The sequence below is a fragment of the Thioalkalivibrio sp. AKL6 genome, assembly GCF_000376905.1.
GTDB lineage: Bacteria > Pseudomonadota > Gammaproteobacteria > Ectothiorhodospirales > Ectothiorhodospiraceae > Thioalkalivibrio > Thioalkalivibrio versutus.
On record NZ_AQXS01000005.1, the window covers coordinates 1 to 57,048 of the forward strand.

At 68.0% G+C, this 57,048-nt stretch carries 50 protein-coding genes and 1 pseudogene (1 of these 51 only partly in view); 17 read left to right on the forward strand and 34 right to left on the reverse strand.

The genetic code is table 11. The features are described from left to right. Positions 1-93: 93 nt before the first annotated feature. Entirely contained in the window at positions 94-1,314 is a 1,221-nt protein-coding gene (locus tag D575_RS0100105) for an ISL3 family transposase (protein WP_018143877.1), read from the forward strand. An 82-nt stretch (positions 1,315-1,396) separates the two neighbouring features. On the opposite strand, the gene D575_RS0100110 is transcribed toward D575_RS0100105, so the two are convergent. The 6 genes from D575_RS0100110 to D575_RS0100135 form a co-directional block, all read right to left on the reverse strand. Continuing rightward, positions 1,397-2,530: a porin gene (locus D575_RS0100110; protein ID WP_018143878.1), complete on the reverse strand. Its 1,134-nt coding sequence runs from the start codon at positions 2,528-2,530 to the stop codon at positions 1,397-1,399. 1,071 nt (positions 2,531-3,601) lie between these two features. Beyond that, positions 3,602-4,789, reverse strand: coding sequence for an FAD-dependent monooxygenase (locus D575_RS0100115; protein WP_018143879.1), 1,188 nt, complete (start codon positions 4,787-4,789; stop codon positions 3,602-3,604). After that, positions 4,786-6,048, reverse strand: a complete 1,263-nt coding sequence (locus tag D575_RS0100120; protein WP_018143880.1) for an FAD-dependent monooxygenase — start codon at positions 6,046-6,048, stop codon at positions 4,786-4,788. The genes D575_RS0100115 and D575_RS0100120 overlap by 4 nt, the downstream gene beginning before the upstream one ends. Before the next feature lie 427 nt (positions 6,049-6,475). Next, positions 6,476-7,804, reverse strand: coding sequence for a Xaa-Pro aminopeptidase (pepP, locus tag D575_RS0100125; protein WP_018143881.1), 1,329 nt, complete (start codon positions 7,802-7,804; stop codon positions 6,476-6,478). Between the two features lie 32 nt (positions 7,805-7,836). Continuing rightward, positions 7,837-8,442: a UPF0149 family protein gene (locus D575_RS0100130; RefSeq protein WP_018143882.1), complete on the reverse strand. Its 606-nt coding sequence runs from the start codon at positions 8,440-8,442 to the stop codon at positions 7,837-7,839. Further along, positions 8,442-8,729 (reverse strand): hypothetical protein, encoded by a 288-nt coding sequence (locus D575_RS0100135; protein ID WP_018168504.1) that lies wholly within the window; start codon positions 8,727-8,729, stop codon positions 8,442-8,444. Before D575_RS0100135 ends, D575_RS0100130 begins: the two co-directional genes overlap by 1 nt. Before the next feature lie 217 nt (positions 8,730-8,946). On the opposite strand from D575_RS0100135, the gene D575_RS0100140 reads away from it, so the two are divergent. Both D575_RS0100140 and D575_RS0100145 read left to right on the forward strand, forming a co-directional pair. Further along, positions 8,947-9,174: a hypothetical protein gene (locus D575_RS0100140; RefSeq protein ID WP_018143884.1), complete on the forward strand. Its 228-nt coding sequence runs from the start codon at positions 8,947-8,949 to the stop codon at positions 9,172-9,174. Beyond that, positions 9,171-9,473, forward strand: a complete 303-nt coding sequence (locus D575_RS0100145; protein WP_018143885.1) for a cell division protein ZapA — start codon at positions 9,171-9,173, stop codon at positions 9,471-9,473. The genes D575_RS0100140 and D575_RS0100145 overlap by 4 nt, the downstream gene beginning before the upstream one ends. 226 nt (positions 9,474-9,699) lie before the next feature. Here the strand turns inward: D575_RS0100145 and ruvA are convergent, their stop codons facing one another. The 7 genes from ruvA to D575_RS0100180 form a co-directional block, all read right to left on the reverse strand. Then, a complete protein-coding gene (gene ruvA, locus D575_RS0100150; RefSeq protein WP_018143886.1) occupies positions 9,700-10,308 on the reverse strand; it encodes a Holliday junction branch migration protein RuvA in 609 nt (202 codons plus the stop codon). Beyond that, on the reverse strand, positions 10,305-10,820 hold the full coding sequence (gene ruvC / locus D575_RS0100155) for a crossover junction endodeoxyribonuclease RuvC (RefSeq protein WP_026181986.1): 516 nt from the start codon (positions 10,818-10,820) through the stop codon (positions 10,305-10,307). The genes ruvA and ruvC overlap by 4 nt, the downstream gene beginning before the upstream one ends. A gap of 21 nt (positions 10,821-10,841) precedes the next feature. Further along, positions 10,842-11,582: a YebC/PmpR family DNA-binding transcriptional regulator gene (locus D575_RS0100160; protein ID WP_018143888.1), complete on the reverse strand. Its 741-nt coding sequence runs from the start codon at positions 11,580-11,582 to the stop codon at positions 10,842-10,844. A gap of 401 nt (positions 11,583-11,983) precedes the next feature. After that, a complete protein-coding gene (locus tag D575_RS0100165; RefSeq protein WP_018143889.1) occupies positions 11,984-12,613 on the reverse strand; it encodes a triacylglycerol lipase in 630 nt (209 codons plus the stop codon). Positions 12,614-12,634: 21 nt separating this feature from the next. Beyond that, positions 12,635-14,419 (reverse strand): aspartate--tRNA ligase, encoded by a 1,785-nt coding sequence (gene aspS / locus D575_RS0100170; protein WP_018143890.1) that lies wholly within the window; start codon positions 14,417-14,419, stop codon positions 12,635-12,637. Between the two features lie 101 nt (positions 14,420-14,520). Next, positions 14,521-15,171 carry a DUF502 domain-containing protein gene (locus D575_RS0100175; RefSeq protein ID WP_018143891.1) on the reverse strand — a complete coding sequence of 217 codons (651 nt, stop codon included), beginning with the start codon at positions 15,169-15,171 and terminating at the stop codon, positions 14,521-14,523. 3 nt (positions 15,172-15,174) lie between these two features. Next, positions 15,175-15,492: an FmdB family zinc ribbon protein gene (locus D575_RS0100180; protein ID WP_018143892.1), complete on the reverse strand. Its 318-nt coding sequence runs from the start codon at positions 15,490-15,492 to the stop codon at positions 15,175-15,177. Between the two features lie 395 nt (positions 15,493-15,887). Here D575_RS0100180 and D575_RS0100185 point away from each other — a divergent pair, with 395 nt between their 5' ends. Genes D575_RS0100185 through D575_RS0100195 form a run of 3 tightly spaced genes read left to right on the forward strand, consistent with a single transcriptional unit; the run spans position 15,888 to position 18,526 of the window. Continuing rightward, positions 15,888-16,265, forward strand: coding sequence for a DsrE family protein (locus D575_RS0100185; protein WP_018143893.1), 378 nt, complete (start codon positions 15,888-15,890; stop codon positions 16,263-16,265). Positions 16,266-16,275: 10 nt separating this feature from the next. After that, on the forward strand, positions 16,276-17,130 hold the full coding sequence (locus tag D575_RS0100190; RefSeq protein WP_018143894.1) for an SDR family NAD(P)-dependent oxidoreductase: 855 nt from the start codon (positions 16,276-16,278) through the stop codon (positions 17,128-17,130). Positions 17,131-17,149: 19 nt separating this feature from the next. After that, positions 17,150-18,526: a nucleoside recognition domain-containing protein gene (locus D575_RS0100195; protein ID WP_018143895.1), complete on the forward strand. Its 1,377-nt coding sequence runs from the start codon at positions 17,150-17,152 to the stop codon at positions 18,524-18,526. A 46-nt stretch (positions 18,527-18,572) separates the two neighbouring features. On the opposite strand, the pseudogene D575_RS13570 reads toward D575_RS0100195, so the two are convergent. The 5 genes and pseudogenes from D575_RS13570 to D575_RS0100220 form a co-directional block, all read right to left on the reverse strand. Further along, positions 18,573-21,836: pseudogene (locus D575_RS13570) on the reverse strand (PAS domain-containing protein). 28 nt (positions 21,837-21,864) lie between these two features. Then, the gene (locus D575_RS0100205) at positions 21,865-22,071 is read right to left on the reverse strand and encodes a hypothetical protein (RefSeq protein WP_018143899.1); all 207 of its coding nucleotides are present in this window, start codon (positions 22,069-22,071) and stop codon (positions 21,865-21,867) included. Between the two features lie 42 nt (positions 22,072-22,113). Next, positions 22,114-22,332 (reverse strand): hypothetical protein, encoded by a 219-nt coding sequence (locus tag D575_RS0100210; protein WP_018143900.1) that lies wholly within the window; start codon positions 22,330-22,332, stop codon positions 22,114-22,116. Positions 22,333-22,455: 123 nt separating this feature from the next. After that, a complete protein-coding gene (locus tag D575_RS0100215; protein ID WP_018143901.1) occupies positions 22,456-25,761 on the reverse strand; it encodes an efflux RND transporter permease subunit in 3,306 nt (1,101 codons plus the stop codon). Then, positions 25,758-26,783, reverse strand: coding sequence for an efflux RND transporter periplasmic adaptor subunit (locus D575_RS0100220; protein WP_018143902.1), 1,026 nt, complete (start codon positions 26,781-26,783; stop codon positions 25,758-25,760). Before D575_RS0100220 ends, D575_RS0100215 begins: the two co-directional genes overlap by 4 nt. A 286-nt stretch (positions 26,784-27,069) precedes the next feature. On the opposite strand from D575_RS0100220, the gene D575_RS0100225 reads away from it, so the two are divergent. From D575_RS0100225 to D575_RS0100240, 4 genes are all read left to right on the forward strand, one after another. Continuing rightward, entirely contained in the window at positions 27,070-27,411 is a 342-nt protein-coding gene (locus D575_RS0100225) for a phenylpyruvate tautomerase MIF-related protein (RefSeq protein ID WP_018143903.1), read from the forward strand. Between the two features lie 34 nt (positions 27,412-27,445). Beyond that, positions 27,446-29,158: a proline--tRNA ligase gene (locus D575_RS0100230; protein WP_018143904.1), complete on the forward strand. Its 1,713-nt coding sequence runs from the start codon at positions 27,446-27,448 to the stop codon at positions 29,156-29,158. A 72-nt stretch (positions 29,159-29,230) separates the two neighbouring features. Then, positions 29,231-31,093, forward strand: coding sequence for an SLC13 family permease (locus D575_RS0100235; RefSeq protein ID WP_026181987.1), 1,863 nt, complete (start codon positions 29,231-29,233; stop codon positions 31,091-31,093). Between the two features lie 68 nt (positions 31,094-31,161). Continuing rightward, positions 31,162-31,776, forward strand: coding sequence for a hypothetical protein (locus tag D575_RS0100240; protein WP_018143906.1), 615 nt, complete (start codon positions 31,162-31,164; stop codon positions 31,774-31,776). A gap of 12 nt (positions 31,777-31,788) precedes the next feature. On the opposite strand, the gene D575_RS0100245 is transcribed toward D575_RS0100240, so the two are convergent. After that, positions 31,789-32,079, reverse strand: a complete 291-nt coding sequence (locus D575_RS0100245) for an acylphosphatase (protein WP_018143907.1) — start codon at positions 32,077-32,079, stop codon at positions 31,789-31,791. Between the two features lie 23 nt (positions 32,080-32,102). Here D575_RS0100245 and arsC point away from each other — a divergent pair, with 23 nt between their 5' ends. Genes arsC through D575_RS0100260 form a run of 3 tightly spaced genes read left to right on the forward strand, consistent with a single transcriptional unit; the run spans position 32,103 to position 33,420 of the window. Then, positions 32,103-32,459, forward strand: a complete 357-nt coding sequence (arsC, locus tag D575_RS0100250) for an arsenate reductase (glutaredoxin) (protein ID WP_018143908.1) — start codon at positions 32,103-32,105, stop codon at positions 32,457-32,459. Next, positions 32,456-33,067 (forward strand): NAD(P)H:quinone oxidoreductase, encoded by a 612-nt coding sequence (wrbA, locus tag D575_RS0100255; protein WP_018143909.1) that lies wholly within the window; start codon positions 32,456-32,458, stop codon positions 33,065-33,067. Before arsC ends, wrbA begins: the two co-directional genes overlap by 4 nt. Beyond that, a complete protein-coding gene (locus tag D575_RS0100260; protein ID WP_018143910.1) occupies positions 33,064-33,420 on the forward strand; it encodes a DUF2069 domain-containing protein in 357 nt (118 codons plus the stop codon). The genes wrbA and D575_RS0100260 overlap by 4 nt, the downstream gene beginning before the upstream one ends. Positions 33,421-33,776: 356 nt before the next feature. Here D575_RS0100260 and hda read toward each other — a convergent pair whose 3' ends face one another. Genes hda through D575_RS0100285 form a run of 4 tightly spaced genes read right to left on the reverse strand, consistent with a single transcriptional unit; the run spans position 33,777 to position 37,269 of the window. Continuing rightward, positions 33,777-34,511: a DnaA regulatory inactivator Hda gene (hda, locus tag D575_RS0100270; RefSeq protein WP_018143912.1), complete on the reverse strand. Its 735-nt coding sequence runs from the start codon at positions 34,509-34,511 to the stop codon at positions 33,777-33,779. Further along, positions 34,508-35,620, reverse strand: coding sequence for an AI-2E family transporter (locus D575_RS0100275; RefSeq protein ID WP_018143913.1), 1,113 nt, complete (start codon positions 35,618-35,620; stop codon positions 34,508-34,510). The genes hda and D575_RS0100275 overlap by 4 nt, the downstream gene beginning before the upstream one ends. Next, positions 35,617-36,207, reverse strand: coding sequence for a CDP-alcohol phosphatidyltransferase family protein (locus D575_RS0100280; protein ID WP_018143914.1), 591 nt, complete (start codon positions 36,205-36,207; stop codon positions 35,617-35,619). Before D575_RS0100280 ends, D575_RS0100275 begins: the two co-directional genes overlap by 4 nt. Before the next feature lie 36 nt (positions 36,208-36,243). Then, positions 36,244-37,269, reverse strand: a complete 1,026-nt coding sequence (locus D575_RS0100285) for a DUF2066 domain-containing protein (protein WP_026181988.1) — start codon at positions 37,267-37,269, stop codon at positions 36,244-36,246. A gap of 185 nt (positions 37,270-37,454) precedes the next feature. On the opposite strand from D575_RS0100285, the gene purM reads away from it, so the two are divergent. From purM to D575_RS0100305, 4 genes are read left to right on the forward strand one after another with little or no spacing between them, the layout of a single operon-like run. Beyond that, positions 37,455-38,513 (forward strand): phosphoribosylformylglycinamidine cyclo-ligase, encoded by a 1,059-nt coding sequence (gene purM, locus D575_RS0100290; protein WP_018143916.1) that lies wholly within the window; start codon positions 37,455-37,457, stop codon positions 38,511-38,513. After that, on the forward strand, positions 38,510-39,238 hold the full coding sequence (purN, locus tag D575_RS0100295) for a phosphoribosylglycinamide formyltransferase (protein WP_018143917.1): 729 nt from the start codon (positions 38,510-38,512) through the stop codon (positions 39,236-39,238). Before purM ends, purN begins: the two co-directional genes overlap by 4 nt. Before the next feature lie 7 nt (positions 39,239-39,245). Beyond that, entirely contained in the window at positions 39,246-39,995 is a 750-nt protein-coding gene (locus D575_RS0100300) for a DUF3108 domain-containing protein (protein WP_018143918.1), read from the forward strand. A gap of 5 nt (positions 39,996-40,000) precedes the next feature. Next, positions 40,001-41,407 carry an NAD(P)/FAD-dependent oxidoreductase gene (locus tag D575_RS0100305; RefSeq protein ID WP_018143919.1) on the forward strand — a complete coding sequence of 469 codons (1,407 nt, stop codon included), beginning with the start codon at positions 40,001-40,003 and terminating at the stop codon, positions 41,405-41,407. Between the two features lie 30 nt (positions 41,408-41,437). On the opposite strand, the gene D575_RS0100310 is transcribed toward D575_RS0100305, so the two are convergent. The 11 genes from D575_RS0100310 to D575_RS0100360 all read right to left on the reverse strand — a co-directional run. After that, complete coding sequence (locus D575_RS0100310) at positions 41,438-42,427, reverse strand: diguanylate cyclase (protein ID WP_051069908.1); 990 nt, start codon at positions 42,425-42,427, stop codon at positions 41,438-41,440. Positions 42,428-42,726: 299 nt separating this feature from the next. Further along, positions 42,727-43,185, reverse strand: coding sequence for a DsrE family protein (locus D575_RS0100315; RefSeq protein ID WP_018143921.1), 459 nt, complete (start codon positions 43,183-43,185; stop codon positions 42,727-42,729). A 50-nt stretch (positions 43,186-43,235) separates the two neighbouring features. Continuing rightward, the gene (locus tag D575_RS0100320; RefSeq protein WP_018143922.1) at positions 43,236-45,596 is read right to left on the reverse strand and encodes a bifunctional diguanylate cyclase/phosphodiesterase; all 2,361 of its coding nucleotides are present in this window, start codon (positions 45,594-45,596) and stop codon (positions 43,236-43,238) included. A 67-nt stretch (positions 45,597-45,663) separates the two neighbouring features. Beyond that, on the reverse strand, positions 45,664-46,128 hold the full coding sequence (locus D575_RS0100325) for a rhodanese-like domain-containing protein (RefSeq protein WP_018143923.1): 465 nt from the start codon (positions 46,126-46,128) through the stop codon (positions 45,664-45,666). A gap of 224 nt (positions 46,129-46,352) precedes the next feature. Further along, positions 46,353-46,556: a cold-shock protein gene (locus D575_RS0100330; protein ID WP_018143924.1), complete on the reverse strand. Its 204-nt coding sequence runs from the start codon at positions 46,554-46,556 to the stop codon at positions 46,353-46,355. Positions 46,557-46,962: 406 nt separating this feature from the next. Further along, complete coding sequence (locus tag D575_RS0100335) at positions 46,963-48,861, reverse strand: M48 family metalloprotease (RefSeq protein WP_018143925.1); 1,899 nt, start codon at positions 48,859-48,861, stop codon at positions 46,963-46,965. A 303-nt stretch (positions 48,862-49,164) separates the two neighbouring features. Beyond that, positions 49,165-50,553, reverse strand: coding sequence for a metalloprotease PmbA (pmbA, locus tag D575_RS0100340; protein WP_018143926.1), 1,389 nt, complete (start codon positions 50,551-50,553; stop codon positions 49,165-49,167). A 78-nt stretch (positions 50,554-50,631) separates the two neighbouring features. Next, positions 50,632-50,895 carry a hypothetical protein gene (locus tag D575_RS0100345; protein WP_018143927.1) on the reverse strand — a complete coding sequence of 88 codons (264 nt, stop codon included), beginning with the start codon at positions 50,893-50,895 and terminating at the stop codon, positions 50,632-50,634. A 35-nt stretch (positions 50,896-50,930) separates the two neighbouring features. Further along, positions 50,931-52,373: a metalloprotease TldD gene (gene tldD / locus D575_RS0100350; RefSeq protein WP_026181991.1), complete on the reverse strand. Its 1,443-nt coding sequence runs from the start codon at positions 52,371-52,373 to the stop codon at positions 50,931-50,933. A 154-nt stretch (positions 52,374-52,527) separates the two neighbouring features. Further along, a complete protein-coding gene (locus tag D575_RS0100355) occupies positions 52,528-53,358 on the reverse strand; it encodes a carbon-nitrogen hydrolase family protein (RefSeq protein ID WP_018143929.1) in 831 nt (276 codons plus the stop codon). A 64-nt stretch (positions 53,359-53,422) separates the two neighbouring features. Continuing rightward, positions 53,423-57,048, reverse strand: the 3' portion of a protein-coding gene (locus D575_RS0100360; RefSeq protein WP_038031749.1) for a YhdP family protein. It continues 286 nt past the right edge of the window; 3,626 of the gene's 3,912 nt are visible here — the last part of the coding sequence; the start codon falls outside the window, past its right edge; its stop codon occupies positions 53,423-53,425.

Below are 57,048 nucleotides of genomic sequence, written 5' to 3' on the forward strand. Positions count from 1 at the left end.
AAAAAAGGTTCATCGAAGGATACCGGGGAGGTGTTCGTGCGCTGAAGGGCATCGTAGTCTCGCGTGGAGCCAGGAAGGACGCGGGAGAGAGCGATGCTGGACAAGAAGACGTTGCAGAAGCTGGGGGGCTGGGAAGGCTATCGGCTGGAGCGTGCGGTTTGGCCGGAGGAGGCCGGCGGCACGCTGGAGTTGCACCTGAAGCCGACGCGGCAATGGATGCACTGCGAGCGCTGCGGTCATCGGACCCGGCAGGTGCACGAGACGACGGTACGGCGGGTGCGGGATCTTCCCCTGTTCGAATATCGGGTGGTGTTGGTAGTGCCGCGTCGCCGGGTGTGGTGCGAGCACTGCGGCGGTCCCCAGTTGGAACGTCTGAGCTGGCTGGGGCGCTATCAGCGGCTGACCAACCGGTTGGCGGATGCCTGCAGTCAGTTGTTGCGTTCAGCCAGTATCCAGGCCGTGGCCGCATTCTATGGCCTGGGCTGGCACACCGTGAAGACGGTGGACCGGCATCGCCTGGCGGCGGCGCTGCCGGAGCCGGACTGGGCATCGATCCGCTATCTGGCGATGGACGAGTTCGCCCTGCACAAGGGCCACCGCTACGCGACCGTGGTAATCGAGCCGATCCGGCGCCAGGTGTTGTGGGTCGGCGAAGGCCGCTCGCGCGAGACGGCGCGGGCCTTCTTCGAGCAGCTCCCCGAAGGCGTGTGCGAGCGCATCGAGGCGGTGGCGATCGACATGACCACGGCCTTTGAGCTCGAGATCCGGGCGCAGTGCCCCCGGGCCGAGATCGTCTACGACCTGTTCCATGTGGTGGCCAAGTACGGGCGCGAGGTGATCGACCGGGTGCGGGTCGATGAGGCGAAGCGCCTGGGCGACGACCGACAGGCCCGACGCGTGATCAAGTCCAGCCGCTGGCTGCTGTTGCGCAACAGGACGTCGTTGAATGCTGGCCAGGCGGTGCGCCTGGACGAGCTGCTGCAGGCCAACCAAGCGTTACTGACGGTCTACCTCTTACGCGACGAACTCAAGCGACTGTGGTTCCAGCGCAGCCCCGAGCGGACGTACCAGGCGTGGCGGCAATGGGTGCAGCAAGCCCGCGACAGCGGAATCCAAGCCCTGCAGCGCTTCGCACGCCTGCTGGAGCCCTACCTGCCCGGCATCGTCTCGCGCTGCCGCCACCGGCTGAACACCAGCGTCGTCGAGGGCATTAACAACACGATCAAGGTCATCAAGCGTCGGGCCTATGGCTACCGCGACCAGGACTACTTCTTCCTCAAAATCCGCGCCGCCTTCCCCGGTAATGCTCGATGAACCATAAAAAACGGGGCCCCTGGGGGCCCCGCAAAACAAGCTAAAAACTTGTTGTTATACCGCTTGGTAGCAGTGGCTGCCCTTAGAAGGACACCCGCAGGCCACCACCGACGCCGGTGTAGGAATTGCCAGCGGCGTTAACAGCGCCACCTTCGGCACGGGCAAACGGGATGTTGTCGTCGTGGTCGGCGTAGGAGACACCGGCAAACGCCATCACGCGGTTGCTGAAGTTGTGCTTGACGCCCAGGGCGACAAAGTCGGTGTTGCCGTCCAAGTCCTCGCCATTAACCTGATAGTCGGTCGAGGAGTTGCGGGTGTGGCCCAGGGTCAGCACGAAGTCGTTGCGACCCATGGTGTACACGCCGGAGACAAAGCCACCGGTGGCGTCACGTTCCACGTTACCGAGCGCATCTTCGAACTTGTAGGATTCGATCTCGCCCACCACACGGAACGGACCGGACTTCCAGTCGGCGCCAATCTTGCTGGCCTGGAAATCAGCATCATCATAGCGATAGTCATCGGCATTGGTGTGCGCAACGTACAGGTCCACGGCACCGAGATCGAAGTTCAGGCGACCGGAAATGGCCTGCTCGCCGCTACCGTTGCCGTTGTTCTGGGCGACCGCGAGCTGCAGCCCGACCATCCCGAAGCTGTTGCCATAGTTGATCACGCGATCTTCGTACGAGCCGTTACCCAGGCCGCCGATGCCACCAGTACGGATCGGATTGCCGTTATTATCGGTTTCACCGGTAAAGCCAACGCCCGCATCGGCAGTACCCAGACGGACAGCCTGGCGAGCCTGCATGAAGGTACCGTTCAGCGGGTCCTTGCCGGCGGTGTTGTACGGGAGACCCATGCGGCCCATCGTGACACGACCAAAGTTGCCATCGAGGCCAACGTAGACGTCACGCGCACCGGAATTCAGGCCGCTGGTGGTCTGGGCGTCCTGCTCGAGCTTGGCGAGAGCGGTCAGGCCATTACCTAGGTCGTGGTTGATCATCACGCCCAGACGGTTCGGGCCGTTGCCATCGGTAACCCAGCCAGCACCGCCAGCGTCGTACATGCTGAAGCCGTTGTCGAAGTCGCTGCTGCCACCGGAGTTGTAGACGACCTGCGTCTGCAGCTGGCCGAACAGGGTGACGTCGGAGTCGGCGGCGGCGAAGGCCGGGACTGCGAAGGCGCCGGCAACGGCGACGGCAAGAATCTGTTTTTTCATGGTGCGTATCTCCCAGGAGAGGTGTGTTGTTCGTTTCTTACGCCGCATCCACGGTCGATGCCGCGAATGACAGGTGTTTTATATACACCACGGTGTCTCGTTTCAACCCCTGGGCGAGAAAAAATTGCCACAGTTGGGCGCTGAACGTGACGCACGGTGGATTTTGGAAGATCAAACACTTGCGGAAACAGGCTACAGAAAGGTGCGGGATATCTGGCAACTTGCTGAATCGGAGGGCGCATTAGGATCGGCTTACTTTCGTGGGGGCGGGCGAACGGGCAGCTGGATCAGGTTTTTCTTATTTTTTCTGGATTTGCTTCGTGCGGGGGTTTTGCAACGCTCGCAAGGCAGGTCAATGCGATGCAACGCCCGTTGTTTTTTTGCAACGAGGTCGTTTTCTGTTGATGGCGAGGAGGGTGTGTTGTGGAAACGCGACATGTCCTTGGGCTGTGGAAGTGTGGCCGGGAGTCGACACGTTTGCGCTGATCATGCTTTGGCAGGGGCTTCGCGGCCGAGGCCGCTTGTATGTTTAACCCCGGCAGGCCTAGAAAGGGTCTGTCGGGGTGTAAGCCGGAGATCCCGGCTCTTCGCTTCGCTGCGGCCGGGATGACGGTGTGCAGGACTCGTCTCGGGCTCTCTTCGAACAAGACCTCGGCCACCCGCCGCCGTCATCCCGGAAACCGCGCAGCGGTTATCCGGGATCTCGCACGTTCGGGGAGCCCCAATCCCTTGAGGTCCCGGCCCTGCGCTTCGCTCCGGCCGATGACGGGTGGGGTGGACGTGTGGGCGGTATGCCGGGGGTTCGACGAACGGTCGGGGTGAGCGGGCGTGGCGGATGGGCGGCGTCGCGGGGACATGGCAGCGTGCCAGGGATCGATGAGGAGGGGTTCCCGAGGCCATGATGCGGTTCGCTGCGCTCAGCGCATCCTACGGGATACCACGGCCCGCCATGCACAGGGTCCAGCGAGCGCTGCCGCACCCGATCCCGGCTCGGACTGCGGTTTAAAGCACTCGTAGGATGTGCTGAGCGAAGCGAATCGCATCACCCCGGGCCGAACAGCCTGGGTCGCCTTAATCGAGGCCGAAGGCGCGCAGGGCAAGACGGCGCTTGAGGGGGGTGACCTGATCGACCAGGCGGATGCCGAGGCCGCGCAGTTCCGGGAGGCCGGCGGCGTGGGTGCCGAAGATCAGGCGGAAGCCGTCCATGGCGCGTTGCATGAAGGCGTTCTCGCTGCGGCGGTCGCGGGTGTAGGCGCGCAGGACGGTCTCGGCGCCCGGGTCGCGGCGGGCGGGGCCGTGCAGGCGCTCGACCAGGGCGCGGGCGTCGGCCAGCCCGAGGTTCAGGCCCTGCCCGGCCAGCGGATGGATGGTGTGGGCGGCATCCCCGGCCAGGGCCACGCGGCCGGCGTGGTAGTCGCGGGCGTGGCGGGCTACCAACGGGAAGCTGGCGCGCTTCGATGTGGCGGTGATCGCCCCCAGTCGGTGGTCGATCACCGCCTCCAGGGCCCGGCAGAAGCCGGCATCGTCCAGCGCCAGCGTCTCGTCGGCCTGGTGTTCGGGCTGGGACCAGACGATGGAGCTACGCCCGTCCGCCAGCGGCAGGAAGGCGATGATCTGGTCGTCGACGAAGCGCTGCCAGGCGGTGTCCTCGTGCGGGCGCTCGGTGGTCACGGTCGCGACCACGCCGCGGGCGTGATAGTCCTGTTCGCGCACCGGGATACCCATGCGGGTGCGCAGGGGCGATTGCGTGCCATCGGCCGCGACCACCAGACGGGCGGAGGCCAGCGGCGCATGTTGCGGGCCGTAGAGATCCACCCGATCCGGGCGGGTGTCGAGGCTCTTCCATTCCGTTTCCGGCCACAAGGCCACGCCGGCGGCCTCCAGCTCGGTCCACAGCACGGCCTCCAGGGCGGCGTGCTCCACGGTCCAGCCGAGCGCCGGCACCCCCAGCTCGTCGGCATCAAAGCGGATATGCCCGGGGCCGTGGCCATCCCATACGGCCATGCCGGAGAAGGCATGGGCGCGGCGCGCCTCGAGGGCGTCCTGCACCCCCAGACGGGCCAGGAACTCCATGGAGGCGATGTTGAGCGTGGCGACGCGCGTCACCGGGGTCGCGTCGCTGAAGGTGGGCGCGACAGCGCGCTCCAGCAGCCCGACACGCAGGCCCTGGCGGGCCGCGCCCAGCGCGATGGCACCACCAACCGCACCGGCGCCCACCACCAGCAGGTCCAGCACGTCGCGGGAACCGGACGCGCTCATGCCCCGCCCCCTGCGTCCGGCCGCGCGAGATGGCGCGCGGTATGGCGCGGCAGCGGGCCCAGGCCCATGGCCGCCTGTGCCAGGCGATCGCGCGCTGGGCGCAGGCGGTCGACCGCCATCATCCCGCCGCCCAGCGCATGCCCGCGCAGGCCCGCCGCGTGCAGCATGCCGCGGGCAAGGAAGTCGGTCGCGGCCACCACGCCGTTCACGTCACCGCGCCGGGCCCGGGCATAGGCGGCAAGGGTTGCGGGTGCGCCGGGGTCGGCGACAAAGCCGGGCGCCCCGCCCTGCCCGCGCCCCTCGCGCAGCGCCCCCAGCAGGGTCGCCACATCGCGCAGGGCAAGATTCAACCCCTGCCCCGCCACCGGGTGCACCGCGTGCGCGGCATTGCCCAGCAGCAGCGCGCGGTCCGCGACCGGCTCCGGGGCATGCACCCGCTCCAGCGGGAAGCGCACCACGCGGCCCGCCGGGCGCAGCCGCCCCAGGGTCCAGCCGAAGCGGGCCTGCAGCTCGCGCAGGCGTTCGGCCTCGTCCAGTTCCAGGCGGCGCTCGCAGACCTCCGGCGGGGCCACCCAGACCACGTTCATCCGCCCATCCGCCTGCGGCAGCAGCGCCAGCGGGCCTTCGTCGGTAAAGCGTTCGAAGGCCTGGCCGTTGTGCGGCCGCGCAGGCAGGACATCGAAGACCAGGGCATCCGCCGCATAACGCAGGCGGTTTACCGCAAGACCCAGGGCCTTGCGGGTGGGTGACTGGATGCCGTCGGCGGCCAGGATCAAGCGCGCCGCCCAAGTGCTCTCGCCTTCGGCGCCGTCGATGCGCAGTTCGCGTTGGCCGTCCGTCACCTTGCCCACGCCCGCCAGCGTCGACTGGTGGCGCACGTCCACGTCGGCGGCGCGACAGGCCGCATCCAGCATCGGCTCCAGCGCGACGGCCGGCACCACCTGGCCGAGGGCGTGGCGGCCCTGATCGGCTGCGTTCAGGTGGACGCGGCCCAGCCCGCCGCGGCGGCTGACGACAATGGAGCGGATCGCGGTCGCCCGTTCGGCCAGCGGCGCCCAGTAGCCCAGATCGTCCAGGAACTGCACGGAGCCGGCCGCCAGCGCATAGCCGCGGGTGTCGTGTGCGTGCGCGTCCGGTGCGGGCGGCGCGCCCCGCTCGAACAGCGTGACCGCGTAGCCCGCCCGCGCCAGGGTGCAGGCGGCGAGGCCACCCACCGGCCCGCCGCCAACGATGGCGATATCGCAGGTGTTCGTCGTCATACCACACCCCGGGCGGGTAGCCCCGACGCCGCTTTCGCGGGCAAGCCCGCTCCCACAAGACCTGCACCACCCATCGCAGGATGCCGATACGCAGGATGCCAATGAGCGCAGCGAATCGCATCATCGGGCGCGCGGCCCCGGGGTGAGCGGTGCGTTTCACAAAGCTCAACGCACCCTACGGTTCTGGGCGGCCGGTGGTGCGTTGTCCGCTCCCCTTTCCCATGCATGCCCGCTCCCGCAAGACCGGTACCACCCATCACGTGATGTCGATTCGTAGGATGCTGATGAGCGCAGCGAATCGCATCACGAAGTGCGTGATCCCGCGATGGCCGGTGCGTTTCGCAGAGCTCAACGCACCCTACGGTTCTGGGCAGGCCCGCTCCCACTGGGGGCTGGTCCGGCACTGGGTGATGGCAGGCGGGCATGGTCAGTTCCAGCCCGGGAGGTCGCCGGCCATGCAGGCCTCGATGTCGGCGACGGTCTTGGGGCAGTGCGCGGTCAGGACCTCGTGGCCGTCGCGGGTGACGGCCACGTCGTCCTCGATGCGTACGCCGATACCGCGCAGCTCCTTCGGTGCCTCGCTGTAGGGCCCGAAGTAGAGCCCGGGCTCCACGGTCATCACCATGCCGGGCTCGAGCTGGCGCCAGGCGTCGCCGACGCGATAGTCGCCGACGTCGTGTACGTCCAGCCCCAGCCAGTGGCCGGTGCGGTGCATGTAGAACGGACGGTAGGCCTGGTCGCGGATCAGCTTGTCCAGGCGGCCCTTGAGCACGCCCAGCTCCTTGAGCCCGCGGGTCAACTCGCGTACGGCGGTTACATGCGGGGTGTCCCAGTCGTTGCCGGGGCGGACCTGCTCGATCGCGGCGAGCTGGGCGGCCAGCACGCACTCGTAGACCTCGCGCTGGCGCTCGCCGAAGCGCCCGGAGACGGGAAAGGTGCGGGTGATGTCGGAGGCGTAGCCCTGTACCTCACAGCCGGCGTCGATCAGGAGCAGGTCACCCGCGTTCAGCTCGGCGCGGTTCTCGATGTAGTGCAGGATGCAGCCGTTCTCGCCGCCCCCGACGATGGAGGGGTACGCGGTCTCGGTCCCGTAGCGGTGGAACTCGTGCAGCAGTTCCGCCTCCACCGCGAACTCGGTCAGGCCCGGCCGGCAGGCCTGCATCGCGCGCACATGCGCCTGGGTGGAGATGGCCGCGGCGTGGCGCATCAGCTTCAGCTCCGGTGCCTTCTTGAACAGCCGCTGCTCGTGCAGGTGGTGCTCCACCGCAACGAACTCGTGCGGCGCGCGCACGCCGTTGCGGGCCTTGGCCCGGACCTGGTTGACCCAGCTGAACAGGCGCTGGTCCAGGGGCTCGTCGCGTCCGAACGGCGCGGCCAGCACCGCGCGGTTCTCCATCAGCCCCGGCAGGATCTCGTCGATATCCTCGATCGGGAAGGCGCACTCGGCCCCGTACGTCTCCATCGCGCCGTCCGGCCCCGCGCGCCGCCCTTGCCAGGTCTCCTGGGTGGGGTCGCGGTCGCGGCAGAACAGGATGTACTCGCCCGCCGGGCGCCCCGGCACCAGCACCGCCACCGCATCCGCCTCGGGAAAGCCGGTCAGGTAGAGGAAGTCGCTGTCCTGACGGAACGGATATTCGACGTCCCGGTTGCGGGTGCGCTCGTGGGCGGCCGGAACGACGATGATCGAGTCCGGCCCGATCGCCCGCATCAACCGCTGGCGGCGCCGGGCAAACTCGCCCTGCGGGATCTCCGGCATCCGGCCCGGCCGGGGGGCTTGTCGCGTTCGCGTCATTGCATCGGGATCCGTTTCGGGTCGTCCGGGGCCAGCTCGTCGGCAATCAGCAGCACGCCCACGCGCACGTATTCGTTGAGTTCTTCGAAGGCCGCCGCGTTGTCCTCGTCATCGTCCGGCTCCAGCTCGATGCGAGCAATCTCGGCGAAGTCGCGCAGGATCTCGCTAGCCTCGGCCGAGGGCTTGAGCTTGGCCAGCCGCGGCGTCTGCCCCAGCCCGGCGATGAAGCCGTCCACCCACTCCGACAGGGCCTGAGCCTGGGCCTCGATGGCGTCGTCCTCCGGCAACAGCGGACCGAAACCCAGCTCCACGTCGTAGAGCTGCGCCAGCAGCGCGCGGCGGATCGCCTCCACGGTCTTGTCGAAGCGCTCTCCTGCGCCTTCGGTCAGTGGCAGCGCCTCGCCCAGGCTCAGCTCCAGGGCCTCCACAGAGGAACCCGGATCGGCTACCAGGCATCCGGTGAACAGCCCGTGGGCCGAGGCCGGCGTCTGCGCATAGCCCATGCTGCGCAGCCCGTGTTCGAGCTGCTCGCGCAGGGCCTCGGGGTCGCGCTCCAGGCCGTCCAGGGACTTGGCGTTTCCGGTGCCCGGTGAATGCGTCATCAGAAGGACTCCAGCCGCGCTTCGTAGGGGAACAGCAGGAAGCGGTAGAGATCGTCCCCCACCTGCAGATGGGTGAACTGCGGCTCGCCCAGCTTGATCGCGCTGGAGCCGGTGGAGGACAGCATGTTGAGACCGAAGCGCTTGTCCTCGATCAAGGCGTTCAACAGCTGCTCCAGCTCCGGACGCGGCACAGTGCCCGTATTGTCGACAATCCGGCACGGCTTTCCGTTATGGGCCGTACCCTCGATCACGGTAGCGTCGGGGCCGGGTTCGGGTGGCTGGGTCATGGGCGACAACACTTGATGGCTAGGGGATTGCACGTATTGTGGCCAGCGCGGGTGCCAGGCCGCAACAAACCCCGGAATGCCTGGTGCACGAACGCGTACATTGACCGGCGTCTCCCTGTGAGTCACGCAAGTTGACGCTTCGCTCGAACGCCTCCTAGACTCCAGAGATTAATCGACTCGCGGCGAAAGCCGCACCTGCCACCCGGGGCCCGAGGCCATGCAGCCGAACGACGATTCCGCGATCGACCCGACCGAACGCCTGGAGGCCGCGATCGCACGCCTTCTGGAAGAGCATGCGGCCCTGCGCGAGGAGAACCACCTGCTGCAGGAGCAGATCCGTCAGCTCAAGGGCGAACGCGCGGCCTTCAAGGAACGCAACGAACAGGCGCGCCACCGGGTCGAGAACATGATCGCGCGCCTGCGCTCGATGGAGCACAGCGAATGAGCCAGTCCGAACCTGTCCGCGTCTCCATCATGGGCAAGGAGTACCAGATCGCCTGCCCACCGGAGGAACGCGCCGACCTGTTTGCCTCGGCGTCGCTGATCGACGAGCGCATGCGCGAGTTGCGCGATGGCGGGCGCATCGTGGGCGCCGAGCGCATCGCGGTGATGGTGGCGCTCAACCTGGCGCACGAGATGCTGGAGTGCCGGCAGCAGAAGGCCGGCGCGGACACCTCCGGAAGCTCGGAACGCCTGGTCGCCCTCGCTGACCGCATCGAGAAAAGCCTCGGCTCGTCGCGCTAACGCGTTTGGCGGCGTCCCGCCGTCTTTCTTCCCTGCATTGCCAAGACCCGGGTACAGCCTGATGGCTGGCCCTGGTTCGTCCTCCGGTGTTTACGTGCCCTCGGTCCGCCGCCTGCCACCGTAAACACCGAAGGACGAACCAGGGCCAGCCTCTACTGAGCGAGACATGCCCCAGGGCGGACGACACCTCAAACGGCAGCCAGGGAGCCGCGCGGCTTGGTGTACGTTAGCGCTTGACGGTGGCGCGGAGGGCCAGGCGTACCAGGGTCTCCACCGAATCCGCCTGGTCGCGCACTGCCGCGACCATCTTCTCGGCGCTGGCGCGTTGATAGCCCAACGACTCCAGCGCGGCCAGGGCCTCGGCTTCCATCGCGGCGGCGGGCGTCGGTTCGCTGCCGCCCGCTCCCCCGGCGGGCGTGCCGACAAAGCCCATCTCGGCAAGGCGTTCGCCCAGTTCCAGCACGATGCGCTCGGCGGTACGCTTGCCGATACCCGGCACCTTGGCCAGGCCGGTGACATCGCCGCCGCTGATCAGGCCCGCCAGCTCGTCGCCGGCGTAGGTAGAAAGCATGGCAAGCGCCAGCTTCGCGCCGATGCCGTTCACACGGATCAGACGCCGGAACAGGTCGCGATCGCGCTTGTTCAGGAAGCCGAACAGCTGGTGGGCATCCTCGCGCACGACCAGATGGGTGGCCAGCACGACGGTCTCGCCCGGCTCCGGCAGGGCCGCCAGCGTGGACAAAGGGACGTCAACCTCGTAGCCAACCCCGCCGGCGTCGATCACGACGCCATTGACCTCCCGGCTAATCAGCCGGCCTTCCAGCCGCGCGATCATGGACGGCCCCCGATCGAGCCGGAGGTGGCGGCCGCCAGGCGCGCCTCGTGCTGCTGGGTGTGAGCGTGGCAAAGCGCGACGGCCAGGGCGTCGGCGGCATCGCTGCTGGCCGGTTCGGCCAGGCGTAGAAGTTGCTGCATCATGTGCTGGACCTGTTCCTTGTCCGCCCCGCCGATGCCGACCACGGCCAGCTTGATCGCACGCGGGGCGTATTCGTGTACCGCAAGGCCGGCCTGGGTGGCGGCGCAGATGGCCGCGCCCCGGGCATGTCCCAGCTTGATCGCAGACTGGGCATTGCGCGCGACGAACACCGATTCGATGGCCAGCACGTCGGGCTTCAGTTCATCGATCACCTCGACCACGCCGGCGAAGATCTCGCCCAGGCGCTCGGGGAAACCCTTGGCCTTGGGCCGGATCACACCGTGCCCGCAGGAGCGGCCGCGGCTGCGATCATACTCGACGACCGCGAAGCCGGTGATCCGGGAACCGGGGTCGATCCCGAGGATGCGCACGCCGGTCACGCGGCGGCCGGATCAGTCACCGCTGACCTCGTCGGGAAAGTCGGCATTGGTGAAGACGTTCTGCACGTCATCCAGGTCGTCGAGCATGTCAAGCAGCTTGAGGATCGACTCGGCGGTCTCCGCGTCCAGTGGCGCGAGCGTCTCCGGGCGCCAGGTGACCTCGGCATCTTCCGGCTGGAGTTCGCGTTCCGCCAGCGCGGCGCGGACGTCCTGATAGGTATCGGGTTCGGTGATGACCTCGATGGAACCGTCATCCTCGACCTGGACGTCTTCGGCCCCGCCCTCCAGCGCGGCCTCCATCACCACCTCGTCGTCCAGCCCGGGGGCGAAGCGGATCACGCCCTTGTTCTGGAACAGATAGGCGACCGAGCCGTCGGTCCCCAGGTTGCCGCCCATCTTGGAGAAGGCGTGGCGCACCTCGGCGACCGTGCGGTTACGATTGTCGGTCATGCAGTCGACCAGGATGGCCGCGCCGCCCGGACCGTAGCCCTCGTAGCGGATCTCCTCGACGTTGTCGCCGTCGCTCTCGCCCGCCCCGCGCTTGGCCGCGCGCTCGATGGTGTCGCGGGTCATGTTGGCGCCCAGCGCCTTGTCGATCGCCAGGCGCAGGCGCGGGTTGGTCTCCGGGTCCGAGCCGCCCTGGCGCGCAGCCACGGTGATCTCGCGGATCAGCTTGGTGAAGAGTTTTCCGCGCTTGGCGTCCTGGGCATTCTTGCGATGCTGGATGTTCGCCCACTTGCTGTGGCCTGCCATTCGGTCACGACTCCTTGGATTGGGTTCGGTTGCAGCGGCCCCGGGATTCCACCGAGCCGCAGGACCCGCACAGTCTAATCGCTGGCGCGGCGGTAATCACGGATGCCTGCGCAGTACTCACCCACACCGCCTCTTCCCTCCCCCGTCATTGCGAGGAGCGCAGCGACGAAGCACAAAAGCAGCGAAGCTGCCTTGAACGGCCGCAGGCCGGCCCGAAGAAGGACGCGCAGCGCGTCACCAACCGCACAAGCCCCGTCATTGCGAGGCCCCGAAGGGGCCGTGGCAATCTCCTCACGCTGGCAGAGCGCTGGAGTCACGATCCGGTGGTTCCGGACGGAGATTGCTTCGTCGCTCTGCTCCTCGCAATGACGGGGGCGGCGGTGGGGTCGAGCAGGCTGGGGTTATGGGAGGAACTCGCCCGTTTCCAGGAAATGGAGGGTCTCCTGGACCAGGAGACGGTTGACCAGCATGCCGAAGTGGGAGACCGGCATGGTGAGGTGGCGCGAGACCTCCGGGCCGCGAGTCTCGTCCACCGCGACCGTGCCATCGTGCGGATCCGGTAGCGGCGCGACCCAGGGCCCCGGCCCGAACGGCTTACTGCCGGCGATCATGCCGACGTCGCGACCGCGCAGGACGGGACTGCCGCCGAGCAGGCCACGGTCCAGGGCGGCGCCCAGCCACCAGCGGCCAAGTCGGTTCTGCGCGAGGCGCGCGGCCACACGGCTGCCCTGCAGCGGCGAACCCAGCATCACGATACGCCCAGGGCGCTGCACGGGCGCGACCTCGAACAGGTGGCGCACGATCACGCCGCCCAGGCTATGGGCAACCAGGTGCACGAGGTCGCCGGGGACATCCTCGAGAAACGCAGCCAGGGCGCGCGCGGCCTGCTCCGGCGTTTGCCGGCGCGAGGCATAGCGGAACCCGTGAACCTCGTGGCCGGCCGCGCGCAGACGGCGGCCCAGCAGGGCCATCTCCAGGCCCGGCATGTGCCAGCCATGGACCATGACCACACTGCTGCGCATGCCGGTCATGGTGTTCGGCCGGACAAGCGGTTACTCGGCCTGTTGCGTGGCGCTGGGACGCAGACGGATACCCAGCTCGCGCAGCTGCTTCTCGCCGACCGGGGCCGGGGCATCGGTCAGCAGGCAGGCGGCGGTCTGGGTCTTGGGGAAGGCCATCACGTCGCGGATCGAGTGGGCGCCGCTCATCAGCATCACCAGGCGGTCGAGGCCAAAGGCCAGGCCGCCGTGCGGCGGGGCACCGAAGTTCAGGGCATCCAGCAGGAAGCCGAACTTCTCGCGCGCCTCTTCCTCACCGATGCCCAGGGCCTCGAACGCGGCCTGCTGCATCTCGGGGTTATGGATACGGATCGAGCCACCGCCGACCTCGGTGCCGTTGAGCACCATGTCGTAGGCGCGGGACAGCGCCTCGCGCGGGTTGGCGCGCAGCGCCTCCGGACTGTCCACCGCCGGGGCGGTGAACGGGTGATGCAGGGCATACAGGCGCTTGTCCTGATCGTCGTACTCGAACATCGGGAAGTCGACCACCCACAGCGGCTGCCAGCCTTCCTCGACCAGCTCCAGGTCGTGGCCGATCTTCACGCGCAGGGCGCCGATCGCCTCGTTGACCACCGAGGCCTTGTCCGCGCCGAAGAAGATCAGGTCGCCGGCGGCGGCCGCGGTCTTCTCCAGGATCTTCCGGGTCACGTCCTCCGGCAGGAACTTGAGGATGGGCGACTGCAACCCGCCCGCGAGATCGGCCGGGTCGTTGACCTTGATGTAGGCCAGGCCCTTCGCGCCGTAGCGGCCGACGTACTCGGTGTAGACGTCGATCTCCTTGCGCGTGAGCTTGGCACCGCCCGGGACGCGCAGGGCGGCCACGCGACCCTCCGGGTCGTTCGCCGGGCCGTTGAAGACCTTGAACTCCACCGCCTGCATCACCTCGGTCAGCTCGGTGAACTCCAGCGGGATGCGCAGATCCGGCTTGTCGGAGCCAAAGCGGGCCATCGCCTCGGCATAGGCCATGCGCGGGAACGGATCCGGCAACTCGACGCCCTGGACCTCGCGGAACAGGTGGCGAATCAGGCCCTCGGTCACCTCCATCACATCCGCCTCGTCGACGAACGCCATCTCCATATCCAGCTGGGTGAACTCCGGCTGGCGATCGGCGCGCAGGTCCTCGTCACGGAAGCAGCGGGTGATCTGGTAGTAGCGGTCCATGCCGGACATCATCAGCAGCTGCTTGAACAGCTGCGGCGACTGCGGCAGGGCGAAGAAGCTGCCCGGATGCGTGCGGCTGGGCACCAGGTAGTCACGCGCGCCTTCCGGCGTGGCCTTGGTCAGCATCGGGGTCTCGAGGTCGAGGAACTCGCGCTCCTCGAGGAAGCGGCGCATGGCCGCGGAGACCTGCGCGCGCAGGCGCAGGCGCTGCTGCATCAACGGGCGGCGCAGATCCATGTAGCGGTAGCGCAGGCGGGTGTCTTCGCCGACGTCTTCGTCGTCCAGCGGGAACGGCGGGGTCTTGGCGGCGTTCAGGACCTCCAGCTCGAGCCCGAGGATCTCCACGGCGCCGGTGGGCAGGTCGGGATTCTCGGTGCCCTCGGGGCGCCGGCGCACGCGGCCGGTCATGCGGATCACGTACTCGGTACGCAGCTGCTCGGCGCGCGCGAAGACCTCCTCGCGGTCAGGGTCAAACACCACCTGGACCAGGCCCGCATGGTCGCGCAGGTCGACGAAAATTACCCCCCCGTGGTCCCGTCGGCGGTTCACCCAGCCGCAAAGGGTCACCTCCGAGTCGAGTTCGTTCTCGGTGACACGTCCACACAGATGAGTTCGCATTGCGCTGTTCCAGCCGAAGGGCACGCCCGCCAGGGGCCTGCACGGTGAGTCGGGAAAACGGGACGAACATGGCGTTCGCACCCGCGAAAAGGCCGGAAATCTTACGATTTGCCCTGCCCCTGCGCAACCGGCGCCGGCGCTTCTTCAGGGCTTCTCATCGGTGTCACGACCCCCATGGACATCACGAACTTGAGACCATCCTCCACCGTCATGTCCAGTTCGATGGCTTCCTCGCGCGGGACCATGATCACGAAGCCGGAGGTGGGATTGGGCGTGGTCGGGACGAAAACGGTGATGACGTCACGCTCGGTGCGGTCCTGCACCTCGCCGACGGCGACACCGGTCATGAACCCCACGGACCAGAGGCCGCGGCGCGGGTACTCGATCAACATCACCTTGCGAAACGCCTGTCCACCATCGGACAGCACGGTCTCGGTGACCTGTTTGACGGCGCCGTAGATCGAACTGACCAGCGGGATGCGGCGGACGATCGATTCGCCCACCGACACCAGCTTGCGCCCAACGATATTGGCCACCACCACCCCGGTCACGAACACCACCACCACCGCCAGTACGATGCCGGCACCCGGGATGGAGAAGCCGAGAATCGCCTCCGGCCGCCAGGGCGGCGGCAGAAGGAGGATGGTGAAGTCCAGCAGGTCGACCAGCAACTTGATGACAAAGCCGGTGACGATCAGCGGCAGCCAGACCAGAAGCCCTGCAATCAGGTAGCGGCGCAGGGAGACCAGCATTGATCAGGTGCCGGTCGCGGCGGTACCGGTCTTGGCGCTACCGGAAGATGCGGACTTTCCGGAGGCATCCGACTTCGTTGAGCTACTGCCGCTGGAACTGGTGGCCGAGCTGCTGCCCTCTTTCAGGTTGCGCTTGCCGTCCTTCTTGAAGTCGGTCTCGTACCAGCCGCCGCCGGCCAGACGGAAGCCGGCCGCGGACACCTGCTTGGTCAGGGCCTCGGCACCACACTCCGGGCAAATGGTGGCCGGCGGATCGGAGATCTTCTGCAGGATCTCGGAGACCTCGCCGCAATCCTTGCACTGGTATTCGTAAATGGGCATGACTGGAATCCTCGGAATGCATCCGCGAAAACACGGGTTGAAGCGTATTATGCGGCCGTTTTCGGGGAATGAAAGGCCTACGCTTCCGACGAACCGTTTTGCTGATCCCGAACGGTATTTCCCAGGCACACGCAAGCAGCCGGCTCGCCTTGCACGCCATCAATGGCATCCCGGCCGACGGTCTACGCAGAACCGGGATCTCCAGCGCCGTGGCAGTCCCGACCGGAGCGATCCCGGATCACCGCTACGCGGCGTCCGGGAGGACGACAGCGGGGGGCGTCTCTTGATGTCTCCCGTGATGTCTCCCGGCCAATCCGCGCTGGGGTTTGCGCCCAACGGCCGCAGCGCGGATCATTCACCCCCAACTCGACGATACGACCGCGCAAGGACCTGTCATGGCCGAAAAGATCGTGATCATGCTGCTGAACCTGGACCTGGACCGCCCTGGCACGCTGGGGGCGCCCTTCTTCCAGGCCACCGTCGCCGCCGCGATGGATCTCGAGGTGGAGATCTACTTCGCCGCCGGCACCACACGCCTGCTGCGTCAGGGCGTGGCGGAGACCATCTACCCCGGCGAGGCCAGGGAGAAGTCCGTCTACAGCTTCATGCAGGACGCCCACGAGGCCGGCTGCGCCTTCTACGCCTGCGCCGGAGCGATGAGCGAGAACGGCCTGACGCTGGACAACGCCGTGCCGGAACTGGACGGGATGCGCGGCGGCGGTGCCTTCATCGGCGAGGTCGTCGAGGACGGCGTCGCCACCCTGACCTACTGAGCGCGCCGCGGTGAGCGAGACCTCTTCCCGCGCCGTCCTGATCACCGGCTGCTCCAGCGGCATCGGGGCCTGTACCGCGCGCGTACTGCGTGATCGCGGCTACCGCGTGTTCGCCACCGCCCGGCGCGGCGAGGACGTCGCCCGGCTGAAGAAGGACGGCTTCGAGGCCTTGCAGCTGGACCTGGACGACTCCGCCAGCATCCACAGCGCGGTCACCGAGATCCTGCACCGGACCGATGGCCACCTCTACGCCCTGTTCAACAACGGTGCCTACGGCCAGCCCGGTGCGGTGGAGGATCTGAACCGCGCCACGCTGCGCGCGCAGCTGGAGACCAACGTCCTCGGTTGGCTGGAACTGACCAACGCCGTCCTGCCCGCCATGCGCCGCGCCGGCGAGGGCCGCATCATCCAGAACAGCTCGGTCCTGGGCCTGGTCGCCCTGCGCCTGCGCGGGGCCTACGTGACCTCCAAGTTCGCGATCGAGGGCATGAGCGACACCCTGCGCCAGGAACTGCACGGCACCGGCATCCATGTCGCCCTGATCGAGCCGGGGCCGATCCGCAGCGCGTTCCGCGCCAACGCGCTGAAGGCCTTTCGCTACCACGTCCAGCGCGAACACGGCCCCTGGCAGGAGACCTACCGCGCCGCCGAGGCCCGCATGGCGAACGCCGAGGCCGATGCACCGTTCACGCTGGGGCCCGAGGCCGTCGCGCGCTGTGTCGTGCACGCCCTGGAGGCCCGCCGCCCGCGGGTGCGCTATCACGTGACTTTCCCCACCCGGCTGTTCGCCTTCCTCAAGTGGCTGCTGCCGGCCCGCGCGATGGATGCCGTGCTGCGCGGTGTATCACGCGGGGAGAACCGCTGACCGTGGCGCACGGTACCGCATGAACCTGATCTTTCTCGCCCTGATCGTGATCGCCGTGGCCACGGCCGCGATCCGCGAGATCCGCTCTACCGATCCCGACGAGCAACCGATGCAGGCCCTCTCCGAGGGCGCCATCGAGGCCGCCGGTTCCGCCGTGGAGCTGGCGCTAGGGCTGGTCGGGGTGATGGCCCTGTTCCTGGGCCTGATGAAGATCGCCGAGGCCGGTGGCCTGCTGACCGTGCTGGCCCGGCTGCTGCGGCCACTGATGGTGCGCCTGTTCCCGTCGGTGCCGCCCGAACACCCGGCGATGGGCGCGATGATTCTGAATTTCTCCGCGAACATCCTAGGTCTTGGCAACGCCGCCACGCCGTTCGGCATCCGCGCGATGCAGGAGCTGGAGAAGCTCAACCCGCACCCGGGCACCGCGACCAACGCGATGGCGCTGTTCCTGGCGATCAACACCTCCAGCATCACGCTGCTGCCCACCGGCGTGATCGCCCTGCGCGCCTCGCTGGGTTCCGAGGCCCCGGCCGCGATCCTGCCGACCACGCTGTTCGCGACCCTGTTCGCGACCATGGCCGGCATCGCCAGCGCGCTGATCCTGCAGCGCTACTTCCTGCCACCACCGGCGACTCGCAGCATTGATCCGGGCCAGACGTCCGCGGATGGCGCGAGCGAGCTGGACGACACAATGCGCGAGGCCGGCCGGGAGGCGACCGCCGAGCCCACCCAGGACGCCGACCCGACAGCGGACACGGCCAACCAGCAACCGATGAACATCGAGGTCCCCACCGAGGGTTACCCCGCCTGGGTCTCGCTGACCGTGCTCGCCGCAGTGCTGGGCATCATCCCGCTGACCATCCTCTACGGCCAGGCGATCGCGCCGTGGATCATCCCGGGGCTGGTGGTCGGTTTCCTGTCCTACGGCGTGATCCGCGGCGTGCCGGTCTACGAGGTATTCGTCGAGGGCGCCAAGGAGGGCTTCAATGTCGCGCTGCGCATCATCCCCTACCTGGTCGCAATCCTGGTCGCGGTGGGCATGCTGCGCGAGAGCGGGGCACTGGGGATGTTTGTCGGGCTGGTCGGGCCGTTGACCACACCGTTCGGCTTGCCGGCCGAGGCGCTGCCGATGGCGCTGCTGCGCCCGCTGTCCGGCTCCGGCGCCTACGGCATCATGGCCGGCATCATGCAGGATCCGACCACCGGGCCGGACACGCATGTCGGCATCCTGGTCTCGACCCTGCAGGGCTCGACCGAGACCACCTTCTACGTGCTCGCCGTGTACTTCGGCGCCATCGGCATCAAGCGCGTGCGCCACACCCTGGCCGCCGCGCTGACCGCGGATGCCGTCGCGGTGATCGCGGCGGTGGCAATCGTCGGCTTCCTCTTCCTGTAGGACGGCGTGCGCGACGAAGGCGTGCGCGACGCACCCCCTCGCGGGGTCAGCCGTCCGGGCGACTCGCGCGGCAGTGATCCAGCGCCCGCAGGAGGTCATTCGCACCGATCGGCTTGGTCAACAGGTCGTTGAAACCGGCCTGTTCGGCCCGCTGGCGCGTGGCATCCGTTGCATCGGCGGTCACCGCAATCACCGGGATCGCGGCCAGCTCCGGCTCGGCCCGCAACGCGCGCAGCACCTGAAACCCATCCATCACCGGCAGGTTCAGGTCCAGCAGGATCAGCTCGGGCGGATCCCGCAGGGCCATGTCGAGTCCCTCGGCGGTCGATTCCGCCATGCGGCAGTCGGCCGCGCCCTGCTGTTTGAGCATCTCGCGCATCAGACGCTGGTTGGCATCGTGGTCCTCAATGCAGAGCACGCGGCACTGCCCGGCGCGCCGGAGCCGCCGGGCAGTGCCGCATCGTCCCCGGTGCCGGACGGCATCCGGTCACGGGCCCGGGGCAGACGGAACCAGAAGGTACTGCCCTCCCCCGGCACGCTGTCGACCCCGATCTCGCCCCCCATCAGGTCCACCAGATTGCGGGTAACCGCAAGCCCGACACCGCTGCCCTCGACCCCTTGCTCCTCCGCCGCCAGCCGTTCGAACGGCTGGAACAACCGCCGGCACTGTTCCTCGGTCAGGCCCGACCCGCTGTCACGTACAGCGATCCGCACATCGGCCTCCCCCACCTCGCCACTCACACGCACACTTTCGCCGGGCCGGTTGTACTTGATCGCATTGGAGAGCAGGTTCAGGAGCACCTGCTTTAGCCGCCGCGGATCGGCCTGCAGCATCACGGTCGGCAGGGCGTCCGGCTCAAGCTCCACGCGACACTCGCGTGCCATGGGCTCCAGCAGGGACAGACACTCCTCCAGGACGGGCCCCGGCGCCACCGGTTCCGGCTCGACCCGCATGCGACCGGCCTCGATTCGGGCAAGATCCAGGATCTCGTTGATCAGGTCCAGCAGGTGCCGGCCCGCGCGCGTGATCTCCTCCAGGTGGCCACGCTGGTGTCCATCCAGCGCCGGATCGCTCTCCAGCAACTGGGCAAAGCCGAGAACGGCATTCATCGGCGTGCGCAGTTCGTGGCTCATGTTGGAAAGGAAGTCGGATTTGGCGCGGTTGGCCGCCTCGGCCGTCTCGCGGGCCCGATGGAGCTCCGAGCGACGGCGCAATTCGTCGGTAAAATCACTGAAGATGTTGAAGCCGTATTGCGGCTCCCCGCGGGCATCGCGCACCACGCCGATAGTGCTGGCCGTAATAAACACGGCCCCGTTGGCACAGCGCTGGGGCAGCTTGCCCGTCCAGGCCCCGCCCTCGGCCAGCACCTGGTCGATCTCTTGCTCCTCCTTTTTGTTCTCCGCCGGGATGATCCCCAGCTCGTGGAAATCCCGGCCCAGCAACTCCTCCGAACGGTAGCCCAGCATCTCCAGAGCAGCCAGATTGACGTAGACGAAGCGGCCTTCGCGATCCACCACCTCGATCCCCTGTTCGGAGGCTTCGAAGATGCGCTGGAACAACGCCAGGTGTTCCTGCGCCTGGTGCAGCTCGGTGATGTCCTGCAAGCTTCCGCCGACGTGCGTCAATCGGCCGTCGCTATCGAAGCGTCCGCTCGCGATCATGTGGACAAAGCGGATGCGTCCGCCGGGCAGCTCCACCCGGTGGTTGATCTCGTGGTGCCGACTCTCGCCGACGCCAGCCAGGAAGCTCTCGACCTGATGGCGGTCCTCCGGGTGAACCAGGTTCAGGTAGTCGTCACGTTCGAGCGGCGCGTCTTCGGCATCCAGCTCGAAGATCTCGCGGAGCACCCGGGACCAGGTGATCCGCCCATCCAGCGCATCCATCTCCCAGTTGCCGATACGCGCGAGCCGTTGCGACTCCAGCAGGCGGGTGGACAGGTCGGACAGCGCCAGCTCGGAATTCTTGCGCTTGGTGATGTCCTGCATCACGCCCAGCATGTACAGAATCTCGCCGTCCTGGCCGCGCACCACGTCGCCGCGTTCCAGCAGCCAGTGTTCCGACCCGTCCGGCCAGATCACCCGGTGTTCCAGCTCGAGGTAGGAACCGCGGCGCAGACTGCTGGCGATGGCGGTGCGTACCCGGGCGCGATCATCGGGATGCACGGCGTCCAAGAAATTGGAGACCGTCGGCTCCAGCCCGCCCTCGGGACAGCCCAGAAGCGGCGGGATGCGCTCCGACCAGCCCAGCGCCTCGCGGTTCGGCGCCCACTCCCAGGTCCCCATGTTGGCGAAGATCTGGCTGGAGCGCAGGCGGTGCTCCTGATGCTTCACGTGGGTGATCTCGGTGCGAATCGACACGTACTGGTAGGGACGGCCGTTGCTTCCGAGATACGGGACGATGGTGGTCTCCACCCAGTACAGCGATCCACTGCGCGCCCGGTTGCACACCTCGCCCCGCCAGATTTGGCCGGCGGCAATGGTCTCCCACAAGTCGGCGTAGAACTCCGGCGGATGTTGCCCGGACTTGAGAATGCGGTGGTTGCGCCCCATCAGCTCGGACACGGCGTAGCCGCTCACCCGCGAGAACCGCTCGTTGGCGTAGATGATGTTGCCGGCGACATCGGCGATGCTGACCAAGGCGTGCTCGTTGACCGCCACGTGCTCGCGCTCGCGCTCGTAGAGCGCATCGCGATAGGACTGGCTGACCCCGTCAATCTGGCGCATCTGGCGCGCCCGCGCGGTGATCGCCGCCGCAACACGGGCCGGTTCCACCGGCTTCAGGAACACTCCGGCGACCCCCGGGTGCAGGGTCATCAGGTGGTTGACCCGACCCGGATCCTCGGTCAACAGCAGCAACGGGACCACACCCCCGGTATCCCGGGTTCGCAGCAGCGCGACAAAGGATTCCACCGGCTCTGCCAACCTCTGCAGATCGAGGACCACCACGTCCACTCGGGTTTCCTCCAGCTGCCGCCGGAGCGCCTCCGGGTCCGACGCGGTGGCCACGCCCAGACCAACGCCCGTCAGATACGGCTCGAGGCCGCCGTCTGTCGCATCATTCGTGACCGACCTCGCCACCGTCGTCGATCAGCCGTACCCGCGATCGGGCCGTGCAGCCGCCCAGCGGCTGCACGCGGGCCTGCGCCAGGGCCTGGGCCTCGCGGTACAGCGTGGTCAGCCGGTCGCCATCCTGCGCCGAACCGTCGAGGGCCCGGGACAGCCGCTCCAGTTCCGCGACCCGCTGTGCCAGGGATTCGAGAAACTCGCCCCGCAACCGTGCCAGCCCCGGCGATGCCGGGGCCGGCTTCACGGCCGTCGGTTGTAACGAATGCAACGGATCAGTTCGGGGGACCGCCCGGATTGATGTCCTTGTCCTTCACGATGAAGTAGACCCCGATGGCGGCCAGACCCATCCACATGAGCAGCGCGAACACCCCGAGGACCTCCCAGAGCGTCACGAAGAAAAACAGCATGATGGCGGCAGCACCAAGGAAGATATTGCCGATCACGAAATTGGACGGCCGGCGGGAATCATTGTCGGGCATGGACGGCTCCGGTACAGGCGCCTTGAACGACGCCAGTGAACGCTACTGTTTCTTGTAGGGGGTAAAGTCGAATTCCCCGGCGGTCATGTCGTCCCACAGATCGCTCTGCAGTACGGCCAGCAGCTTGAACAGCTTGCGCAGTTCGGGGTCCTCCATGAAGCGCTGGTCCTCGCTGGCTTTCAGCACCTCGACCAGGGTGGCGCACTGCTCACGGCTGATTCCGAGGACATTCAGCCCGTTCTCTCCCATCTCGACATCCATCGAGCGACTCCTGTTCGGTTGAATGGGGTCGATTGTAGCCGCTCGCACACCGGCTGCGAAAACGCCGGACTCCGGCCACGTCATTGCGAGGAGCCGAGGGCTCCGCGCAATGACCGGTATGGCCTACACCGCTTGGGCGCGGATCAGGTCGACCCGGGTGCGCACATACAGGTAGTACAGCACCGGGATGATCACCAGCGTCAGCAGCGTGGAGACGAACACGCCGAAGATCAGCGAGATCGCCAGGCCGGAGAAGATCGGGTCGTCGAGAATAAACCCGGCCCCAACCATCGCCGCCAGGCCGGTCAGCACGATTGGCTTGGCGCGCACCGCGCCGGCGTGCACCACCGCCTCGATCACATCCACGCCGCGGCGAATCTCCTCGTTGATGAAGTCCACCAGCAGGATGGAGTTGCGCACGATGATCCCGGCCAGCGCGATCATCCCGATCATCGAGGTTGCGGTGAACTTGGCGTCCATGAAGAAGGCATCCATGAAGGCATGCCCCGGCATCACCCCGATCACGGTCAGCGGGATCGGCGCCATGATGATCAACGGCACCATGTACGAGCGGAACTGCGCCACCACCAGCAGGTAGATCAGGAGCAGCCCCACCGAGTAGGCGATCCCCATGTCGCGGAAGGTCTCGTAGGTCACCTGCCACTCGCCGTCCCACTTCAGCGAGAAGTTGTAGGGATTGTCCGGCTGACTGATGAACAGCTGCTCCAGCGGCTCGTCGTAGGCCATGGGCTGGTCGCGCAGGCCGAAGAACATGTCGAACATGCCGTACAGCGGGCTATCCAGCCCACCGGCCAGATCACCCATCACGTAGACCACCGGCAGCAGGTTCTTGTGGTGGATGGAGTGCTCGAGGCTCGAGTCGACCACGTTGACCACCTCGGACAGCGGCACCAGCGTGCCGTCGCGCGAGCGCACCTTGAGCCCGAGCACCGGGTCCAGGCTGCCCTTCTCGGCCTGATCGAACTCCAGCCGCACGGGGACCGCATATTTCACGTTGGAGCCGTAGAGATACGTCACGTCCTCGCCCGACAGCGAGGTCGAGATCGCCTGCACCACCGCCTGCTGTGACACCCCCAGGCGCGCGGCCCGTTCGCGGTCGACCTGCAGAATCTTCTTCTGCCCCGGATACTCGACCGAATCATCGATGTCGGTGATGTCGCCGGTGTTCTCGAAGCGCTCGCGCACCTGCCGGGCGATCTCGATCTGGCCGTCATAGTCCGGGCCGTAGATCTCGGCGACGATCGGCGACATCACCGGCGGACCCGGTGGAACCTCGACCACCTTGACCGCCGCGCCATGCCGATCGGCGATCGCGTTGATCGCCTCGCGCACGCCCAGGGCCACCGCGTGGCTCTTGCGATCGCGCTCGTACGAGCCGACCAGGTTCACCTGAATGTCGCCGACGTGCGAACCCTCGCGCAGGTAGTACTGACGCACCAGGCCGTTGAAGTTGATCGGCGCCGCGGTGCCCGCGTAGGTCTGCACGTTGTGCACCTCGGGGACCGTCTTCAGGTAGTCGCCCATCTCCGCCAGCACGCGGGAGGTGCGCTCCAGGCTGGTGCCTTCCGGCATGTCCAGTACCACCTGGAACTCCGACTTGTCGTCGAACGGCAGCATCTTCATGACCACCAGCTGGAAGTACGCCAGCGACACCGAGGCCAGGATCAGCACCAGGGTGCCCAACCACAGCGCGAGGCGAGCGGTCTTCTTGCGTCCGCCAGTACCAAGGAAGGGCAGCAGCAGGGTGTTGAAGATCTTCATCAGCCCGGCCGAGGCGCTCTCGCCCTCCGCGCCATGACCACCACTGGCCGGCGCGGCATGTTCATGCTTCTCGGCCTGGCGGCGCAGGACCTTGTAGGTCAGCCAGGGCGTGACCACGTAGGCCACCGCCAGCGAGATGATCATCCCCATCGAGGCGTTGATCGGAATCGGACTCATGTACGGGCCCATCAGCCCGGTCACGAAGGCCATCGGCAGCAGCGCGGCGATCACCGCAAAGGTCGCGAGAATCGTCGGTCCGCCCACCTCGTCCACCGCAAGCGGAATCGCCTCGATGAACTTCTTGCCGCCCTTGGCCATGTGCCGGTGGATGTTCTCGACCACGACGATGGCGTCATCCACCAGTATCCCGATGGAGAAGATCAGCGCGAACAGCGACACGCGGTTGAGCGTGAAGCCGTAGGCCCAGGAGGCGAACAGCGTGATCGCCAGGGTGATCACCACCGCCACGCCAACGATAAACGCCTCGCGCCAGCCAAGCGCGATCCACACCAGGATGACGACCGAGGCGGTTGCCAGAATCAGCTTCTGGATCAGCGTGTTGGCCTTGTCGTCCGCGGTCTGTCCGTAATTGCGGGTAATGGTCGTCTCGATGCCGTCCGGGATGTAGGTCCCGCGCAACTGCTCCAGCCGCTCGACCAGGGCATCGGCGATATCCGGGGCGTTGGTCCCCGGCTGTTTGGCAATGGCCACCGTGACCGCCGGATGGCTCTCGCCCAGGCGCGCGCGATCCCCCGCGGCCGCGCCATGGGCAAAGCGCACGTGTTCGGTGGCATAGGCCGGACCCTGTACCACCTCGGCAACATCCGAGAGGTAGACCGGGCGATCCTCGTGCATCCCGACCACCAGGCTGGCGAAGGCCTCGGGTTCGGTAATAAAGTCGCCGGCTTGGACCAGGATTTCCTCGTCGTCGTGGTACAGCTGCCCGGCGTCACGCGAGAAGTTCGAGGCCTGCAGGCTGTCGCGCAGGTCGTCCACCGACAGGTTGTGGGCCGCCAGGGTCTCCGGCTTGAAGCGCACATGCACCACGTGATCGGGCCCACCGACGGTGTAGATGTCGCGGGTGCCCGGTACGCGCTTGAGCTCGGCCTCGATGCCGTGCGCCACGCGCAGCAGGTCGTGCCCGCCGCGCTCGGGGTCCTCGGTCCACAGGGTCACGTTGACGATCGGCACATCGTCGATCCCCATCGGCTTGATGATCGGCTCGCCGACCCCCAGACCCGGCGGCAGCCAGTCCTGGTTGGAGAACACCTGGTTGTACAGGCGCACCAGGGCCGCGGTGCGATCCTCGCCGACCTCGAACTGGATGGTGATCTGCGCCATGTTCGGGCGCGAGACGGAATAGATGTCGTCGATGCCCTCGATCTCCGAGAGCACCTGTTCGGCCGGCGTGGCCACCAGCTGGGCCACCTCCTGCGCGCTCGCCCCCGGGAACGGGATGAACACATCGGCCATGGTCACGTTGATCTGCGGCTCTTCCTCGCGCGGCGTGACCAGGATCGCGAACAACCCCAGCAGCAGACCGATCAGGGCCAGCAGCGGGGTGATCTGGGTAGTCAGGAAGGCCTTGGCAATGCGCCCGGAGATCCCCATGCGCTCGGACGCCCCCTCCGTGCCGGCATCGCTCATCGGTTCACCTGCTGATGTTCCTTCAGATAGATCTGCGCATGCACCGGATCCAGCGCCACGCGTTCATCGTCGTCCAGACCGCCGAGGATCTCGATCATGCCGTCATGCTGGCGCCCGACCCGCACCTGGCGGAACGCGACCCGATCGTCCTCATCGACGACGTACACGGCGATAACCTCGCTGCGATAGACCACGGCCTCCACCGGCACCAGCAGGCGTTCAACGTCCTCCACCACGAAAGCGGTCTTCACGAACATGCCGGGGAACAGGCCGAGATCCTGCTGCTCCGGCAGGTTCACGCGAATCCGGAAGGTGGAGCTGGCCGGATCGGCATAGGGGAAGATAGTCAGACTCTCGGCCGCCACCCGGTCCCCGTTCAGCAGGACCTCGGCACTGCGCCGCTCGCGCACGTTGTGGATCAAGCGCTGCGGCACATCCACGGCAACGCGCAACTGATCCAGGCTGATCCCGGACAACAGCGGTGAGCCCGGGCTGACCGACTCGCCGACCTCGACATGACGCTCGGTGACGATCCCGGAATACGGCGCATACACCTCGGTGTAGCCGAGCTGCTCGCGGGCCTCCTCGACCCGGCCTTCGGCCGAGCGCAGGCGGGCACGCGCCGACCCCAGCGCGGCCTCGGCGCGGTCGAACTCGGAGCGCGAGACCACCCCCCGCTCGAACACATCCTCAATCCGGGCGAACTCCGAACGCGCCTCGTTGAAGCGGGCGCGGGCGTCGGCCAGATCCCCCTCCGCCTGGCTTACACGGGCCTGCTGCTCGGTATCGCTGACCCGCACCAGGAGCTCGTCGACCTCGACGAAGTCATCCACGTCCACGTAGAGCTCGCGGACGCGCCCGGAGGTCTGGGCGGAGATCGTGGACCGCTGCACCGCCTCGACGCGGCCATCCAGGATACGTTCCTGGGCAATCGTCTGGCGTTCCGCGGTGGCCGTGTCGAACGGTAGCTCCGCCTGGGCCGCAAACGGCAACAGCAGCAGGGCCCACAGGGTGTGGCGCATCCGGGTTCGTGTCATGGGGTCTTTCCTTGCTTGGTGAGGTCGCCGGGGATGGGCCGTCTCGCACTCGTCCCGGCCCCATATATTAGCTTTTTCTAATTTATTATTTCCTGATGCCGAACGCAATCCGGGCGCATCCGCCCGCGACCGGTCCGCTCCCTCGCTGCGAGTATAGCCACCCTGACAAGGGTTTCACCCACCCCGGCGACTCGCCGGGACGCTGCAGCGCACCCGCGCTCCCCGTATCATGGCGACCGATCCGGGAACCACACAAGATCTGGAGGACGCCATGCCGCTGCTGCGAGTCGAGACCAATACCGCCCTGCCGGACGATGCTACCGGCCTCAGCCAGCGCCTGTCCGCGGAGGTCGCCGACTGGCTGGGCAAGCCCGAGGGCTACGTGATGGTGGCCTGCACGCATAATCCGGCCATGTGCTTTGGCGGCAGTACCGATGCGCTCGCCTACTGCGAGCTCAAGAGCATCGGCCTGCCCGAGGGCCTGACCCGCGAGCTGTCGCGCAAGCTGTGCGACGCCCTGCAGGCAGAGCTGGGTATCGAACCCGCCCGCGTGTACATCGAATTCGCCGACGCCCCGCGCCACTTCTGGGGCACCAACGGCACCACGTTCTGAACCCTTTCCAGCCATCAACCACGGACTGCCCCCGATGCGCGTCTCGCAATTCCCGCTGAACACCCTGAAGGAAACCCCGGCCGACGCCGAGATCGTCTCCCACCAGCTGATGCTGCGCGCCGGCTACATCCGCCGGCTGGCCTCCGGGCTGTACACCTGGCTGCCACTGGGGCTGCGCGTGCTGCGCCGGGTCGAGGGCATCGTGCGCGAGGAGATGAACCGCGCCGGCGCGCTGGAGGTGCTGATGCCGGCGGTGCAGCCCGCCGAGTTGTGGCAGGAATCCGGCCGCTGGGACTTCTACGGCGCCGAGCTGCTGCGCCTGAAGGACCGCCACGACCGGGACTTCTGCTTCGGCCCGACCCACGAGGAGGTCATCACGGACCTGGTACGCCGCGAGGTCCGCAGCTACCGCCAGCTGCCGATCAACTACTACCAGATCCAGACCAAGTTCCGCGACGAGCGCCGCCCGCGCTTCGGGATCATGCGCGCGCGGGAATTCCTGATGAAGGACGCCTACTCGTTCCACATCGACGGCGACTCGCTGGCCGAGACCTACCGCCAGATGCACGCCGCCTACACCCGCATCTTCGAACGCTGCGGGCTGGACTTCCGCGCGGTGGAGGCCGACACCGGCGCCATCGGCGGCAATGCGTCGCACGAATTCCACGTCCTCGCCAGCTCCGGCGAGGACGCCATCGCCTTCTCCCCGGCCGGCTTCGCCGCCAACGTCGAACTGGCCCCCTGCCCGAAGCCGGACCCGGCCCCGGCACCCGGCGCGGAGATGGCGAAGATCGCCACGCCCGACGTACACACCATCGACGAGCTGGCAAAGTTCCTGAACATCCCGACCGAGCAGACGGTGAAGACCCTGGTGGTCGCGGCCTCCGACGAGATCGACACCGACCTGGTCGCCATCGTGCTACGTGGCGACCACGAACTGAACGCGGTCAAGGCCGAGAAGCACCCCTGGATCGCCGAGCCGCTGCGCATGGCCGAGGCGGCCGAGATCCGTACCGCCTTCGGCGCCGACCCCGGCTCGCTGGGCCCGGTGGGCAGCCCGATCCCGGTGCTGGCCGACCAGGCGATGCTGGGCATGGCCGACTTCGTGGTCGGCGCCAACGAAGACGGCCATCACCTGACCGGCGTGAACTGGGGCCGTGACCTCCCGCAGCCGGAGACCGCCGACCTGCGCAACATCACCGAGGGCGAACCAGCCCCCGATGGCTCCGGTCCGATCGAGATCCGTCGCGGCATCGAGGTCGGCCACATCTTCCAGCTGGGCGACAAGTACAGCCAGGCCCTGGGCGCCCGAGTGCTGGACGAGGACGGCCGCGAGCAGGTCGTGACCATGGGCTGCTATGGCATCGGTGTCTCGCGCGTCGTGGCGGCGGCCATCGAGCAGAACTCCGACGAGCGCGGCATCTGCTGGCCCACCGCCATCGCGCCCTTCGACATCGCCCTGTGCCCGATCGGCGCGAAGAAATCCCAGCGCGTACGCGAGGCGGCGGAAAAGCTCCACGACGATCTGCAGGCGGCCGGCTTCGAGGTCCTGCTGGACGACCGCGGACAGCGCCCCGGCGTGATGTTCGCCGACATGGAGCTGATCGGCATCCCGCACCGAATCGTCATCGGCGAACGCGGCCTGGACGCCGGCGAACTCGAATACCAGGACCGCCGCGCCCCCGAGGCCGAACACCTGCCGCTCGACAACCTGATCGACACCCTGCGCGAACGGCTGCGGGGATGAGGCACGCGCTTTGTCTGCGGTTCATGATGTGCTGATCCGAAACGCCGCCACGCGCGGCAAGCGCCGGGTGCAATGGAACACATAGCGTTCACGCTGGAGATGGGGATCGTGTTCGGCCTGCTGGGGCTGACGATCCTGCTGTTCGTGACCGAGGTGATCCGGATCGACCTCGCGGCGCTGAGTGTGCTGTTCCTGCTGGGGATGGTCGCGCTGGTGCCGGGGGTCGCGCCGATCGTCGAGGGCGAGGCACTCTTCTCCGGCTTTGCCTCGAACGCGGTCATCGCGATCATCGCGGTGATGATCATCGGCACGGGGCTGGACCGCTCCGGAGTGATGAACCGCCTGGCGGACCTGATCCTGCGGTTTGGCGGGAAGACGGAACGCCGGGTGATGGCGACCACCTCGGGCGCCGTGGGCATCGTGACCAGCTTCATGCAGAACATCGGCGCGGCCGCGCTGTTCATGCCAGTGATCAACCGCATTGGTGCCGCCGCCCGCATCCCGCGCTCGCGCCTGCTGATGCCGATGGGTTTTGCCGCGATCGTCGGGGGCACACTCACGCTGGTCGCCTCCAGCCCGTTGATCCTGCTCAACGACCTGCTACCCGGGGATGTCGAGGGTTTTGGCCTCTTCGACGTGACGCCCATCGGGCTGGCCCTGCTGGCCACCCTGATCCTGTACTTCGCGGTGCTCGGGAAATGGGTTCTGCCCGCCCGCGACCCGCAGACGGAAGACCCGGACGAGAGCCGGGTGCAGACCACTTCCGCCTGGTTCCGCGAGGTCTATGGCATGGACTTCGGCGTGCGCGAGGCGCGCCTGGGCGAGGACAGCTCGCTGGCCGGACGCACGGTGGGCGACTTCGAGGCGGCCTTTGGCGTACATGTCGTCGGCGTGACCAGCGATGACGAGACCCGCATCGAACCCAACCGCGACGTGGAACTGAAGCGCGGGGCGCACCTGGCCATCCTCGGACCGGTCACCACCATCGAGAAGACCTGCGACAGTACCGGGACCGTCCTCAAGGACGAGCTGGATGTGTTTGCGCGCGTGCTGTCGGCCCGCCATGGCGGGATCGCCGAGGTTATCGTGCCGCCCGGCTCGGAGCTGATCGGACAGACCGTGCGCGACAAGGGCATGCGCCGCACCTACGGCATCTCGGTCCTGCGCATCCAGCGCGGCGACGACCTGATCATCGAAGAGGTCCCGGACACCCCGCTGAAGGCCGGTGACACGCTGGTGGTGCATACCCCATGGGAGCACCTGCAGGCGCTGGAGGACAACCGTGACTTCGTGGTGGTGACCAGCCGCTATCCGCGGCGCAAGCAGGAGGCCTCGAAGACCCACCGGCCGCTGGCTGCGCTCGGGTCGCTCGCGCTGGGGCTGGGGCTCGTGCTGTTCACCGACCTGCCGCTGGCGCTGGCCCTGCTGGGCGGCGCACTGGGGATGATTTTCAGCGGCGTCATCAGCATGGACGAGGCCTATCGCGGCATCAGCTGGAAGACGGTGTTTCTGCTGGCCTCGCTGATCCCGCTGGGGCTTGCGGTGGAGAACTCCGGCGCCGGGGAGTGGATCGCGACCAACGGCATGCAGCAGCTGGAGGGGATGCCGGTCTGGGTATTGCAGGTCGCGGTCTTCCTGTTGACCACCTTCTTCACGCTGGTGATGTCGAATGTGGGTGCCACCGTGCTGCTGGTGCCGCTGGCGGTCAGCTTCGCGAGCGTCGCCCAGGGCATGGGCATCGATGCCGATCCGCGGGTCTTTGCACTGATCGTCGCGATCGCCGCCTCCAACTCGTTCATCCTGCCCACCCACCAGGTCAACGCCCTGATCCTGGACCCCGGCGGCTACCGCGTGGCCGACTACCTGCGCGCCGGCTCCCTGATGACCGTGCTCTTCATGGTCGTCTCGCTGCTCGTGATCAACCTGATCTTCTGAGCCCGGTTCAGCCCCGATACAGCCTGAACGGAGAGACTGGCGGCAGCGCCCCTGCACCGGAACCCGATATGGCCGAAACCCTTCATCGAATGTTCCCCTTGGCAGCCGCATTCATGGCGCTGCTTCTGGCCGCCTGCAGCCCGCGGATCTACGGGGTAAGCGAGGAACAGTGGGACACGATGGGCGAGGCCGAGCGTGTCGAGGCCATCCGCGCCTGGGAGTCGGTGCAGAAGGCGCGCGAGGCTCGCCTGCAGGCCGAGGCCGAGCAGGAGGCGGCGCTGGCGGCCGAACGCGCAGCGCAGGTCGCCGCGCTCCGCAGCGGCGATGCGGGACTGCCGGGGGACCTGATCCGTGTCAGCCTGCGCGGCGGGGCCCTGCGCATCGGCGGTCGCGAACGGGCGCTGGAGCCGACCAGCTTTACCCTTGCCAATGGCGAGACCCGCAGCATCGAGGTCCACGCCGAGCGCTATCGCAGCGAGCTCGAGGTCGCCTATGAAGACGGCCTCTTGCTGATCGACCTGCCGCGCCATTCCCGCACCGGGGCCGCACGCGTCGCCTGGGACGGCGACTGGATGCAGGGGGCCGAGTCCCGCATTCGTTCGGACGGGCCACACCGGCTGCGCGACGTGCGTGCCTTCGTCCAGGTCATTCCGCCACCGGGCCGCCCGCTGCGGCGCTACTGACGCGCCATCGGGTCAACCGGTGGAGAAGTCGCCCGGCGCCGGGTCGGGCGGCGGCAACTCCTCGGCCTCCACCGCGTCCACCCGCGCCATACGCGGGCCGTCCGCCAGCCACTCCTCCAGCGCGTCCAGTGCCTTGCGCGGACCCACGGCCAGCACCTCCACGCTGCCGTCCGGTTCGTTGCGGGCATAACCGGTCAGGTGCAGGCGTTTCGCCTCGTCGCGGGTGGACGCGCGGAAGAACACGCCCTGTACCTGGCCGCTCACACGCCAGCGGCGGGCATGGTTATCATTGGTCTCCGTCATTTGTTGTCCTCCGGAGTGGATTCATGTCCGATGCCCCTACGCTGTACCACAACCCGCGCTGCAGCAAGTCGCGTGCGACCCTGGCGCTGCTGCGCGAACAGGGCGTGGAACCGCAGATCGTCGAATACCTGAAGACCCCGCCGGACGCGGCCACCCTGCGCGCGATCGTGGACAAGCTCGGCATTGCGCCACGCGACCTTCTGCGCACCGGCGAGGCGGAATACCGCGAGCTGGGCCTGAAGGATGCCGAGATGGACGACGAAGCGCTGATCCAGACCATGGTCCAGCACCCGAAACTGATCGAGCGCCCCATCCTCGTCCACGGCGACGACGCCCGTATCGGGCGCCCGCCGGAACAGGTCCTGGAGATCCTGTCGTGAGCGCCGCCCCCGAGATCCTCGTGCTGTACTACAGCCGTTATGGGGCGACGGCAGAACTGGCCCGCCACGTGGCCAGTGGCGTGGAGCGCGCCGGTGCGGTCGCCCGCGTGCGCACCGTCCCGCCGGTGAGCACCAACATCGCCGGCGACGCCCCGGCGGTCCCCGCCGACGGCCCGCCCTACGCGGAGACCCGCGACCTCGAAGAATGCGCCGGGCTGGTGATGGGGTCGCCCACCCGCTTCGGCAACATGGCCGCGCCGCTGAAACACTTCCTTGATGGCACCAGCGGTCTCTGGGCCAGCGGCGGGCTGGTGGATCGGCCGTTCGGGCTGTTCACCAGCACGGCTACCCAGCATGGCGGGCAGGAAACCACCCTGCTGACCATGGCCATGCCGCTGATCCACCAGGGGATGCTGTGGGTGGGCGTGCCCTACACCGTGCCGGAACTGAGCACCACCACGAGCGGCGGCTCGCCCTATGGCGCCAGCCACGTCGCGGGGGGCCAGGGCGAACACCCGGTCACGCGCGACGAGCAGCGCATTGCCGGCGCGCTGGGCGAACGCGTCGGCCGCATTGCCCTGCGGCTCCAGGCCGGAGACGACGCATGATCCTCGCGGCCCGCGCGCTGGCGCTAATCGCCTACTTCGGCCTGCTCGGCGTGATCCTGATCTGGACAACCTGGATCGACCCGCCGGAGATCGTTCCGATCGCCGTGGCGCTGGTCGTGCTGGTCCTGCCGCTGATGTTCCCGCTGCGCGGCATGCTGCACGGACGCCGCTACACCCACGCCTGGTCCAGCCTGCTGGCGCTGGCCTACATCACCCTCGGTATCACGCTGGCCGCCGCGGCGGACGCCCGGCTCTACGGTGTGCTGATGACCACCGCCAGCCTCGCCTGGTTCGCCGGCTGCCTGCTCTACGTCAAGCTGGACGCCCGCCGCGCCCGCCAGATGGCTTCCTGACTTTTCCATCCACCACGAAGCGCACGCAGAAGGGCAAGGGCGTCTCACAGGAAATAAGGCGGTTCTGGATGGGGCGCCGCGGGCGCAAGGACCTTCAGGGCTGCCGCCTCCGTTGCCCGTCATCCCGGCCGGAGCGCAGCGCAGAGCCGGGATCTCCGGCGCAGGACAACCAGATCCCGGATCACCGCTGCGCGGTGTCCGGGATGACGGACATCGGCGGGGCACTGCACACCGCGATGGCGTTCCGGGCGATCGACTCCAACCAATAAGTCCTTTCTTCCGTCATGCCTGCCTTTCAGCAAAAAACGCCCTTGACGTTGCCCTTCTTCGTGCCTTCGTGCGCTTCGCGGTAAAAATCACAAACGCGCGAGCTGGTCGCGGACGAAGGGGATGGTCAGGCGCCGCTGCTCGGCCAGGGCGGCCAGGTCCAGGCGGTCCAGCAGCTCCAGTAGCGCCACCAGGTCGCGGCGGTAGTGGCGCAACAGATATTCGGCCACCGCCTCCGGCAGCTCCAGCCCGCGCAACACCGCGCGCTGGGCGAGGATGCGCTTGAGGTCGTCCTCCTCCGGCGCCTGCATGCGGAACACCGGCCCCCAGGCGAGGCGCGAGGTCAGATCCGGCAGGCCACTGCCCAGCCCGTCCGGCGCGTACGCGGCTGCCAGCAGCACCCGGCAGCCGCCATCGCGAAGTCGATTCAGCAGCCCGAACAGGGCCTCGTCCCAGTCGCCCTGCCCGACCACCGCGTCGAGACCGTCCAGCGCAACCAGGCGGGCGCGCTCAAGCCCATCCAGCACCGCCAGCGGCGGCGCGGTCACCAGTTCGGCCAGCGGCAGATAGGCCACGGGCTCGCCGCGTTCGTGACCCTGGTGGCAGGCGGCCTGCAGCAGATGGGTCTTGCCCAGGCCCACCGGGCCGTGCAACAGAATCTGTGGCTCGGTCATCCCGGTCCCGATCGAGAGGGCCTCCACCGCGTCCCGCGCGAGGCGGTTGCCGCCGGGATAGAAACTGGCAAAGCGCGAGGCGTCGCGCAGGCGCAAATCCAGCGGGAGCTGGTGCTGCGGCGCAGCATTGCCTCCCTGCCCCGTCGTCATGAGCCTCCGCCCCCTGTATCCACGGGCGCATCCTCGGCATTCAGCCGCCGGTAGTGCGCCAGGGTATGGCGCACCCCCACGGCCAGGACCGCCGCCACCGGCAACGCCAGCAGCACGCCGAAGAACCCGAACAGCTGGCCGCCCGCCAGCACGGCAAAGATCACCGCGACCGGGTGCAGCCCGGTACGGTCCCCCACCAGCCAGGGGGTCAGGACCATGGACTCCAGCACCTGGGCAATGGCGAAGATCACCAGCACGATCAGCAGCAGGCTCCAGCCGTCGCCCTGCACCAGCGCCGCGGCGGTGGCCAGCAGCACGCCAACGATCACGCCCACGTAGGGAATGAAGCTCACCAGCCCCGCGATCAGGCCGATCGCCAGCCCCATCTCGATTCCCGCCACGGTCAGGGTGACGGCGTAGAACAGGCCGAGCGCCAGCATCACCAGCAACTGCCCGCGCAGGAAGGCCCCCAGGGTCTCGTCCGACTCCGCGGCGAAGGTCAGCACCGCCGGCCGCCAGGCCTGCGGCAGTAGATCCCGCAGGCCGTCCAGCAGCCGCGGCCAGTCGCGCAGCAGATAGAAGCTCACCACCGGGATCAGCACCACGTTAAGCACCCCCAGCACCAGCGCGCCAGTCGAACTGCCGATCCATTGCAGCACGCCCCCGGCCAGCCCGCCGGCCTCGCGCCAGTGGTCCGCCACCAGCCCCTGCAGCGCGCTGGCATCCAGCGGCGGCAGGGAATCCCCGGCCAGATCCTCCAGCCGCGGGCGCACCTGATCGTCGAACCAGCCGAGGATTTGCGGCATCGCCAGCGTAAGCCGCTCGACCTGGGCGATCGCCAGCGGGATCAGGATCAGGATCAGCGCCGCCAACCCCAGCATCACCAGCAGGAAGATCACCACGGTCGCCAGGGTGCGCGAGCGCCCCGTGCGCGCAACCAGCCGGGTCACCAGCGGGTTGAACAGGTAGCCGATCAGCAGGGCTGCGACGAAGGGCGTGAGGATGGGCGCCAGCAGGTACAGCGCTCCACCAAGGACCAGCAGCCCAACCAGGGCAGCCAGCGGGGCGGCTGAAAGCGGCCAGACATGGTCGCGGGTATCCGGATTCATGGCGTCCTCCCCGAGGTCCCTGCCGGATTCGTGTGTCCGTGCAGGTGACGCCAGGCATAAAATCCCCATTGCACGGTATAGGCCAGCCCGCTGGCCACGGTGGTGAAGGCCACGACGATCACCAGCAGTTGCACCCAGATCGGATCCAGCGCCAGCAGACCGACCTTCACGATGGCGACCAGTACCAGCGTGATCTGCAAAAAGGTGTTCACCTTGCTGATCAGCAGCGGCCGGATGGCCAGCGGGCCGACGAACACCCGGTACAGCGCGGAGCCCACGGTCAGCCAGACATCCCGCCCGACCACCAGCACCAGCAGCCACAACGGCAGTAGCCCGGACAGCGTCACCGCGACGTAGACCCCCAGCATCAGCAGCTTGTCCGCGGCCGGGTCCAGCCAGGCCCCGAGCCGTGTGTGCCAGCCGTAGCGCCGCACCAGCCAGCCATCCAGGGCGTCAGTCAGCCCGGCGATCGCCAGCAGCACCACCGCCACCACGTAGTGCTCCAGCGCCAGCAACCACACGATCGGCGGAATCAGCGCGATCCGGCCAATGGTGACGGCGTTGGGGATCTGGTGGCGAGGGAACATTCGATGAAAGTGGGCGCGAACCGAGGCCGGCGCGGATTAGCGCCGGTCCAGCCAGGCATCGGCACCGGCGGCGTCCTCGGGCGTCTCGGCCCGCGCGAAGCCGGAGCCACGCAGCAGATCGATCAGATCGTCCTGCTCGAGTCCAGTACGGACCTGCAGCACCACGCTATCGCCGGCCAGGGAATCCAGACGCGCGGTCTCCACCGCCTGCAACCGCGTCAGCTCGGCGCGCAGGCGCTCGAAGGCCCCATAGCCCTGAACCCCGGCAAAGCCCAGACGCAGCCATTCCGGCTCGGCCGCCACCCGCGCCAGGCGTTCGGCCACCTGATCCAGCCCTCGCGCCACCGCGTCGTGCGCCGCACTACCGGGATCCTCCCCGCTCGCCGCGCTGCGATATTCGCGGCCATCGTGCACGGCAATCGCCCGCGCCTCCGCCCCGCTCGTGGTCTCGCGCACATGCAGCAGCACGACGCCATCGGCGTCGTAGCGACGCGCCGCCTCCACCAGCGGCTCGGTCACGCCGCCGACGATGTCGGACGGCTGGGCCGCGCGGCGGTCCTGAAGGTCGCCCAGGGGGAACAACAGCGGCATGTCACGCGCCGCGGCCAGATCCCCCAGCGCGGAGAGAATGCCCGGACCGTCCACGGCATCCCCGAGCAGGTCGCGCTGCCCGCCCCGCTCGTGGACGGCCCAGACCAGCAGCCCCGGACGCTCCCCGAGCACGGATGGCACCCCGGCATCGCGCAGCGCGGTGCGCAGACGGAAGCGGTCGAACTCCAGGCGGTAGGAATCGTCCTCAACCTGCTGCCGGCGCTCCAGGGCCGCGATCCAGCCCGCGTCGTCACGGGCGTCCAGCAACGCCTCGACCAGTACCGGCTCCGAGCGCAGCCCCGCCAGACGCACCAGCGCCTGTTCCAGGCCCTGCTCCAGGGCCGTGGACTCGTCCTCGGCCGCGACCGTCACCACCACCGGGCCATCGGCCGCGGCCGCCGGGGCCAGCACGAGGAGGAAAAGACCCAGCAGCATAGCCAGGCGCGAATGCGTTCGGGGGTGCAGTGACATGGTTGCGTTCAATTGTTCGACAAGCGCCACAAAATACCACAGGCCACCGCGCCGAAGTCCCTGAGGAAAGCGGCCAAATGCGGCCCGGGCCGCACCGTCTTCTTTGCACGCCCGCACCCGGCTCGCTACCATGCCGGGTTCTGCGAGACCGCCACGGCGCGCGGTCGTCAAACATCGGGGAACCCATGTCCGAATCCCGTTCAGGCCTGACCTACCGCGAGGCCGGTGTCGACATCGAGGCCGGCGCCGAGCTGGTCGAACGCATCAAGCCGCATGCGGCGCGCACCCGGCGTCCCGGCGTCATGGCCGGACTGGGGGGCTTCGGCGCCCTGTTCGAGTTGCCGATGGATCGCTACAAGCAGCCGGTTCTGGTCTCCGGCACCGACGGCGTCGGCACCAAGCTGCGCCTGGCCCAGGAGACCGGTCGTCACGACAGCATCGGCATCGATCTGGTCGCGATGTGCGTGAACGACATCGTGGTCCAGGGCGCCGAGCCGCTGTTCTTCCTCGACTACTACGCCACCGGCCACCTGGACGTGGACATCGCCGCCGACGTGGTCACCGGCATCGCCGAGGGCTGCGAACAGGCCGGTTGTGCGCTGATCGGCGGCGAGACGGCCGAGATGCCCGGGATGTACCAGGGCGAAGACTACGACGTGGCCGGCTTCGCGGTCGGGATCGCCGAGAAGGCCGCCCTGATCGACGGCAGCCGGGTCACCGCGGGCGATGTGGTCCTGGGCCTGGAGGCCAGCGGGCCCCACTCCAACGGCTATTCCCTGATCCGCCGCGTCCTGGAACACTCCGGCGCCGGCCTGGACGCCCCGTTGCCGGGCGCCGACGGGGTCTCCCTCGGCGAGGCGCTGATGGCCCCCACCCGGATCTACGTACGCCCGCTGCTGGAGCTGCTGCAGCAGTTCCCGGTGCACGCAATGGCGCATATCACCGGCGGTGGTCTGACCGAGAATATTCCGCGCGTCCTGCCGGATACCCTGGGGGCGCGCATCGACCCGGACAGCTGGGCCCGCCCGCCGGTGTTCCAGTGGCTGCAGCAGGCCGGCGACATCGCCGACGAGGAGATGCTGCGCACCTTCAACTGTGGCATCGGCATGACCGTGATCCTCCCCGAGGACCGGGTCGAGGCCGCCAGCTCGCAGCTGGCCCGCGCCGGCATCCGCAGCTGGCCGATCGGCGTGATCAAGGAACGCGACGACTACCAGCCAAGCGTCTCCTACGTCGCCGCATGAGCGTCCCCGCCGGGCAATCGGCCGCGACCCCGAAGCGCCTGGTGGTGCTGATCTCCGGGCGTGGCAGCAACCTCGGCGCACTGATCGAGGCCTGCGAGCAGGACCGCATCCCGGCGCAGGTCGTCGGCGTCATCAGCAACCGCCCCGATGCCGCCGGGCTGGGCTTTGCCGAACAGCATCACATCCCGCACCGGGTACTGAACCACCGCGACTACCCCTCGCGCGAGGCCTTTGACGCCGACCTGGCCACCGCCATCGAGGACTATGCCCCCGACCTGGTCATCCTGGCCGGCTTCATGCGCATCCTGACCCCCGGTTTTGTGGACCGCTTCACCGGCCGGATGCTGAACATTCACCCGTCGCTGCTGCCGAAGTACCGTGGCCTGGATACCCATGCCCGCGCCCTGGCCGATGGCGATCCCGAACACGGCGCCAGCGTGCACTTTGTTACCCCGGAACTGGACGGCGGCCCGGTCATCATGCAGGCCCGCGTGCCGGTCGACCCCAACGACACGCCCGACACCCTGGCCGCCCGCGTGCAACGGGCCGAGCACCGGCTGTACCCCGAGGCCGTGCGCCGGGTGTGTTCAGGTGAAATTCAGTGGTCCGGGCGGATCCTGCAGGCCGACGGCTCGCCGCTTGAGGCGCCGCTGCAACTCGACGAGGACACCCACGATGTTTCAGGCCCTGACGCCCGGAGCCGCCCACCGCACCCGGTCGGCTAGAACCCCCATGTTCCGACTCGCAATCGCCCTGCTGCTGGCCCTGCTGGCCGCCCCCGCGGCTGCAGAGCGCGACCTGAGCCCGATCCCGCCGTACACCGCCAGTTACGAGGCCAACGCCATGGGCAACACGCTCAAGGCGCGCATCACCCTCAATCACGAAGACGTGCAGACCCGCATGGCGATGGACGCCCATGTCTCCGGCTTTCTGCGCATCCTCGGGCGTTTCGAGCTGAGCCGCGAGGCCCTGATGAACAGCCGAAACGGCGATTTGCAGCTGGTGCAATCGCGCAGCCAGCAGATCACCCCGCGCCGCGAGCGCAAGGTCGAGACCCGCTTCGACTGGGAGACCAACCGCGCGATCGGCACCATCAACGGCGAACGCTTCGATCTCGAGGTGCCGCCGCAGACCCTGGACTTCCTCGGCTCGCTGTACCTGATGATGCAGCGCCTGGAGAGTGGCGAGCTGTCCAGCGAAGGGGATCGCGAAACCATCCAGGCCCTGGAACGCGACCGCCTGCGCGAATACCGCTTCGAGTACGCCGGGCGCGAGACCATGGACTCCCCGATCGGCCGAGTCGAGACCATCCGCATCGATCGCCGCACGGACGACAGCGATGTCGCCCTGTCCGCCTGGTTCGCCCGCGAGTTGCGCCATGTCCCGGTGCGCTTCGACTACGAGGCCGACGGCCGCGTGTTCGAGCTGAACCTCACGCAGCTGGAATGGCACGACCCGATCATTGATCTGACCGACGAGTAACCACCATGAGCGAAACCTTTGACCTGGCCATCATCGGCAGTGGCCCCGGGGGCTATCGTGCCGCCGTCCTGGGCGCCCTGCGCGGACTGAACGTCGTCATCATCGAAAAGGCCGACTGGGGCGGCTGCTGCCTCAACCGCGGCTGCGTGCCCAAGAAGGACTGGTACCACACCGCGCGCACCGTCGCCGCCCAGCGCCACTTCGCCGGCCGCGGCATCAGCGGCAGTCTCAGCGCCGACATGGACAAGGCCTGGGACCACCAGAAAGACGTGGTGACCGAGGTGCGCAACTCCTACCTCGGCTACATGAAGCACCTCAAGATCCAGTACCGCCACGGAGCCGCGAGCTTCCGCGACGCCGAGACCCTGGAGGTCGTGACCGACGATGGCACCGAGACCGTGCAGGCCCGGCACACCATCATCGCCACCGGTGCCACCGCCAGCGTGCCCGCGCCCTTCGAGGCGGCGCCCGGCCGCGTCCTCACCACCGACATGCTGTTCGACGACAAGCCGCCGGCCGGTCAGCGCGTCGCCATCATCGGCTCCGGCGTGGTCGCCACCGAGTTCGCCTGGATCTTTCACCACCTCGGCAAGGACGTCACCTGGCTGAACCGCTCGAAGCCGCTGTCCGGCCAGAAATTCAGCCCCCAGGCGCTGGGCACGCTGAAGGAACGCCTCGCCGAGGACGGCGTCGAGCCCACCCGCGTGAAGGGCTACGAGAAGGTCGAGATGTCCGACGACGGCGTCACCATCACCGACAGCGAAGGCAACACCTTCGAGGTCGACTGGGTCCTGCTCGGCACCGGACGCACCCCGCACACCGAGGGCCTGAACCTGGATACGATCGGGGTGAAGACTGATGCCCGCGGCTTCGTGAAGCGCCGCCCCACCCTGCAGACCGACGTCGACAACATCTACGTCATCGGCGATGTCGCCAGCGAGTGGCAGACCGCCAACCACGCCCTGGCCGACGCGACCATCGCGGTCGAGAACATCCAGAACGGCAACACCCGCGAACAGGACGAGCGCTTCGTCCCGATCGCGATCTACTCCGCCGTCGAGATGGCGCGTCTGGGCATGGACGAGGACGACGCCGAGGACGATGAACTGGAACCCGCGGTCGGGTTCGCCGCCTTCGAGACCTCCCCGCGCGCCCTGGGCCAGGACGAGCCCGAGGGCTTCGTGCGCCTGATCGGCGACATGGATACCGGGGCCCTGCTGGGCGGCGAGGTGATCGGCGCCGAAGCCGGCGAGCTGATCCACATCCTGTCGCTGGCCCCGAACCGCGACACCGCGCTGGCCTGGATCGCCAAGGGCCAATGGAACCACCCGACCCGCGCCGAGGAGTTCCTCAACGCCACCGAGACCCTCGCATCCAAGTGGAACCTCAAGTCCGAGATCTTCGGTCTCTGACCCGGCCTGAAGCCACCCGGAAGTCCTGGGCTAGCGTTCAGCCCGGGTACGTTTGGCGGCCAGGAGCTCGGTATCCGCGCGGTGGACGAGGTGCTCGAGATGGGTGTCGTCGGCGAGAAAGCCGGCCGCGCCGACACTGATGGAGATGTCCGCCCGTTCCTGCACCCGCGCCTGCAGGCGCTCGGCCATCCGTCGGGCATCCGCCAACGGGGTATGCGGAAGCAGGACGACGAATTCGTCCCCGCCATAGCGTCCGAGGAGGTCCGCGTCGCGCAGGGTTGCCTGCGCGGTCGCGGTGACCCGCTTCAGCATGGCGTCGCCGGCCGCGTGTCCCACTTCGTCGTTGATCCGCTTGAAGCCGTCGAGATCGAACATCAACAGCGAAAGGGGACTGCCGTGGCGGCGGGCGCGCTCCATCTCGCTCTCAGCCCGTGCCTGAAAGTGCCGGCGATTGCCAACCCCGGTGAGGGGGTCGCAGGACGCGAGTTTTTCCAGCCGCCGATTGGCCTCCTCGAACTCGCGGTTGGCTTGGTTCAGGGCCTGCGTGCGCTCCTCGACCACGGCCTCCAGGTTGTGGCTGTAGCGCTCCAGATCCTCACGCGCCAGGCGCAACTCGGTGACATCCTGGGAAATTCCGAACAAGTGCGTGATCGCGCCCTGCGTGTCATGCACGGGCAACAGCAGGGTGAGCCAGTGCCCTTCCTTTTCGACTCCATCGCCGTCGCGAAAGGCGGCATGTTCCTCGTAGCGCAGGGGCGCATCCTGGCGCAGGCAGTCGCGGTAATGTGCGACCACCTGCTCCGCGACCGGCCACGGCAGGATGTCGTGCAAGCGCCGGCCGGTACAATCCTGCGCGAACAGCTGTTGCATCTTCGCGTTGGATGCCTCGACCACGAAATCCGGGCCTTCGACCCGAATCAGGAACATGTTCTCCGGGAAGTGCTGCCAGATCTCCGCGAGCACACTGGTCTGCGCCAACTCGTGCAGAAATCCTTCCCTCGCCGTTCTATCGTCCGTCATCGAATACCCTTCTGGTACGCCGGGGACACGCGGCCCCACATACGCGGTCGCCCTCGAATCGATCTTTCGTGCTGACAAGGCGTGGTGAGCTCAGTGTAGCCGAGCTTTCGTCGCGAACCGCAACGCCGTCAGTGGGAACATTGGCCGAAGCCTGGCATTCAATGACTTGCGGGGTTGATGCCCCCGCGTTCCTCGACCCGGAGTTACGTACCACGGGTGGCAACGGGCCGGTAGAACCGCGTCCACCCTGCGCAACACATGGAGCGCCGACGCGGGCGTGGACAAGGGCCAGCGTCGCCCTAACGCATGTACCCGTAGCCCTCCTGCTGTTGCAGACGGATGATCTCGGCATCGGCCATCGGGACGACGCTCGCGAAGCCGTGGAAGTCCTCCGGGGCGTAGCCGCGACGAGCGGCCCCGGCCTGGCAGATGCGATATTCGATCACGCCATTCAGGGTCAGCCCGCGGGCACGCGTCATCAGCTGCTCGTGCGCGGCGAAATGCTCGCGCGCGAACAGGTCCAGCGCTCCGCCATGGACCACCAGGACGATGTGGCTGTCGAAGGGGTCGTCCTCGACCATCCGGCTCAGGTAGGCCGCGTGGTCGAGCACGTTCTGCAGGCCCTCGGGTGTCCCGGCGGTCACGTCGTACACGGCCCGCAGACCCTGGTAGCCCTGTTCCACCGGTGCAGCCGCGCCCCAGGGGGCTGGAGTCTCCCCTGCCTGAGCCATGACGACGGGCCCGGTCGCGAACCCCATCATCCATCCGGCGAGCAGGAGTGCCCGCCACCCGCGCTGGGTGTTTGCTGTCATTCCGTCGGTCCTCTCGGTTCGCGATCCGCCTGGTTCGTAACCCCGGGCCTATCGGCCACCAGGGCCTCGAAATCGGCAACCGGCATGGCGTGGTGATACAAGTAGCCCTGAAAGCGCTGGCAGCCATGACGCACCAGGAAATCACGCTGGGCCTCGTTCTCCACACCTTCGGCAATCAGGCTCAGACCCATGTTGTGGGCGATGGCCGCGATCGTCGCGACGATGTTGGCGTCGTCCGCGTCGTGCTCGATGTCCTGGACGAAGGAGCGGTCGATCTTGAGCACATCCAGCGGGAGACGCTTGAGATAGCCAAGCGAGGAATACCCGGTCCCGAAGTCGTCCAGCGCCAGCGCCACCCCGCGCGCCCGCAGGGCCTCCAGATTGGCAATCAGTTGCGGCGAGGCATCCGCCATCACGCTCTCGGTCACCTCGATGTGCAGCCGCTGGGCAGCGGCCCCGGTCTCCTCCAGGATGCCCGTTACCTCGTCCATCAGACGCGCCTGGCGCAGGTGATGCGGCGACAGGTTGACCGAGATCGGCAGATCCTCCAGCCCTGGCCGCCCCTGCCAGGCACGCAATGTCTGGCAGGCCTGGAGCAGCGCCAGGCGGCCGATCTCGAGGATCTGCCCGGTGTGCTCCGCCACCGGGATGAACTCGCCCGGGGAGATCCAGGTTCCGTCCGGCTGCGGCCAGCGCATCAATGCCTCGGCACCCAGGATGCGTCCCTCCGGGTCCACCTGGGGTTGCAGGTGGATCACCAGTTCCTCGCGCCCCAGCGCCTGGCGCAGGTTGCGCTCCAGCTCCGCCTCGCGCAGCAGGGTCCGCTGCATCGCCGGGTCGTAGAAGCGCACCGCGTTACGGCCCTGGTGCTTGGCCTGGTACATGGCGAAATCGGCCTGCTTGAGCAACTCCTCCGGCGTATCGTAGCCACGCGGGAACAGGGTGATCCCGATGCTGCCGGACATCACATGCTCGATGTCATCGATCCGGACCGGCTCGCGCATCGCCTTCAGCAGCTCGCCGGCGATGCGCTGGGCGTCGACCCCCGCCTGTGAACGATCGGGACTCAGCTCCTCCAGCAGGGCCACGAACTCGTCGCCGCCCAGGCGTGCCACGATGTCCTGGTCGCGCAGTCGCGCGGTGAAGCGCTGGGCCAGGGCCTGCAGCAGGCGATCCCCCGCGGAATGGCCGCAGGTGTCGTTCAGGGTCTTGAAGTTGTCCAGGTCGATCAGCAGCAAAGCGGCATGCCGACGGGTCCGGTTGACCGTGTGAATGGCGTGTTCCAGATGCTCCAGCAACAGTCGCCGGTTGGGCAGGTCGGTCAGCGCATCTCGAAACGCCAGGCGGGCGTTCTCCTCTTCGACCTCCAGGATGCGGCCGAGGCGCTGCGCCATGGTCTGCGTCACCTGCTGCAAGCGGGCGATCTCGGTCACTCGGGAGTCAACGCGCAGATCCGTGTGGAATTCTCCATGGCCGATCCGGTCGAGGGTCTTCATGGCCTGCTGCATCGGCCGCAGGGTGCGACCCAGCCACAGGTACAACCCGCCCGCGATCAGCACGAGCACCAGGAAGGCGGCCGCATAGGTCAGCGCATTGATGAGGTTCTGGGTAGCGACCGATTCGGTCAGGTCACGCGACAGGACCACGTTGGCGGTCGGACGCTCGGCCGCGTATGGCATTAGGGGCAAATAGACCACCTGCGAATGCCGACCATCCAGATCCACGCGCCCGGCGGTCGCCTGCTCCTGCAGTCGCCCACTCAGCGAAAGGGACATCGAGAATGGCGCGGTGAGGGCCAGTGGCCCGCGACCATCCAGCAACGCGGCACGACCGCCGATCGCCTCCGCCATGGACTCGAGCGCCGAGGTCGACAGATCGCGCAGTTGCACGACACTGCCGATGGGATTGCCGCCACGATAGACCGGGATGGCCAGACCGGCATAGATTCGCTCGCCGGGCACATGATGCAGCCCCTCGTGGAAGCGCCCGTCCGCCAGCGCCGCCTCTGCCAGCGGCACACGCTCGCCACGGTTGCCGTCGGAGTCATAACGCACCGTGCCCTGGGCATCCAGGACCACGATCCGGTCCGCGATCCCGCCGGCCCGCAGGCGGTTGTACAGAGGGTCCGCGTAGGTGCTGATGCCCGCGTCGGCACGCATGGCGCCAATCAGCGCCTCGTTGCGCGTCACCGCGGTCGCCTCGGCGCGCATGCGCTGCCACTCGTTCGCCAGGGTCTGGCGCCAGGCGGCCGACTGGCCCTCCACGCCCAGCCGGTCGAGGCGCTGCTCCGCCTGATTGACCGCAAGGTGCGTGCCCATCGCAAGGGTCCCGGCAAGCACGAGGAGCCCGGCGAACATGACAGCGGTCAGGACCGTCTGGAGCCGTATGCCCTTGCCGGAATGTGCGTCTGCGGCGCCCACGCGGCTATTCGAAGGGATAGCCGGAGCGGATCCACTCGGGAAAGCCGCCGGGAAAGTAGTAGAGATTGGTGAAGCCCCATCCGAGGGCGCGGCGCGTGGCCGCCTCGGTGCGCCAGCAGTCCCGTTCGTTGCAGTACATCACCACCGGGGCGTCCAGCGCGCCGATGAACTCCAGGAGGTTCTCCCGGGTAAAACGATTCCGCTCGTCCTCGAGGTCGCGCATGATGGTCAGGTTGCGGGCCTCTGGCACTCGCCCCGCCTCGAAATCCGCGCGCAGCCGCGTGTCCACGAAGGGCACGCCCTCGCGGAACAGCGCCCAGGCCTCGGAGGCCTCGATGGTCTGGGTACCCGGGATCGCTGCAGGCGCGCGATAGGGGCCCTGGGCCGCAGCCACATTCCCCACGACCAGCGCCAGCAGCACCCCGAACACCGCGATCCAGCGAGGCCATGCGCGGCCGGCGCGGCGCATCCGGACGCGGGTTTGACGATATCCAGCGATCATGCGGGAACCGTAGCACGTTGCCCGGTCTGCGCCACACAAAAAAGGTCTTCCCTGGACACGTTCTATCGTGGCTCTGCCTCGCCAAGTCCATGCGACGACGCCCGTCCCGACTTGCAGCCAGAATCGCGCACAAAAAAAGCCCCGCACTAGGCGGGGCTCTCTCAACCTGGCGCTTGCGCGCCGGGGTTGTCTTACTGAGCTTCGACGTTCGCGGCGGCCGGGCCCTTCTGGCCCTGCTCGACGTCAAACGAGACGCTCTGGCCTTCTGCCAGCGACTTGAAGCCGCTACCCTGGATGGCGCTGTGATGGACGAAGACGTCCTTGGAGCCATCAGACGGGGTAATAAAGCCAAAGCCTTTTTCGTCGCTAAACCACTTCACTGTACCTGTAGCCATTTCGGTTACCTCTGCTTGTTCATAATAGATTGGGTTTTCGAGGGGAGGAGAGACTGGAGGGCAACCGAACGACGATGGAACTTGATCGTGATTCTACGCGGCCCCAAACCAACCGGGACCGGAACTGCGAATCTTAACGCCCCTTTCGGGGTGTCGCCTGGTGCTGCATGGAGCCTGTTACCGTTACCTCGCAGCCATTGTCCTCCCAAACCGCTCTCGATTGAAAGTGTTTTTTCGGATTTTCTTGATGTGAGCCCGGAAAATCGTTTGTTATCCGCCGCTTGAGTCGGATTTTAATTTGGATTCAGGTGCTTATTTCCCACGTGGAAGCGGTTTCAAGGCATTTCCGGCCAGAACCAACGCACCTCGAGGGACACCGGCCGCACCCTCATGCGCAGGCCGCCCGCTATCCCAAACCATCCAACAGCCCCTCCGTTGCCAGCGGCAGCGGGACGTGCAGCGACGCCGCCATCACTCGCAGCAGCTCGACCTCGGCCGGCACCACCTGACCGCCATGGCTGACGATGGTCACCATCGCCCGAATCAGCGAGTCCTTGTCGCGCATGCGCAGGGTATCCAGCTGTTCCAGCACGCGGTCCAGCACATTCGCCCATGCGCGCGCACCGGCCGCCCCGGTCAGGGCCTCGGGGATCTCCACCGCCAGCGGCAGCGCCCCGTCCAGGCTGCCAATCCCGGCGGTCAACGCGGCCCGCGCCGCCGCCGGCTCGTCCGGATGGCCATGGTGGGCCAGCACCGCCAGCAAGTAATGCGCGCTCTCCTTGTGGGCGCCCAGCGTGGCAGTCCTGGGGCGGGACGCCGCGGCAGGATCCTGCACATCCCGCAGCTGGCGGCTCAGCATGCGCCCAAGGGCATACTCGAATACCGCCACCCGGCCATCGGCATGAATCAGCCGCTCCACCAGCCCCTGCAGGCGCGCGCGCTCCTCGGCTGAAAGCCGTCGCAGCATCGGGAAGCCCAGCTCCAGAAGCGGCAGGCGCAGGTCCTCGCGCAGCGCAGGTTCCGCTGCCTGCAGACGACGAACGGCCTCTCCGCGCGCCTCGCCCAACGCCTCGGCAATCATCATCCGCTGCCGCTCGCGCACATCCGGGTCCGCATGCAACAGGAGATACAAGACCACCTCGATCGCCCGCGCATCCGAGCGCGCGGCCCAGGCGAGTGGCCCCGGAATCGCAGCAAGCAACATGCCGGCACCGAGGATATGGGTCAGTGCCGGGTGGCCGCCGAGGGCATCCCCCACGGCCTCGGCGCCCGGCAGACGCCCCTCGCGTTCGCGCTGCATGCCGTCCACCGCGCGCTCGTGCGCCCGCTGCCGCACCCGGGCATTGATCTGGTCGCGCAGGCGCTGCAGATCCCGGGGCTCGAAATGCGGCTGCAAGGTGCGGATGCGATCCAGCAGGGGCGGATGGGTCTCGAAGATCTGGCCGATCGCGTCGCTGGCGAACAGCATGTGAGTGATCTCCTCGGTATTGCCATTCAGCCCGGCATAGCGGGCCGCGACCTTCTTCAGCGCACCGGCCAGGCCGTCCGGCTCGCGGGTGAACTGCACGGCATGGGCATCCGCGAGGTATTCGCGCTGGCGCGAGATACCGGCCCGGATCCAGCGCGCCAGGGCCAGCCCGGCATAGCCCACCACGATCAGGGTCACGCTGAGCACCCCCACCCCGGTATCGGCAATGTCGCCCTTGTGTCGACGCCGGCGCCGCGCCAGCCCGCCCTGCCCCAGCAGCGCCAGGATCTCGATCCCGTAGAGGATGCCGATCAGGCGCATGTTGAGGCGCATGTCCCCATTGAGGATATGTCCGAACTCGTGCGCGACCACACCCTTCAGCTCGGCGCGCTCCAGGCTGTCCAGCGCACCGCGGGTCACGGCGATCACCGCATCGTTCGACGCAAAGCCGGCGGCGAAGGCGTTGATGCCCAGATCCTGCTCCAGCACGTAGATCTCGGGTACCGGCACCCCGGACGCAATGGCCATCTCCTCGACCACGTTGCGCAGCTGCCGCTGTTGCGGGTCCGCCGGATTGCCATCCACCCGGATGCCGCCCATCTCCTGCGCGATCAGCCCACCGCCGCCGGCGCGCAGCCGCCAGCCCCGGTACAGACTCGCAAGGACGATCAGGCCCGCGGTGATCCCCATGGTCCAGGCGATGGCCTCGGTGCCGCCCCCCATGGCCCAGACAATCAGGCCCAGGGCCCCGACGATCACCAGCACGGCCAGGCCGAACAGGGCCAGTAGCCAGCGCGTCCTGCGCTGTGCCTGCTCTTGCTGCTTGAAGAAGTTCATGGCCGCTCCTCGCCACCGGGATACGACCGTATTGCGGAGGGCGGACGGTCGCGCGTCACGGGGCCATGCAGCCCTAGGGAGACGCTGATTGAATCGCGCGCTCGCGCTCGAGTCGCTTTTGCGTGCGAACAAGGCGCGGTGACTGCCGTGCAGTCACTCTGCACAAAGGAACCGCAACGCCGTGCGCGCGCAAAAGCGGCCGAGCGCGCGATTCAATCAGCGTCTCCCTAGGCGAGAGTAGCAGGGTGGGTGATGCGGGGAAACGGCCGGTCATGCCCGTACAGGCAGACCGGAAAGAGCCGTTCAGTCGCCGGCCACCATCATGGATTCAACCAGGATGGAACCGGTGTGGATGTTGCCGCGGCGGTCGACGTCGGTACCCACGGCCGCCATCCGCTGGAACATGTCCTTCAGGTTGCCGGCGATGGTGATCTCCTCCACCGGATACTGCAGCTCGCCGTTTTCCACCCAGAAGCCGGCGGCCCCGCGGGAATAGTCGCCGGTCACCGGATTCACGCCCTGGCCGATCAGCTCGGTGACCAGGAAACCGGTCCCCATCTCGGCCAGCAAGGCGGCGAAGTCCTTGTCGCCCGGGGCCACGGTCACGTTGCGCGCACCCCCGGCGTTGCCAGTGGCCTCGAGGCCCAGACGCCGCGCGGCGTAGCTGTCGAGGGTATAGCTCTGCAGCACGCCGTCGGCGATCAGCGGGCGGTTGCGGGTGCGCACGCCCTCCCCGTCGAACGGGGCGCTACCCAGCGCGCGCGGCGTCTGCGGGCGTTCCTCGATCTGCATCCACGCGGGGAACACGTTCTCGCCGATGGCGTTCAGCAGGAACGAGCTCTCGCGGTACTGGGACGGACCGGCGATCGCACGGGTGAAACTGCCAATCAGGGTACGCGCCATCTCCGGGGCAAACAGCACCGGGCAGTTGCGGGTCGACAGCTTGCGCCCGCCCAGCCGGCGCACGGTGCGCTCGGCGGCCTCGCGCCCGACCTGCTCGGCGGCGGTCAGATCATCCGCGTGGCGTGCGACGGTATAGGCGTAGTCGCGCTGCATGCCTGCTGCGTCGCGCGCCACCAGCGCGCAGGACAGGGAGTGCCGGGTGCTGCGATAGCCGCCCATGAACCCCTGGCTGTCGCCGAGAAACGCAATGGCCCGCCGCGTGCTGACGCTGGCACCCTCGGAGTTCTCGATCCGTTCATCCGCCGCGAAGCCGGCGGCCTCGATGGTACGGGCCAGCTCGGTCGCCTCGGCGGCGCTGCAGCCCCAGGGGTGATCCAGGTCAAGGTCGTCCCACTCGCTCGCCTTGAACGCGGGATCGGGCATCCCGGCGTACGGGTCCGGCTCGGTGTAGCGGGCGATGCGGCAGGCCGCCTCGACGGTGTCGATCAGGGCCTGGTCACTGAAATCGGTGGTAGAGGCGGCCCCCTTGGACTGGCCGAAATAGACGATCAGCGAAAGACTCTGGTCACGCTCGTGCTCCAGGGTTTCGATCTCGCCCTTGCGCACCCCCAACTCCAGCCCGACGCTGTGACTGACCACGGCCTGGACGTCCGAGGCACCGCGCGCGCGCGCGGCCTCTAGCGTGCGCTGAACTCTCGTCTGCAGGGAGTCCGGCGAATGGGACAGGGCCTGGACCCCGTCTTCCTGGGACACGGGTTCCGGGATGGCGCGTTCGGGAGATGTACTCATGCAGGGTTCCGCTACTCGATGACTGATCTGGGGGCGATACAAGGACACCCCGGGCCGGATGGCCCGGGGAAGGGATTACTAGTCGACCCGGGCGCCGTGCTTGTGGACTGCGCCGGCGTTGCCCCAGCGCTCCAGGTCGTCGACGTGCACACCGACCCAGTAGAGCATGCCGACGCTGTCACGCGTCCAGCCGCCCACCAGGTCCTGGCCTTCGCTCAGCTCCACGTGGTGGGCGAACTGCTCGGCCTTGTCGCGCGCGCGAAAGACATGCCACTGGACGATCTTGTCGTGGCCATGCCCTTCCGGCAGGGAACGTTCCTGTTCGAGAAAATCGAGATTCATCTGTGCCTCCTTGGTTGCATCGGGCCCTGCAGCCCTCAGGCTGCCTGGGTACCGCCCACGGTCATGCCGTCAATACGCAGCGTGGGCTGTCCCACGCCGACCGGCACGCCCTGGCCCTCCTTGCCGCAGGTGCCGACGCCGGAATCGAGCTTCATGTCGTTCCCGATCATCGACACCCGGGTCAGGACATCCGGGCCATTGCCGATCAGGGTCGCACCCTTGACCGGGTACGTCACCTTGCCCTTCTCCACCCGGTAGGCCTCCGAGGCGGAGAACACGAACTTGCCGGAGGTAATGTCCACCTGCCCGCCACCGAAATTGACCGCGTACAGGCCATCGTCCACCGAGGCCAGGATCTCTTCCGGATCAGCGTCGCCGCCCAGCATGTAGGTATTGGTCATGCGCGGCATCGGCAGCCGGGCATAGGACTCGCGACGGCCGTTGCCGGTGGACTGCGTACCCATCAGGCGGGCATTCATCTCGTCCTGCATGTAGCCGCGCAGCACGCCATCCTCGATCAGCACGGTCTGCTGAGTCGGATTGCCTTCGTCGTCCACGTTCAACGAGCCGCGGCGGCCCTCCAGGGTGCCGTCATCGACGATGGTGATGCCCTTGGCCGCCACCTGCTCACCGATGCGTCCGGAGAAGGCCGAGGTCCCCTTGCGGTTGAAGTCACCCTCCAACCCATGGCCGATCGCCTCGTGCAACAGGACGCCCGGCCAACCGGGCCCGAGCACCACCTTCATGCTGCCGGCCGGCGCGTCGCGCGCATCGAGATTCACCAGGGCCTGGCGCACCGCCTCGCGGGCATAACCGGCGGCGCGGCCATCCTCGCGGAAGTACTGGTAGCCGTGACGACCACCGCCTCCGGAGGTGCCGGATTCGCGGCGCCCGCCCTGCTCGACGATCACCTGGACGTTCAGGCGCACCAGCGGGCGCACGTCGGTGGTCATCTCGCCGCGGGCATTCAGTACCAGCACCACCTCGTGCACCCCGGCCAGCGAGCACATCACCTGGGTTACGCGGGAATCCTCGGCGCGGGCGACGGCATCCACCTCCTTCAGGAGGTCGATCTTGGCCTGCTCGCCCAGCGAATCGAGCGGATTGTCGGGGGCGTACAGCGCCGGCCGCGAGGTCGCGCGCGAGGCAACCGCAATGCGCCCGCTCTGCCCGGCACTGGCAATGCTGCGCGCGGTCTTCGCGGCCTCAAGCATGGCCGGCATCGCGATGTCGTCGGAGTAGGCGAACCCGGTCTGCTCGCCACGCACGACGCGGATGCCGACGCCGCGTTCGATGTTGAAGCTGGCGGATTTCACGATGCCGTCCTCCAGCGACCAGCCCTCCTGGCTGGCGAACTGGAAGTAGCAGTCACCGCCATCGATACCGTGACCGAAGGTGGTGCCCAGAAGGGCGCTCAGCTCGCTTTCGCCAAGGCCGGCGGGGTCGAGCAGGGTCTGTTGCGCAAGGCGGTCGATCATGAAGTCCTCTCGGGTTCCGTAAATCCGCTGTTCCGTGTCCATCATGGGGGAGCAGCTGTCGGCCCTCAGTATGGAGCTTGGGGCACGCCGTTCGCTTTCAAGCGCGCGGCCGTTGCGGGTATATCGCCACCCTGACCCAGGCCAGGGTGCGGGGTCAGGTGGTTTTGGGGCACGGCAGGCGGCGGTGGTCCACCGCCGGAAAGCTGCTCCGGATGCGCGCGGCCTGGGTCGGATCCAGGTTCGCCAGCAGTACCCCGGGGTTGCGCTGCAACTGGCCGACCACCCGACCCCAGGGGTCCACCAGCGCGCTGTGGCCGTAGGTTTCGCGGCCGTTCACGTGGAAGCCGCCCTGGGCCGCCGACAGCATGTAGTACTGGTTCTCGATTGCGCGCGCCCGCAGCAACACGTCCCAGTGCGCCTGCCCGGTCTGCGCGGTGAAGGCCGCCGGCAGGGCGACCCATTCCGCATTCTTGTCCAGCAGGGCCCGGAACAGCTCGGGGAAGCGCAGGTCGTAGCAAATCGCCAGGCCCATGCGCCCCACCGGCGTATCGACGACCACCACCTGGTCACCTCGCTCGAAGACCTTCGACTCGGTGTAGGCCTCGGTGCTATCCGGCAGGCACACATCGAACAGGTGGATCTTGTCGTAGCGCGCCACCTGCTGCCCGCGGTCGTCGAACACCAGGCAAGCCGAACGCACCCGCTCGGAGTCCGGGGTCTGCAGCGGGATGGTCCCGCCGACGATCCACAGCCCCAGGCGCCGGGCCTGCTCCGCGAGGAAGGCCTGCAGCGGGCCGGCGCCATCGGCGACCTCCGCGATCCCGAGGATGTCCGTCTCCTGCATGCCCATGAAGGCAAAGTTCTCCGGCAGGACAGCCAGGCGGGCGCCCTTGTCGGCGGCCTCCTGCAGCAGTCGTTTCGCCTCCAGAAGGTTCGCCTGGGGCTGGGGTCCGGAGGCCATCTGGATGGCCGCTACCTGAGTCATGTCGCTCCGATCATCTGGTTACCGGGGCCGGTTATGGCGCCCGCAACGCCGATCCCTGCCGGCGTTAGTCGTTGTCAGGCCCTTCGGCATCTGCGGCCGGTTGCACCAGCACGCGCACCTGCGGGTCGTCCCAGGGGCCCGTCACCGAATATTCGACACGAGCCGCCTCTTCTATCTGATCCCCAATCCCCAGCACGCGTTCCGCAAGCAGCACCACGACCCCGGTCACCGGCCCGCCCACCAGCGCCCCGACAATCGGCAGCGCGGTACGCAGGCTGGGCACCACCACGATCTCGTGATCGTAGTCGCGCGCCACCAGCCCGGTACGACCACTCAGGCGTACGCGCGCCGATGGCCCTTCCATGCGCAGGGCCGGCACGTAGAGATCACCATCGCGCAGTGTCGCCTCCGCGGTCAGTTCGCTGAAGGTCAGGCCTTCGGTGAACACGTCGCGGAAATCCAGCCGCAGCCGCCGCGGCAACACGTCCAGGCTCACCAGGCCGAGCAGGCGGCCGGCGCCCGGCTCGACATCCGCCAGACGCCCGTCCTCCAGCGAGAGTTCCATGGAGCCCGCCAGCTGTGCGAGGCGCGGGGCATACAAAGGGCCCGGCCAGGTCAGCGACAGCGAACCGTCACCGCTCCCCCCGACCATCGCACGCGACAACCCCGCCGACTCGAGCGCCCGGCCCCAATCACCGCCGGAGAGGCTCACGTCCAGGCGCGTCTCCGGCAGACCACCGGTGGTCACCCGCCAGGCCCCGACGGCGTCTGCGTGCAGGTCACCTTCCGGGGTCCGCAGCTCCAGGTCGCGGACGACCAGTCCGTTCGGCTGCGGCTCCAGCCCCAGCTCGATGTCCGCGAAACGGTAATCCCCCAGCGCCAGGCTGTCGAGGGTCAAGTCCACGGCCGGCCACACGCGCGGGTCTTCGAAGCCCCCGACTGCGACAGGGTTCACCCCGGGATCGGGGTCCGCTTCTCCGCCCCACTCAAGCTCCTCCAGGACCAGGTGGCGCACATGCGCCTCCCAGCGGTCGCGCCCGCCCGCTCCCATCGGGCGCCAGCGGGCCTCGCCCGCCAGCCAGTCGGAAGTGGCCTCCAGATCCCAGCCCGCATCCCCGCGTCGGCCGAGGAAGCGCACACCGGGCAGGTCCTGCTCGCCCCAGCGGATGCGGTCGCGGATATCCAGTTCCAGGCGGGTCAACGCGACCGCTCCCGCGGTTTCCCCGGCGCCCTCGCCGGCCGCACCCAGATCCACATCGCCGCCCCAGGGGGCCTCGCTCAGGGCCTTGAGCCAAGGGTCGACCGCCAACTCCGGCAGACGCGCCCGCACCGAGACCCCCGCCCCCGGCAAGGCCAGGGCACTGGCGCGGGGCGCACCGATCTCCAGCGCCATGGCCTGCAACCCGATCCCGCGCGCGGCCGTACGCGGCTCGGCACCCCGTGCGGCCGGGTCCTCCGGCGCGGCCGCCGGTGACAGGCGCAGGTGGGCGCGCAGGACCTGCCCCAGCGTCAGGTGGCCGATACCGGCGCCGTCATGCCCGAGCGGCAGCACCAGCTCCAGCTCGCGGGCCGCCGCCGCGGACTTGCCGATCGGCTCCGGCCAGTCGATCGCGACCCCGACCAGGTCCGAGCGCAACTCCAGACGAACCCCGTCCACCGCCGGCCCCAAGCGCAACTGGGCATCCCAGTGCGCCGCCCCGTCGAGATAAGGCGCAAGTTCCGGGAAGTCCTCCAGCCACGGGGCCAGGGGCTGCGGACCGCGCGCCGTCAACCGCGCCGTCTCGCCATCCAGCGGCCAGTCCGCCCCCAGCGTCACCGTCTCGCCGTGAACCCGCGCGGTAACCCCGTCGGCCGTCACGCGATCCGCAGTATCGAACTCGACCCGTCCCTCCACAGCCTCGAGAATGGTCGGCCAGCCCGAGACCTCGGCGCGGATCCCCCGCAGGTCCAGATCACCGGCGACACGGGTCGCGGCCATTCGGCCCGCCTGCAGCGGGAGGTTCAGCGACAGACCCAGCCGGGTCGGCCCGTCCAGCCGCGCCTGGTCACGGAGTTCGGCCGCCTCCTCCAGCAGCTCGGCCTGGCGCAGGTAGGCCAGAAGATCCGCCGCATCGCCCTCTGCCGTGCCTTCCAGTTCGAGGACCGCATGCTCCATGTCCTCGATCCCGATCCGGGTGTCGCGCACCTCGGTGTCCAGAATGCGCCCGCGGGCACTCTCGGCGCGGAAGCTCGCGTTGTGGAACAGGAGCCGGCCACTGAGGTCCTCCGCTCGTGGCCAGCCCTCCTGATAGTCGAGGATGCCCGCCTCGACATCCGCCCAGAGATCAAACACACCCTCGTCGCCGGCGAACGGGAAGTCTTTCCCGCGCCCGCGATAGGCCATGCCGCCGCCGGAGGACGTGCCCGTAACGATGCTGTCCACCAGCCACTGGTAGGTGTTGTCCGGCAGGTGGTAAAGCGGCAGGTAGCGCGCGGTGTGATCACCGTCGGCTCGCAGAATGTCCATCGCAATATCGACCCGGGGTCCGGCCGCGTGACCATCCAGCAGCACCCGCAGGCGGCCGCGAACCGCGGCATGGGCATTGGCGGCATTCAGGCCCTCGCCCGCCAGGCGCCAGTGTCCGGCGTCATCGCGCTCGGCACGCAGCCGTCCACGCACCGTATCCAGCGGCACCGGATCGGCCAGCACACGCGGCAGGTCGATCTGCAGGTCGCGGCTGTCCAGCAGCAGTTCCACACCGCCACGGCGCCATTGCATATAGCCCGAGGCGCCCTGCACCCCAAGCCCGTGATCCCCCGCGCGCCAGCCAAGGTCGTGCACATCGGCCTCCGCCCAGACAGGCTGCAGACGGCCATCGTCGCGGCGGGCCTCCAGCCGGGCGAAGTCCAGGGTGCCGCGCGGATGCAGGTCCGCGATCCGCTCCGCCAACTCGGGCGCCGCATCCTGAAGCAGCGTGAGCAGCGGCGCGTAGGGTTCCACTTCGAGATCGCGCGCGGCCATTTCCACCGCGTCCACCACCAGCCCCTCCGGCTTGCCCTCCAGGCGATAGGCGAGTCGCAGATCGCCGGAACCGGGTTGGGTCCCGCTCCAGGACGAGCGGTGGCGATCCTCCTGCACCCGCCAGTCGAAACGATGTCCGATGGCCGGACCGACCGGCTCCCCGGCCAGATTGAGGGTGGTTTCGTGCTCCCCGCGCAGCCAGGCCATGCGCCCCTCGTCGAGCGCGCCCCACAGACGCAGCGCGGCCGTGCCCTCGGGCGCGGGCCAGCCGAGGTAGGCCAGCCACGGCTGCCAGGCGGTCAGGTCGACCGCATCGGCCCGCAGGAAGAAGCGCGCATCACGCAAATCCGCAGCGGGGGCCTTCAGCCCCAATTCGAAGTGCCCGCCCGCGGCCTCGCCATCCAGCACCCCTTCGAGGTGCATCCGCAGCGACCCGTCATGCGCCGTGCGCAGGGCGGCCCGGTCCAGTCGCGCATCGGACTCCAGGCCGGCGCTGCGATCGTCCCAGACCAACCGGATAGCCTCGGCCTCGACATCCGGCCACTGCTCCACGGGGAGCGTGAACAAGCGGCCCTCGCCCATGCCAAGCTCGCGACCGTGCAGGGAAAAGCGTCCGTCGGCGTGGCGTACCAAGCGCAGCTCGACGCCCCGAACATGCACTGTGAAGGATGGATGGCGACTACGCAGAC

Bases quoted from the DNA above. Each gene is read 5' to 3' on its own strand.
- D575_RS0100235 (WP_026181987.1), top strand. From the start codon at position 29,231: ATGGAACACATAGCGTTCACGCTGGAGATGGGGATCGTGTTCGGCCTG.
- purN (WP_018143917.1), top strand. From the start codon at position 38,510: ATGAGCGTCCCCGCCGGGCAATCGGCCGCGACCCCGAAGCGCCTGGTG.
- D575_RS0100195 (WP_018143895.1), top strand. From the start codon at position 17,150: ATGAACCTGATCTTTCTCGCCCTGATCGTGATCGCCGTGGCCACGGCC.
- D575_RS0100110 (WP_018143878.1), bottom strand. From the start codon at position 2,530: ATGAAAAAACAGATTCTTGCCGTCGCCGTTGCCGGCGCCTTCGCAGTC.
- D575_RS0100120 (WP_018143880.1), bottom strand. From the start codon at position 6,048: ATGACGACGAACACCTGCGATATCGCCATCGTTGGCGGCGGGCCGGTG.
- D575_RS0100210 (WP_018143900.1), bottom strand. From the start codon at position 22,332: ATGGATGTCGAGATGGGAGAGAACGGGCTGAATGTCCTCGGAATCAGC.
- D575_RS0100145 (WP_018143885.1), top strand. From the start codon at position 9,171: ATGAGCCAGTCCGAACCTGTCCGCGTCTCCATCATGGGCAAGGAGTAC.
- tldD (WP_026181991.1), bottom strand. From the start codon at position 52,373: ATGATCGACCGCCTTGCGCAACAGACCCTGCTCGACCCCGCCGGCCTT.
- D575_RS0100300 (WP_018143918.1), top strand. From the start codon at position 39,246: ATGTTCCGACTCGCAATCGCCCTGCTGCTGGCCCTGCTGGCCGCCCCC.
- D575_RS0100215 (WP_018143901.1), bottom strand. From the start codon at position 25,761: ATGAGCGATGCCGGCACGGAGGGGGCGTCCGAGCGCATGGGGATCTCC.
- D575_RS0100180 (WP_018143892.1), bottom strand. From the start codon at position 15,492: ATGCCCATTTACGAATACCAGTGCAAGGATTGCGGCGAGGTCTCCGAG.
- D575_RS0100205 (WP_018143899.1), bottom strand. From the start codon at position 22,071: ATGCCCGACAATGATTCCCGCCGGCCGTCCAATTTCGTGATCGGCAAT.
- D575_RS0100130 (WP_018143882.1), bottom strand. From the start codon at position 8,442: ATGACGCATTCACCGGGCACCGGAAACGCCAAGTCCCTGGACGGCCTG.
- arsC (WP_018143908.1), top strand. From the start codon at position 32,103: ATGTCCGATGCCCCTACGCTGTACCACAACCCGCGCTGCAGCAAGTCG.
- D575_RS0100225 (WP_018143903.1), top strand. From the start codon at position 27,070: ATGCCGCTGCTGCGAGTCGAGACCAATACCGCCCTGCCGGACGATGCT.
- hda (WP_018143912.1), bottom strand. From the start codon at position 34,511: ATGACGACGGGGCAGGGAGGCAATGCTGCGCCGCAGCACCAGCTCCCG.
- D575_RS0100325 (WP_018143923.1), bottom strand. From the start codon at position 46,128: ATGCGCCGCGCCGGCCGCGCATGGCCTCGCTGGATCGCGGTGTTCGGG.
- D575_RS0100115 (WP_018143879.1), bottom strand. From the start codon at position 4,789: ATGAGCGCGTCCGGTTCCCGCGACGTGCTGGACCTGCTGGTGGTGGGC.
- D575_RS0100355 (WP_018143929.1), bottom strand. From the start codon at position 53,358: ATGACTCAGGTAGCGGCCATCCAGATGGCCTCCGGACCCCAGCCCCAG.
- D575_RS0100335 (WP_018143925.1), bottom strand. From the start codon at position 48,861: ATGAACTTCTTCAAGCAGCAAGAGCAGGCACAGCGCAGGACGCGCTGG.
- D575_RS0100320 (WP_018143922.1), bottom strand. From the start codon at position 45,596: ATGTTCGCCGGGCTCCTCGTGCTTGCCGGGACCCTTGCGATGGGCACG.
- pepP (WP_018143881.1), bottom strand. From the start codon at position 7,804: ATGCCGGAGATCCCGCAGGGCGAGTTTGCCCGGCGCCGCCAGCGGTTG.
- D575_RS0100105 (WP_018143877.1), top strand. From the start codon at position 94: ATGCTGGACAAGAAGACGTTGCAGAAGCTGGGGGGCTGGGAAGGCTAT.
- D575_RS0100330 (WP_018143924.1), bottom strand. From the start codon at position 46,556: ATGGCTACAGGTACAGTGAAGTGGTTTAGCGACGAAAAAGGCTTTGGC.
- D575_RS0100220 (WP_018143902.1), bottom strand. From the start codon at position 26,783: ATGCGCCACACCCTGTGGGCCCTGCTGCTGTTGCCGTTTGCGGCCCAG.
- D575_RS0100280 (WP_018143914.1), bottom strand. From the start codon at position 36,207: ATGTTCCCTCGCCACCAGATCCCCAACGCCGTCACCATTGGCCGGATC.
- D575_RS0100135 (WP_018168504.1), bottom strand. From the start codon at position 8,729: ATGACCCAGCCACCCGAACCCGGCCCCGACGCTACCGTGATCGAGGGT.
- D575_RS0100185 (WP_018143893.1), top strand. From the start codon at position 15,888: ATGGCCGAAAAGATCGTGATCATGCTGCTGAACCTGGACCTGGACCGC.
- D575_RS0100275 (WP_018143913.1), bottom strand. From the start codon at position 35,620: ATGAATCCGGATACCCGCGACCATGTCTGGCCGCTTTCAGCCGCCCCG.
- aspS (WP_018143890.1), bottom strand. From the start codon at position 14,419: ATGCGAACTCATCTGTGTGGACGTGTCACCGAGAACGAACTCGACTCG.
- pmbA (WP_018143926.1), bottom strand. From the start codon at position 50,553: ATGAGTACATCTCCCGAACGCGCCATCCCGGAACCCGTGTCCCAGGAA.
- D575_RS0100245 (WP_018143907.1), bottom strand. From the start codon at position 32,079: ATGACGGAGACCAATGATAACCATGCCCGCCGCTGGCGTGTGAGCGGC.
- D575_RS0100315 (WP_018143921.1), bottom strand. From the start codon at position 43,185: ATGGGGTTCGCGACCGGGCCCGTCGTCATGGCTCAGGCAGGGGAGACT.
- D575_RS0100140 (WP_018143884.1), top strand. From the start codon at position 8,947: ATGCAGCCGAACGACGATTCCGCGATCGACCCGACCGAACGCCTGGAG.
- purM (WP_018143916.1), top strand. From the start codon at position 37,455: ATGTCCGAATCCCGTTCAGGCCTGACCTACCGCGAGGCCGGTGTCGAC.
- D575_RS0100165 (WP_018143889.1), bottom strand. From the start codon at position 12,613: ATGACCGGCATGCGCAGCAGTGTGGTCATGGTCCATGGCTGGCACATG.
- D575_RS0100240 (WP_018143906.1), top strand. From the start codon at position 31,162: ATGGCCGAAACCCTTCATCGAATGTTCCCCTTGGCAGCCGCATTCATG.
- D575_RS0100345 (WP_018143927.1), bottom strand. From the start codon at position 50,895: ATGAATCTCGATTTTCTCGAACAGGAACGTTCCCTGCCGGAAGGGCAT.
- ruvA (WP_018143886.1), bottom strand. From the start codon at position 10,308: ATGATCGCGCGGCTGGAAGGCCGGCTGATTAGCCGGGAGGTCAATGGC.
- D575_RS0100260 (WP_018143910.1), top strand. From the start codon at position 33,064: ATGATCCTCGCGGCCCGCGCGCTGGCGCTAATCGCCTACTTCGGCCTG.
- D575_RS0100175 (WP_018143891.1), bottom strand. From the start codon at position 15,171: ATGCTGGTCTCCCTGCGCCGCTACCTGATTGCAGGGCTTCTGGTCTGG.
- D575_RS0100285 (WP_026181988.1), bottom strand. From the start codon at position 37,269: ATGTCACTGCACCCCCGAACGCATTCGCGCCTGGCTATGCTGCTGGGT.
- D575_RS0100160 (WP_018143888.1), bottom strand. From the start codon at position 11,582: ATGGCAGGCCACAGCAAGTGGGCGAACATCCAGCATCGCAAGAATGCC.
- D575_RS0100230 (WP_018143904.1), top strand. From the start codon at position 27,446: ATGCGCGTCTCGCAATTCCCGCTGAACACCCTGAAGGAAACCCCGGCC.
- D575_RS0100310 (WP_051069908.1), bottom strand. From the start codon at position 42,427: ATGACGGACGATAGAACGGCGAGGGAAGGATTTCTGCACGAGTTGGCG.
- D575_RS0100305 (WP_018143919.1), top strand. From the start codon at position 40,001: ATGAGCGAAACCTTTGACCTGGCCATCATCGGCAGTGGCCCCGGGGGC.